The sequence below is a fragment of the Sphingomonas sp. PL-96 genome, assembly GCF_020707215.1.
Classification (GTDB): domain Bacteria; phylum Pseudomonadota; class Alphaproteobacteria; order Sphingomonadales; family Sphingomonadaceae; genus Sphingomonas.
Genome location: NZ_JAJFET010000002.1, coordinates 54756 through 109981, shown reverse-complemented (window position 1 = coordinate 109981; position 55226 = coordinate 54756). Strand labels below are relative to the sequence as shown.

53 protein-coding genes and 1 tRNA gene (2 of these 54 cut by a window edge) are annotated in these 55226 nt (G+C 68.2%); 23 read left to right on the top strand and 31 right to left on the bottom strand.

Annotation, left to right across the window (positions count from 1 at the left end; genetic code table 11):
* Positions 1-1964 carry the 5' portion of a putative bifunctional diguanylate cyclase/phosphodiesterase gene (locus LK533_RS05920; protein WP_229361859.1) on the bottom strand. Its footprint begins 49 nt before the window's first position, so the window shows 1964 of its 2013 coding nt (coding positions 1-1964); it begins with the start codon at positions 1962-1964; its stop codon lies off the left edge, out of view.
* Between the two features lie 95 nt (positions 1965-2059).
* Here LK533_RS05920 and moaA point away from each other — a divergent pair, with 95 nt between their 5' ends.
* The 4 genes from moaA to LK533_RS05900 all read left to right on the top strand — a co-directional run bounded on the left by moaA (position 2060) and on the right by LK533_RS05900 (position 4914).
* The gene (gene moaA, locus LK533_RS05915) at positions 2060-3058 is read left to right on the top strand and encodes a GTP 3',8-cyclase MoaA (protein ID WP_229361858.1); all 999 of its coding nucleotides are present in this window, start codon (positions 2060-2062) and stop codon (positions 3056-3058) included.
* Positions 3055-3831 (top strand): NAD kinase, encoded by a 777-nt coding sequence (locus LK533_RS05910; RefSeq protein WP_229361857.1) that lies wholly within the window; start codon positions 3055-3057, stop codon positions 3829-3831. Before moaA ends, LK533_RS05910 begins: the two co-directional genes overlap by 4 nt.
* 122 nt (positions 3832-3953) lie before the next feature.
* Positions 3954-4028 (top strand) — tRNA-Asn (locus tag LK533_RS05905).
* A gap of 289 nt (positions 4029-4317) precedes the next feature.
* Positions 4318-4914, top strand: a complete 597-nt coding sequence (locus LK533_RS05900; RefSeq protein WP_229361856.1) for a CC0125/CC1285 family lipoprotein — start codon at positions 4318-4320, stop codon at positions 4912-4914.
* A 179-nt stretch (positions 4915-5093) separates the two neighbouring features.
* Here LK533_RS05900 and secA read toward each other — a convergent pair whose 3' ends face one another.
* Both secA and LK533_RS05890 read right to left on the bottom strand, forming a co-directional pair.
* Positions 5094-7829, bottom strand: coding sequence for a preprotein translocase subunit SecA (secA, locus tag LK533_RS05895; RefSeq protein WP_229361855.1), 2736 nt, complete (start codon positions 7827-7829; stop codon positions 5094-5096).
* A gap of 122 nt (positions 7830-7951) precedes the next feature.
* Complete coding sequence (locus tag LK533_RS05890) at positions 7952-8212, bottom strand: hypothetical protein (RefSeq protein WP_229361854.1); 261 nt, start codon at positions 8210-8212, stop codon at positions 7952-7954.
* A 169-nt stretch (positions 8213-8381) separates the two neighbouring features.
* Here LK533_RS05890 and argJ point away from each other — a divergent pair, with 169 nt between their 5' ends.
* Complete coding sequence (gene argJ / locus LK533_RS05885; protein ID WP_229361853.1) at positions 8382-9611, top strand: bifunctional glutamate N-acetyltransferase/amino-acid acetyltransferase ArgJ; 1230 nt, start codon at positions 8382-8384, stop codon at positions 9609-9611.
* A 5-nt stretch (positions 9612-9616) separates the two neighbouring features.
* Entirely contained in the window at positions 9617-10414 is a 798-nt protein-coding gene (locus tag LK533_RS05880; protein ID WP_229361852.1) for an inositol monophosphatase family protein, read from the top strand.
* Between the two features lie 35 nt (positions 10415-10449).
* On the opposite strand, the gene trxA is transcribed toward LK533_RS05880, so the two are convergent.
* The 9 genes from trxA to LK533_RS05835 form a co-directional block, all read right to left on the bottom strand.
* Positions 10450-10770: a thioredoxin TrxA gene (trxA, locus tag LK533_RS05875; RefSeq protein ID WP_229361851.1), complete on the bottom strand. Its 321-nt coding sequence runs from the start codon at positions 10768-10770 to the stop codon at positions 10450-10452.
* A 51-nt stretch (positions 10771-10821) separates the two neighbouring features.
* Positions 10822-14265 carry a double-strand break repair helicase AddA gene (gene addA / locus LK533_RS05870; RefSeq protein ID WP_229361850.1) on the bottom strand — a complete coding sequence of 1148 codons (3444 nt, stop codon included), beginning with the start codon at positions 14263-14265 and terminating at the stop codon, positions 10822-10824.
* On the bottom strand, positions 14252-17218 hold the full coding sequence (addB, locus tag LK533_RS05865; RefSeq protein WP_229361849.1) for a double-strand break repair protein AddB: 2967 nt from the start codon (positions 17216-17218) through the stop codon (positions 14252-14254). Before addB ends, addA begins: the two co-directional genes overlap by 14 nt.
* The gene (locus LK533_RS05860; protein WP_229361848.1) at positions 17211-17972 is read right to left on the bottom strand and encodes a nucleotidyltransferase family protein; all 762 of its coding nucleotides are present in this window, start codon (positions 17970-17972) and stop codon (positions 17211-17213) included. Before LK533_RS05860 ends, addB begins: the two co-directional genes overlap by 8 nt.
* Positions 17969-18940 (bottom strand): aminoglycoside phosphotransferase family protein, encoded by a 972-nt coding sequence (locus tag LK533_RS05855; RefSeq protein WP_229362163.1) that lies wholly within the window; start codon positions 18938-18940, stop codon positions 17969-17971. Before LK533_RS05855 ends, LK533_RS05860 begins: the two co-directional genes overlap by 4 nt.
* Complete coding sequence (gene tsaE, locus LK533_RS05850) at positions 18937-19380, bottom strand: tRNA (adenosine(37)-N6)-threonylcarbamoyltransferase complex ATPase subunit type 1 TsaE (RefSeq protein WP_229362162.1); 444 nt, start codon at positions 19378-19380, stop codon at positions 18937-18939. The genes LK533_RS05855 and tsaE overlap by 4 nt, the downstream gene beginning before the upstream one ends.
* A gap of 5 nt (positions 19381-19385) precedes the next feature.
* Positions 19386-21731, bottom strand: coding sequence for a sensor histidine kinase (locus LK533_RS05845; RefSeq protein WP_229361847.1), 2346 nt, complete (start codon positions 21729-21731; stop codon positions 19386-19388).
* Between the two features lie 178 nt (positions 21732-21909).
* Entirely contained in the window at positions 21910-23316 is a 1407-nt protein-coding gene (gene ahcY, locus LK533_RS05840; protein ID WP_229361846.1) for an adenosylhomocysteinase, read from the bottom strand.
* Positions 23317-23466: 150 nt separating this feature from the next.
* Positions 23467-24027, bottom strand: coding sequence for a YqgE/AlgH family protein (locus LK533_RS05835; RefSeq protein ID WP_229361845.1), 561 nt, complete (start codon positions 24025-24027; stop codon positions 23467-23469).
* A gap of 114 nt (positions 24028-24141) precedes the next feature.
* Here LK533_RS05835 and LK533_RS05830 point away from each other — a divergent pair, with 114 nt between their 5' ends.
* The 3 genes from LK533_RS05830 to LK533_RS05820 all read left to right on the top strand — a co-directional run bounded on the left by LK533_RS05830 (position 24142) and on the right by LK533_RS05820 (position 26657).
* On the top strand, positions 24142-24624 hold the full coding sequence (locus LK533_RS05830; RefSeq protein ID WP_229361844.1) for a peroxiredoxin: 483 nt from the start codon (positions 24142-24144) through the stop codon (positions 24622-24624).
* An 86-nt stretch (positions 24625-24710) separates the two neighbouring features.
* Positions 24711-25097 (top strand): hypothetical protein, encoded by a 387-nt coding sequence (locus LK533_RS05825; RefSeq protein WP_229361843.1) that lies wholly within the window; start codon positions 24711-24713, stop codon positions 25095-25097.
* 123 nt (positions 25098-25220) lie between these two features.
* Positions 25221-26657, top strand: coding sequence for an AMP nucleosidase (locus tag LK533_RS05820; RefSeq protein WP_229361842.1), 1437 nt, complete (start codon positions 25221-25223; stop codon positions 26655-26657).
* Positions 26658-26675: 18 nt separating this feature from the next.
* On the opposite strand, the gene LK533_RS05815 is transcribed toward LK533_RS05820, so the two are convergent.
* Genes LK533_RS05815 through LK533_RS05800 form a run of 4 tightly spaced genes read right to left on the bottom strand, consistent with a single transcriptional unit; the run spans position 26676 to position 30489 of the window.
* Positions 26676-27413 carry an SIMPL domain-containing protein gene (locus LK533_RS05815; protein WP_229361841.1) on the bottom strand — a complete coding sequence of 246 codons (738 nt, stop codon included), beginning with the start codon at positions 27411-27413 and terminating at the stop codon, positions 26676-26678.
* On the bottom strand, positions 27410-29248 hold the full coding sequence (locus LK533_RS05810; protein ID WP_229361840.1) for a M2 family metallopeptidase: 1839 nt from the start codon (positions 29246-29248) through the stop codon (positions 27410-27412). Before LK533_RS05810 ends, LK533_RS05815 begins: the two co-directional genes overlap by 4 nt.
* A gap of 55 nt (positions 29249-29303) precedes the next feature.
* The gene (locus LK533_RS05805) at positions 29304-30065 is read right to left on the bottom strand and encodes an alpha/beta fold hydrolase (protein WP_229361839.1); all 762 of its coding nucleotides are present in this window, start codon (positions 30063-30065) and stop codon (positions 29304-29306) included.
* Positions 30046-30489 (bottom strand): GFA family protein, encoded by a 444-nt coding sequence (locus LK533_RS05800; RefSeq protein WP_229361838.1) that lies wholly within the window; start codon positions 30487-30489, stop codon positions 30046-30048. Before LK533_RS05800 ends, LK533_RS05805 begins: the two co-directional genes overlap by 20 nt.
* A gap of 149 nt (positions 30490-30638) precedes the next feature.
* Here LK533_RS05800 and LK533_RS05795 point away from each other — a divergent pair, with 149 nt between their 5' ends.
* Together LK533_RS05795 and LK533_RS05790 are read left to right on the top strand one after the other, a co-directional pair.
* Positions 30639-32279 carry a M28 family peptidase gene (locus tag LK533_RS05795; protein WP_229361837.1) on the top strand — a complete coding sequence of 547 codons (1641 nt, stop codon included), beginning with the start codon at positions 30639-30641 and terminating at the stop codon, positions 32277-32279.
* A gap of 308 nt (positions 32280-32587) precedes the next feature.
* Positions 32588-33211 (top strand): YitT family protein, encoded by a 624-nt coding sequence (locus LK533_RS05790; protein WP_229361836.1) that lies wholly within the window; start codon positions 32588-32590, stop codon positions 33209-33211.
* A 118-nt stretch (positions 33212-33329) separates the two neighbouring features.
* Here LK533_RS05790 and LK533_RS05785 read toward each other — a convergent pair whose 3' ends face one another.
* The 4 genes from LK533_RS05785 to trmD form a co-directional block, all read right to left on the bottom strand.
* On the bottom strand, positions 33330-34358 hold the full coding sequence (locus LK533_RS05785; protein ID WP_229361835.1) for an aspartate-semialdehyde dehydrogenase: 1029 nt from the start codon (positions 34356-34358) through the stop codon (positions 33330-33332).
* A 65-nt stretch (positions 34359-34423) separates the two neighbouring features.
* Complete coding sequence (locus LK533_RS05780; RefSeq protein WP_420705825.1) at positions 34424-36658, bottom strand: DPP IV N-terminal domain-containing protein; 2235 nt, start codon at positions 36656-36658, stop codon at positions 34424-34426.
* 229 nt (positions 36659-36887) lie between these two features.
* Positions 36888-37280, bottom strand: coding sequence for a 50S ribosomal protein L19 (gene rplS, locus LK533_RS05775; protein WP_229361833.1), 393 nt, complete (start codon positions 37278-37280; stop codon positions 36888-36890).
* Position 37281: 1 nt separating this feature from the next.
* The gene (trmD, locus tag LK533_RS05770) at positions 37282-38013 is read right to left on the bottom strand and encodes a tRNA (guanosine(37)-N1)-methyltransferase TrmD (protein WP_229361832.1); all 732 of its coding nucleotides are present in this window, start codon (positions 38011-38013) and stop codon (positions 37282-37284) included.
* A 28-nt stretch (positions 38014-38041) separates the two neighbouring features.
* Between trmD and LK533_RS05765 the strand changes: the two genes are divergently transcribed.
* Entirely contained in the window at positions 38042-38971 is a 930-nt protein-coding gene (locus tag LK533_RS05765; protein WP_229361831.1) for an NAD(P)/FAD-dependent oxidoreductase, read from the top strand.
* A gap of 7 nt (positions 38972-38978) precedes the next feature.
* On the opposite strand, the gene LK533_RS05760 is transcribed toward LK533_RS05765, so the two are convergent.
* From LK533_RS05760 to ffh, 6 genes are all read right to left on the bottom strand, one after another.
* The gene (locus tag LK533_RS05760; RefSeq protein ID WP_229361830.1) at positions 38979-40196 is read right to left on the bottom strand and encodes a sulfotransferase family protein; all 1218 of its coding nucleotides are present in this window, start codon (positions 40194-40196) and stop codon (positions 38979-38981) included.
* Positions 40197-40321: 125 nt separating this feature from the next.
* The gene (locus LK533_RS05755) at positions 40322-41812 is read right to left on the bottom strand and encodes a phospholipid carrier-dependent glycosyltransferase (protein WP_229361829.1); all 1491 of its coding nucleotides are present in this window, start codon (positions 41810-41812) and stop codon (positions 40322-40324) included.
* Between the two features lie 88 nt (positions 41813-41900).
* Positions 41901-42362 carry a ribosome maturation factor RimM gene (rimM, locus tag LK533_RS05750; protein WP_229362161.1) on the bottom strand — a complete coding sequence of 154 codons (462 nt, stop codon included), beginning with the start codon at positions 42360-42362 and terminating at the stop codon, positions 41901-41903.
* Positions 42363-42393: 31 nt separating this feature from the next.
* The gene (locus tag LK533_RS05745; RefSeq protein WP_229361828.1) at positions 42394-42543 is read right to left on the bottom strand and encodes a hypothetical protein; all 150 of its coding nucleotides are present in this window, start codon (positions 42541-42543) and stop codon (positions 42394-42396) included.
* 74 nt (positions 42544-42617) lie between these two features.
* Positions 42618-43001: a 30S ribosomal protein S16 gene (gene rpsP / locus LK533_RS05740; RefSeq protein ID WP_229361827.1), complete on the bottom strand. Its 384-nt coding sequence runs from the start codon at positions 42999-43001 to the stop codon at positions 42618-42620.
* Positions 43002-43078: 77 nt separating this feature from the next.
* The gene (ffh, locus tag LK533_RS05735; RefSeq protein ID WP_229361826.1) at positions 43079-44599 is read right to left on the bottom strand and encodes a signal recognition particle protein; all 1521 of its coding nucleotides are present in this window, start codon (positions 44597-44599) and stop codon (positions 43079-43081) included.
* 218 nt (positions 44600-44817) lie between these two features.
* On the opposite strand from ffh, the gene LK533_RS05730 reads away from it, so the two are divergent.
* Positions 44818-46473, top strand: a complete 1656-nt coding sequence (locus LK533_RS05730) for a putative bifunctional diguanylate cyclase/phosphodiesterase (RefSeq protein ID WP_229361825.1) — start codon at positions 44818-44820, stop codon at positions 46471-46473.
* Here the strand turns inward: LK533_RS05730 and LK533_RS05725 are convergent.
* The gene (locus LK533_RS05725) at positions 46448-47026 is read right to left on the bottom strand and encodes a DUF924 family protein (protein ID WP_229361824.1); all 579 of its coding nucleotides are present in this window, start codon (positions 47024-47026) and stop codon (positions 46448-46450) included. The genes LK533_RS05730 and LK533_RS05725 overlap by 26 nt on opposite strands.
* Between LK533_RS05725 and mtaB the strand changes: the two genes are divergently transcribed.
* The 3 genes from mtaB to LK533_RS05710 are packed head-to-tail and all read left to right on the top strand — an operon-like array spanning position 47025 to position 49839.
* On the top strand, positions 47025-48272 hold the full coding sequence (gene mtaB, locus LK533_RS05720) for a tRNA (N(6)-L-threonylcarbamoyladenosine(37)-C(2))-methylthiotransferase MtaB (RefSeq protein WP_229361823.1): 1248 nt from the start codon (positions 47025-47027) through the stop codon (positions 48270-48272). The genes LK533_RS05725 and mtaB overlap by 2 nt on opposite strands.
* Positions 48269-49204, top strand: coding sequence for a signal recognition particle-docking protein FtsY (ftsY, locus tag LK533_RS05715; RefSeq protein WP_229361822.1), 936 nt, complete (start codon positions 48269-48271; stop codon positions 49202-49204). Before mtaB ends, ftsY begins: the two co-directional genes overlap by 4 nt.
* Entirely contained in the window at positions 49201-49839 is a 639-nt protein-coding gene (locus LK533_RS05710) for a septation protein A (protein WP_229361821.1), read from the top strand. The genes ftsY and LK533_RS05710 overlap by 4 nt, the downstream gene beginning before the upstream one ends.
* Before the next feature lie 376 nt (positions 49840-50215).
* On the opposite strand, the gene LK533_RS05705 is transcribed toward LK533_RS05710, so the two are convergent.
* From LK533_RS05705 to pspF, 4 genes are all read right to left on the bottom strand, one after another.
* Positions 50216-50416 (bottom strand): hypothetical protein, encoded by a 201-nt coding sequence (locus LK533_RS05705; RefSeq protein WP_229361820.1) that lies wholly within the window; start codon positions 50414-50416, stop codon positions 50216-50218.
* A gap of 60 nt (positions 50417-50476) precedes the next feature.
* Positions 50477-50689, bottom strand: a complete 213-nt coding sequence (locus tag LK533_RS05700; protein WP_125959770.1) for a cold-shock protein — start codon at positions 50687-50689, stop codon at positions 50477-50479.
* A 241-nt stretch (positions 50690-50930) separates the two neighbouring features.
* On the bottom strand, positions 50931-51542 hold the full coding sequence (locus tag LK533_RS05695) for a superoxide dismutase (protein WP_229361819.1): 612 nt from the start codon (positions 51540-51542) through the stop codon (positions 50931-50933).
* Positions 51543-51664: 122 nt separating this feature from the next.
* Positions 51665-52696 carry a phage shock protein operon transcriptional activator gene (pspF, locus tag LK533_RS05690; protein WP_229361818.1) on the bottom strand — a complete coding sequence of 344 codons (1032 nt, stop codon included), beginning with the start codon at positions 52694-52696 and terminating at the stop codon, positions 51665-51667.
* A 171-nt stretch (positions 52697-52867) separates the two neighbouring features.
* On the opposite strand from pspF, the gene LK533_RS05685 reads away from it, so the two are divergent.
* The 7 genes from LK533_RS05685 to LK533_RS05655 form a co-directional block, all read left to right on the top strand.
* Positions 52868-53011 (top strand): hypothetical protein, encoded by a 144-nt coding sequence (locus tag LK533_RS05685; RefSeq protein ID WP_229361817.1) that lies wholly within the window; start codon positions 52868-52870, stop codon positions 53009-53011.
* A gap of 70 nt (positions 53012-53081) precedes the next feature.
* Positions 53082-53747, top strand: a complete 666-nt coding sequence (pspA, locus tag LK533_RS05680) for a phage shock protein PspA (protein ID WP_229361816.1) — start codon at positions 53082-53084, stop codon at positions 53745-53747.
* Between the two features lies 1 nt (position 53748).
* Positions 53749-54018, top strand: a complete 270-nt coding sequence (pspB, locus tag LK533_RS05675) for an envelope stress response membrane protein PspB (protein WP_125959774.1) — start codon at positions 53749-53751, stop codon at positions 54016-54018.
* Between the two features lies 1 nt (position 54019).
* Positions 54020-54400 (top strand): envelope stress response membrane protein PspC, encoded by a 381-nt coding sequence (pspC, locus tag LK533_RS05670; RefSeq protein WP_229361815.1) that lies wholly within the window; start codon positions 54020-54022, stop codon positions 54398-54400.
* 35 nt (positions 54401-54435) lie between these two features.
* Entirely contained in the window at positions 54436-54726 is a 291-nt protein-coding gene (locus LK533_RS05665) for a hypothetical protein (RefSeq protein WP_229361814.1), read from the top strand.
* Between the two features lie 21 nt (positions 54727-54747).
* Positions 54748-55074, top strand: a complete 327-nt coding sequence (locus LK533_RS05660) for a hypothetical protein (RefSeq protein WP_229361813.1) — start codon at positions 54748-54750, stop codon at positions 55072-55074.
* Positions 55075-55085: 11 nt separating this feature from the next.
* Positions 55086-55226, top strand: the 5' portion of a protein-coding gene (locus tag LK533_RS05655; RefSeq protein ID WP_229361812.1) for a hypothetical protein. Its footprint extends 126 nt past the window's final position; 141 of the gene's 267 nt are visible here — the first part of the coding sequence; its start codon is at positions 55086-55088; its stop codon lies off the right edge, out of view.

The window sequence follows — 55226 nt, the reverse complement described above, 5'->3', positions numbered from 1 at the left end:
GCCACCAGCGCCTCCAGCGCGTCGATCGAGAGCGGTTCGGCGCACAGATAGCCCTGGAAGAACTGGCATCCTTCCTTGGCCAGGAGGTCGAGCTGTTCTTCGGTCTCCACCCCTTCCGCCACCACCGCCAGGCCAAGCGAGCGGGCCATGTCGATGACGCCGCGCACCACGACGCGGTCGCGGGGCGAGCCGGTGATGTCCTGGGTCAGCCGCTTGTCGATCTTGAGATAGTCGAGCGGCAAGGCCTTCAGATAGGCGAGGCTCGAATAGCCCGTGCCGAAGTCGTCGATCGCCACTCGGCAGCCCCCGGTTCGCAACTCTGCCAGCAGCCCTGCCGCATCTGCCAGGTCCTCGATCAGGCCGCCCTCGGTGATCTCCACCGTCAGGCGGCGGCGTGGGAAGCCGCTGGCGTCTACCCGGTCGAGCAGCAGGTCCGCAAAGCCGCCGTGGGCTACGTCCTGTGCCGTCACGTTGATCGACAGACGCAGCGCCGCAAGGGTCGCCGGCCAGTTCGCCGCTCGACGCAGCGCACATCGCTGCACATGTTCCGACAGCGCCACGGTCAGCCCGGCTCGCTCGGCGGCACCGAACAACGCCTCCGCGCCCAGTTCCCCGCGGAGCGGGTGCCGCCAACGCGCCAGCGCCTCCACCCCGACGATGGCGCCGCCTCCGATCGCCACCTGCGGCTGGAACAGGATCTCGACTTCGTCGCGCTCGATCGCCTGCGGGATCTCCAGCGCCAGTTCGTCGAGCGCCTCCCGTTGGCGTCGATCGCCTTCGGCCGCGTCGATCGCCAGCTGCGCCCGCTGGAGCAGCTGGGCCGCCGTATCGCCGGCGGCGCCGTCGACCCGCCCCACCCGCGCCGAGAGCCGGGCGACCTGCTCGCCGGCGACGAATGGCCGCCCTAGCGTCTGGCGGATCGCCGCGTCCGCGCGCTGCAGCCGCGTGTCCCCCGCGCCGGATGCCGCGACCAGAAACTCGGCGCCTTCCGCCCGCGCCACCACCGCCCGGCGGCCAAGCGGTTCGGCGACCGCCGCCTCGATCCGGCGCAGCGCCGCGCGCAACAGCCAATCGCCGGCCTCGCGGCCGAGATCGCGGTTAATCGCCTCGATCCCGCCGAGCGCCACCAGCGACAGCGACACGGGCTGCCCTGCCGCGAGCCGCCCGTCCATCCAGGCGTGCGCGCCGGCAAGATCCGCCAGCTGCGGCCCGGCCGCACCCGTGCTGTCGTTCTCCTGTGCGCTCAACGGTTCGATCAACGCGTGGATGCGGCCCTGCTCGGCACGCTGCAGATGCACGACGACCCGGCCAAGCACCGGCACGCTGTGTGCAAAGGCTACCGCCGGTCGCCCTGCCGCAAGGCTGCGGCGTGCCTCGCGCAGGCTGGCGCGCGCTGCTCGGGGGAGCGCTGCGAGCAGCGCCCGCGTGCGCGGCGCCGCATCGACATGGAGCATCGCTGCCAGGCCCTGCGAAACACGATGCTGGCCGCTTGCCGGGTCATAGGACCAGGCAAGTGTACCACTCCGCGCCTCCACATCCCGCCAGCCGCCCCCCAGCCGCTCGACATGGCGAAACGCGAACCGCGCCGCATGCGCGAGTTCGGTCTCGGTCACCGGGCTGACCAGAAAATGCGTGGCCCCGGCGGCAAGCACGTCGTCCAGGCGATCCGCGTCGCCCTTGGACAGCAGCGCCAGCAGCGCGCCGGGAGCATCGGCCACTGGCATCGCGAGATCGCCCAGCGCGGCGAGCCCATCCTCCAGCGCGCCGCGGGCATCGACCACCGCCACCTGCGCGCCGCTGGTGCGGAACCGCTGTGCCGCGGCATCGCGGCGGCGTGCGGCGATCACCTGCCAGCCGGCCTGGGCATAGACGCTGGAGAGCTCGTCACGCTGTCGAAAGGAGAGCAGGAACAGCAGCGGATTTCCGACGTCCCGGCTTGTGCCTACTGCGTTCATCTGCCCCATGGCGCGATCCTAGCGGGACTGCGACCGTTCGCCAATCGCATTGCCCTGCGTCTGGTGGCCTTGTGCGGCCCGGGGGGAAGGCTTAGCTCAAGGGCATGGCAAGCGCCTCCGCCCTGATCGACGCGCATGGCCGTGCCATCCGCTATCTGCGTATTTCCGTGACGGACCGTTGCGACCTGCGCTGCCGCTATTGCATGTCCGAGACGATGCAGTTCCTGCCGCGCGATCGGCTGATGAGCGTCGACGAGATCGCGACGCTTGCTGAATGCTTCATCGCGCGCGGCGTCCACAAGATCCGCCTGTCCGGAGGCGAGCCGCTGATGCGCAGCGATGCGGTGCCCTTGGCCGAGCGGCTGGGCGCACGGTTGGGCAACGGCCTCGACGAGCTCACCATGACGACCAACGCGACCCGGCTCGCGCGCCATGCCGACGCGCTGGCCGCGGCCGGCATCCGCCGAATCAACGTCAGCCTCGACAGTCGCGATCCTGACACCTTCCGCCACATCACCCGCACCGGCGACCTCGCCCGCGTGCTGGAGGGGATCGCCGCGGCGCGCGCGGCCGGCATCGCGATCAAGATCAACATGGTGGCGTTGAAGGGCCTCAACGAGCACGAGATCGCCCCGATGCTTGCCTGGTGCGGTGAACAGGGCTTCGACCTGTCGCTGATCGAGACGATGCCGCTGGGCGCGATCGACGAGGATCGCGCGGACCGCTTCCTGCCACTGCCGCAGGTGTTCGAGGCGTTGCAGGCGCAGTTCCCGCTGGTACGCGACGCGTTCCGTACCTCCGGACCGGCGCGCTACTGGCGCCTCACCGGCACCGACACGCGACTGGGGCTGATCTCGCCGCTGACCGCCAATTTCTGTGACGGCTGCAACCGCGTTCGCCTCACGACCGAGGGGCTGCTCTACCTTTGCCTCGGCCAGGACGCGCATGTCGACCTCCGCGCGGCACTACGCGAGGGCGGGCCAGCCGCCGTCGACGCCGCGATCGAGGCGGCAATGGCCCGCAAGCCCGCCGCGCACAATTTCTCGATCACCCCGGGCGCAGCACCGGCCGTGGCGCGCCACATGAGCGTGACCGGCGGATGACGGCGACGTTGCGCCGGGCGCTGCTCGCCTCGCCGACCCCTGCCGCTCAGGAGGCAGAACGCGAACTGCGCGAGCACTATGATTGGGTGGAGATCGAGGACGCCGAGCTGGTCGTGGCGCTGGGCGGCGACGGCTTCCTGCTCCAGGTGCTCCACCAGCTGCTGGAGCATCGCTCCACCGTGCCGGTGTTCGGGATGAACCTGGGCACGGTCGGCTTCCTGATGAACGAGTGGCACCTCGGCGGCCTCGACGAGCGGCTGGCGCGGACCAAGCCGTTCAAGGTCTCGCCGCTCCAGATGACCGCAGAGACGATCGGCGGGGAGGTTCGGCGTTTGCCGGCGATCAACGAGGTGTCGCTGCTGCGCGAGACGCGCCAGGCGGCAAAGATCGAAGTGAGCGTCAACGAACGTGTCGTGATGCCGGAGCTGGTGTGCGACGGCATCCTTGCGGCCACGCCCGCCGGGTCGACCGCCTATAACCTCTCCGCCAATGGCCCGATCCTGCCGCTCGGCTCCGCCATGCTCGCGCTGACGCCGATCAGCCCGTTCCGTCCCCGTCGCTGGCGGGGCGCCATCCTTCCCGACCGCGCCCGCATCGCGCTGCGCATCCTGGAGGCGGAGAAGCGCCCCGTCAGTGCGGTGGCTGACCAGCGCGAGGTACGCGATGTCGCGCGGGTGGTGGTGGAGATCGATCGCATGCGCGACCTGACCCTGTTGTTCGATCCCGAACATGCACTTGACGACCGAATCACGATGGAACAGTTCATCGCCTGACGCGTGGGATTTTCTCCGGACTCTCCCTTGTTTTCAAAGGCTTGGCAGAAAGTTCGGAAAAAGCGGCAGCGGACGCTTGCCAGATCCGAAAACCCGCTGCTATAGGCGCGCCTCCGAAGCGTTCCCCGGTAGCTCAGCGGTAGAGCAATCGACTGTTAATCGATCGGTCGCCTGTTCGAATCAGGCCCGGGGAGCCACGGACCTCCAGCAGAAACGAAGCCAGCAACCGGCGCGGCCGGTCAATCTGTATCAGCAGCTCGTCCGATGCACGTCTGCTATTTGATCCCAGGCGTTCGGCTCCCGCTAAGTTGCTGGCATGGCGAGGTTTTCCGCGGGCCGCCCTGCGGTCGTTCAGCAACGGCTAAGCTATGAAGTTGCACAACTCATCGTAGCGGGTCACAAGAACCCAAACGCTCCGACGATCGTTCCTAGGTTGTGCCGCCACCCCCTTCGTCGGCGAATATATGCGGCAGTGGAGAACCTTCGATGCTGTCTTCCAGAGTTGATCGCAAGCGTATCGCCAGCCTTGGCACTGCGATCGTTGGTGCGCTGGTGCTTGCCGCCTGCGCCACCCCCACCCCGTACCGCCCGGCCACGGGCAACGGCTTTGCCCGCACCGGCTATTCGGACGAGCAGATCGAGCCGAACCGCTTCCAGGTCAGCTTCGCGGGCAACACCCTCACCTCGCGGGAGACGGTGGAGCGGTACCTGCTGTTCCGTGCGGCGCAGCTGACGGTGGAGCGTGGCTTCGACCACTTCGTCCTGGTCGACCGCGATACCGAGCGCCGGACGCGCACCTATGCCACGCCCGACCCCTATTGGGGCGGTGGCTATGGCGGCTTCGGCGCGTGGAGCCCCTATTGGCGCTTCCACGGCCCGAGCTTCGGCTGGCGTGGCGGCTGGGGCGGCTGGGGTCCGTACGGCGGCGGCTTCAACGACGTCCGCACGGTCGACAAATATGAGGCGATGGCGGAGATTCTCGTCGGTCGTGGCCCGAAGCCCGCGAACAACGTGCGTGCATTCGATGCCCGCGCGGTGATCGAGAACCTGGGCCCGCGCGTGCAGATGCCTGAGCAGCGCTAAGCGCCACGGCTTGAACAGAAAGGGGGCGCTGCCAGCCGGCAGCGCCCCCTTTTTCGTGTCTGCGCGTCGCCCCGGCGGGGATGCTTTGATACGGGACCTCGACGTCGCTCAGCCCCTACTCAGCACGATCGGGGTGGGGGAAGACGCCGGCTGCCAGCCTAGCTTCCCCCACCCTGCCGTCAGAGCTGCCCGTGGCAGTGCTTGTACTTGAGCCCCGAGCCGCACGGGCACGGCGCATTGCGGCTGACGCGGCCGACCCACTCGGCCGGATCCTCGCCCAGTGCCTCGGCACTCGGCTGCGGCATCTGCATCGGCGGCATGCGCGTGGTCAGATAGCCGCTGCCCGCATCCTGGTCCCATGTGTCATCGTCGCCGGTCAGCGGGTCGAAATGGCTGGTCAGGAAGTCCGGCAGCTCGGGCAGTTCCGGCGGCGCGAAGTTGAAGTTCGCGACCGCAAGCGTGCGGGTCACGTCCTCGCGAATGCTGCCCAGCATGCGCTCGAACAGCGCGAACGCCTCCTGCTTATACTCGTTGATCGGCGTCTTCTGCGCGTACGCCCGCAGGTGGATCACTGCGCGAAGTGCGTCGAGCATCGCCAGATGCTCCTTCCAGTGATGGTCGAGGTTCTGGAGCAGGATACCCTTTTCGATCTGCGTCCAGGCGGTCGGCTCCAGCTCCGCGGCCTTCGCGTTCACCAGCTCGTCGGCCATGGTGCGGATGCGCTCTTCCAGCGTCTCCGCTTCCAGCCCGTCTTCCTGGGCGACCCACTGCGCAACCGGTGCGTCGACACCCAGCACCTCGGCCGCACGCTCGGTCAGGCCGGCGACGTCCCACTGCTCCGGATAGGAGTTCGGCGGCACGGCAGCGCCGACGATCGCGTTCACCGTCTCGGCGCGCATGTCGGCGACCACGTCTCCGACCGTGTCGGCATCCATGATGTCGGCACGCTGCTCATAGATGACCTTGCGCTGGTCGTTCATCACGTCGTCATATTCGACGACCTGCTTGCGCACGTCATAGTTGCGCGCCTCGACCTTCTTCTGCGCGGTCTCGATCGCCTTGGACAGCCACTTGGAGCCGATCGCCTCGCCGTCGCCGATGTTGGAGCGCATCATCTTGGCAAACAGCGTGTCGGGCCCAAAGATGCGCAGCAGATCGTCGTCCAGGCTCAGGTAGAAGCGCGACAGGCCCGGATCACCCTGGCGGCCCGAACGGCCGCGCAGCTGGTTGTCGATGCGCCGGCTCTCGTGGCGCTCGGTACCCAGCACGAACAGGCCGCCGGCGGCGAGCACCGCCTGCTTTTCGGCGACGATCTCGCCGCGGATGCGCTCGGCAGCCGCCTCAAACTCGGGCGTGCCCTCCTCCAGCTCCGGATGCTCGTCGAGCATGCGGAACTCCAGGTTGCCGCCCAGCTGAATGTCGGTGCCGCGGCCCGCCATGTTGGTGGCGATGGTCACCGCCCCCAGCCGCCCGGCCTGGGCCACGATATGCGCTTCCATCTCGTGGTAGCGCGCGTTCAGCACCTTGTGGTCGACCTTCTCCTGGGTGAGGAACTCGGACAGCATCTCCGACTTCTCGATCGACACGGTGCCGACCAGCACCGGCTGGCCGCGCTCGGCATGCTCGCGGATCTTGCGCGCGATCGCCAGGAACTTGTCCTGGGTGGTCTTGTAGAACTCGTCCTCCTCGTCGATGCGCTTGACCTCGACGTTGGTCGGAATCGAGACCACGTTCATCTTGTAGATGTCGAAGAATTCGGCCGCTTCGGTCGCCGCGGTGCCGGTCATGCCCGACAGCTTGGGATACATGCGGAAATAATTCTGGAAGGTGATGGAGGCGAGCGTCTGGTTCTCCGGCTCGATCGTCACGCCTTCCTTGGCCTCGGTCGCCTGGTGCAGGCCATCCGACCAGCGGCGCCCGTCCATCATGCGGCCGGTGAACTCGTCGATGATGACGACCTTGCCGTCCTTCACCAGGTAATCGACGTCGCGGCGGAACATCATGTTCGCGCGCAGCGCCTGGTTCAGGTGGTGGACGACCTGGGTGTTCTCGAAGTCATAGAGGTTGGCGCCTTCGAGCAGCCCGGCGGCCTCGAGCAGTCGCTCGGCCTTTTCGGTGCCGTCCTCGGTCAGCGTGACGCTCTTCTGCTTCTCGTCCTTCTCGTAATCCGCCTCGTCCAGCTGCTGCACGATGGCATTGACCGCCATGTACAGGTCGGACTTGTCGTCGGTCGGGCCGGAGATGATCAGCGGCGTGCGGGCCTCGTCGATCAGGATTGAGTCGACCTCGTCGACGATCGCGAAGGCGAACGGCCGCTGGACCATCGACTCGCGATCATACTTCATGTTGTCGCGCAGATAGTCGAAGCCGAACTCGTTGTTCGTGCCGTAGGTGATGTCCGCGGCATAGGCCTGGCGACGCTCGCCGTCGGAGACGTTCGGGACGATCACGCCCGTGGTCAGCCCCAGGAAGCCGTAGATGCGCCCCATCTGCTCGGCGTCGCGGCGCGCCAGATAGTCGTTCACGGTGATGACGTGGACGCCCTCGCCCGGCAGCGCGTTCAGATAGCAGGCGAGCGTCGCCACCAGCGTCTTGCCCTCGCCCGTGCGCATCTCGGCGATTTCGCCGCGGTGGAGCACGATGCCGCCGATCATCTGCACGTCGAAGTGGCGCATGCCGAGTACGCGCCTCGATGCCTCGCGCACCGTGGCAAAGGCTTCCGGCAGCAGCGCGTCGAGCTTCTCGCCATTGGCCAGCCGCTCGCGGAAGCGGACGGTCTGCTGCGACAGCGTTTCGTCGTCCATGGCCTGAATGCTGGGTTCGAAGCCGTGGATCTTGCTGACGATGGAGCCCAGCGATTTGACGTAACGATCGTTGGAAGAACCGAAGAGGGACTTGGCAAGGCCGCCGAACATGGCTGTTCCTTCATGATGGGGAAGCGGAGCCGCGGCGCATGCGCGGCATCCCGGGGGCGCGCCGAGGATGGCGCGGCGGAAACTGGAGTGGAGGACGCCCGCGCGGCAGGCGGGCGGCACGCTTACTCGAGCGCGCTGTCGACCCGCGAGCGGACGTCGACGGGCGGGACGACATAGGGGGCCGGCACCGGCGAAAGCCGCGCACCGTCGAGCGCGCCGGTGGCGCGACGGACGAGCGGCGCATGGTCGGCGACGTCGGTCGCCACCTCTGCCGCGAACCGGCCTGCGACCTGCTCGACCTGCCGCGCCTCGACCGGAGACGCGCCGACCAGGGCCCCGGTGAGGCCCGTCAGCAGCGCAGAGAGGAACAACAGGAGACGCAAGCGACCATCCATCGGCGAAGAAATCGCCCGGGCCGCAACGGCGCCGGGCAGCGGAGGAGATAATGGGCGCGGGTCCATCCGTCCACCTGAAAGCCCGTACGACCGCGTGCGGGGAAAGGTACGGCACAAACCACTCGACGGATCGAACGCAGGATCGCATGGAACGGCCATGTCCATTGCCCGCTCCCCGCTCGCCCCCGCTGCCTTCCCCATCCTGCCCGCGATCGCCGGGGCCACGTTGCGGGTCGCCCGCGCGCGGTACAAGGCCTGGGATCGCACTGACCTCACCTTTGTCACGCTGGCGCCCGGCACCGCGGTTGCCGGCGTGCTGACCCAGAGCAAATGCCCCTCGCCCGAAGTCGAATGGTGCCGCAAGGCGCTGGTGCTGGGCCAGGCGCGGGCGTTGGTGGTGAATGCGGGCAACTCCAACGCCTTCACCGGTCATCGCGGACGAGAGGCGGTGGAAGCCGTGGCGGCCCGCGCGGCCGGGCATCTCGGCTGCCAGCCTTCGGACGTGTTCGTCGCCTCCACCGGCGTGATCGGCGTGCCGCTGCCGATCGACAAGGCCGAGGCCGGGCTCGACGCCGCCTTCGTGGCGGAGCCGTGCAGCTGGGAAGCCGCTGCCGAGACGATCATGACCACCGACACCTTCGCCAAGGCTGCGACGGCGACGGCGATCGTCAACGGGCGCACCGTGACGCTGGTCGGCATCGTCAAGGGCTCGGGCATGATCGCGCCCGACATGGCGACGATGCTGGGCTTCGTCTTCACCGACGCGGCCGTGGAACCGGGGTTCCTCCAGTCGGCGCTGTCGGCTGCCAACACCAAGAGTTTCTCCTGCATCACGGTCGACGGCGACACCTCGACCAGCGACACGGTGCTGGCGTTCGCCACCGGCCAGGCAGGCAACGCGCCGCTGGTCGATGCCGAGAGCGACGGTGCCGATGCCTTTGCCGCGGCGCTGTTCGACGTGTGCCTGAGCCTCGCCCAGCAGGTGGTGCGCGATGGCGAGGGCGCGTCGAAGTTCATCCAGATCGACGTCGAGGGCGCGGAGAGCGACCGCAGCGCCCACCGCATCGCGATGAGCATCGCCAACTCGCCGCTGGTGAAGACCGCGATCGCGGGCGAGGACGCCAATTGGGGCCGCGTGGTGATGGCGGTCGGCAAGGCCGGCGAGCCCGCCGAGCGGGACCGGCTCTCGATCCGCTTCGGCACCACCCAGGTGGCGCGCGACGGGCTCGCCGTCACCGGCTATGACGAGGCGCCCGTCGCCGAGCATTTGAAGGGCCAGAATGTCGAGATCGGCGTCGACCTGGGACTTGGCGAAGGCCGCGCGACGGTTTGGACCTGCGACCTGACCCACGGCTATATCTCGATCAACGCCGACTATCGGAGCTGAAGCCCATGACCGACGCCCGTCACATTGCGGTATCTGCCCTGCTGCGCCAGGTTGCCGCAGAGGTCGTGCTGCCCCGCTTCCAGCATCTGGATGCCGCGGAGATCGAGGAAAAGGCCAAGGACGATCTGGTCACGATCGCCGACCGCGAGGCGGAGGTGGCGCTGGCAAAGGGCCTGGCCGAGATCGACGGGCGGGCGCGCATCGTCGGCGAGGAAGCGTGTGCAGCCGATCCGACGCTGCTCGACACGGTGGGCGACGGCCGCGTGTGGCTGATCGACCCGGTCGACGGCACCAACAATTTCGCGGCCGGCCGCACGCCGTTCGGGATGATGATCGCGCTGGTCGAGGACGGCGTGCCGCAGGCCGGCTGGCTCTATGATCCGGTGGCGGACCGCATGTGCCACGCAGTGCGCGGCGGCGGCGCCTTTATCGACGGAACGCCGGTGACCGCCCGGGCAACGGGTGCGGCGGAGCCGGTCGCGGCGCTCGCGACCTACTTCATGTCGGACGAGGATCGCGCCGCACTGGCGGATCGCGTCGCCGGCAAGCTCACGCTGGTGGAAATCCCGCGATGCGCTGCCGAACAATATCCACGGCTGGTGCTCGGCGAGAACGACCTCGCCCTGTTCCAGCGCACCCTGCCCTGGGACCATGCGGCGGGCGTCCTCTTTCTTGAGGAAGCCGGCGGCCATGTCGCGCGCGCCGATGGCTCACCCTACCGCGTCGGCGACAATCGCCGCGGCATGCTGGGCGCCTCCTCACCGGCGCTGTGGGAACAGGCTGCGCCGCTGATATTCGGATAAAAGAAGGGCCGGCGTGGGGCCGGCCCTTCTCGTTCTTACAGCTCGCCCTGAAGCCAGCCCTTGATCTGTCCCTTGGGCGCCGCACCGACCTTGGTGGCGGTCGGCTCGCCGTTCTTGAACAGGATCATGGTCGGGATGCCGCGCACGCCGTACTTGCCCGGCGCGTCGGGGTTCTCGTCGATGTTGAGCTTGGCGATGGTCACTTCCTCGCCGAGCTCCTCGGAGATTTCCTCGAGCGACGGGCCGATCATCTTGCACGGGCCGCACCATTCCGCCCAGAAATCCACTAGCACGGGCTTGCCCGCGTCGAGGACGTCGGCCTGGAAGCTGGAATCGGTGATCGCCTTGGTCGCCATTGTCGTAATCTCCTTTGTCGCTTCGTTACCTAGGTTGGGGCGGGCGGCGTCTCAACCGCCCGGGGCCAAGCTTTGCTCCCGAGCGGCCAAGCGCGGCTTGTGTTCGTCCAGCAGCGCGACCGGCAGCTCGATCAGCCGCGGCACCGCCGTGTAGAGCAGCGCCGCCTCGATCCGGCGGCCGGGGAAGATCACCGCAAGCGCCGCCGCATAGGCCGCCATCTGCCGGAGATGATAGGTCGGTGCCTCGGCAGCATTCTCAGGCGCGCGCCGCCCGGTCTTGAAGTCGACCACCAGCACGCGGTCGTCCTCGATCAGCAGCCGGTCGACCGTGCCCGACACCACCGTGCCGCCGATGGTGGCGGCGATCGGTGCCTCGGCAAGCGCGTCCGGGCCGAACAGCGAGGCAAAGCGCGGCTCCTCCAGGATCGCGAGCGCGTCGCGCACGATCCGCCGGCGCTCGGCGGCATCCTCGACCTGGGCGGCGCCCGCAAGCCAGCGTTCGCCCGCAGCCGCACGCTCGGCGGGTGGCAGGCCGGGCAGTCGCTCGAACATCTGGTGGAGCAGACGCCCGCGCTGGGCGGCGGCGCGCATCGCCGGGGTGGGCGGCGGATCGGCAACCTCGTCCTCGCCCAGCGAAGACGGCGCCAGCGGGCGCGGCGGTCGCGCTTCCTCGGGTGCGGGCGCGCGCAGCCAGGCCGGCACAGGCTCTGCATCCGCGCCAACGGACTTGATAGCTCCGGCACGCTGCGGAACCGGCTTGGCAGGGGTTCGGCCCCGGAAAACGCGCGTGCCGTCCTCCTCGATGCCGACCGCCAGCGCGTCGAGCGCCGCACCGGCCGCAGCATGCCAGCTGAGCGGCGGCGCCACGCCCTGCGCCCGCGTGCCAGGAGCGCCGGCGATTACCAGCCGCTCCTCGGCACGCGTCGCCGCGACGTAGAACAGCCGCCAATGCTCGGCGAGCTCCTTGGCATCCGCCTCGGCCAGGGCCGCATCGAGCGGCCCGTCGCGCTCGCCTGCGCGCGGGCGGAACACCGGAAACGCCGGGCCCTGGTATCCCTCGGGCGTCCACAACAACGTCTCGCGGCGGTTCTGGCTCGGATCGATGCAGGCGTCGGCCAGGATCACCAGCGGCGCCTGCAACCCCTTGGCACCATGTGCGGTCATCACCCGCACCGCACCGCCGCCCTGCGACGGATCGCGCTTGATCTCCACGTCGCCGCGATCAAACCAGTCGAGGAAGCGCTGCAGCGACGGCGTGGACACCTGTTCGAAGCTGAGCGCGGCGTTCAGCAGTTCCTCGATCGGATCGCGCGCTTCCTCACCCAGCCGCAGCACCAGCTTGCGCCGGCCCTCCAGCGGCCCGGACAGCAGCTCTTCCAGGAACCGGTAGGGCGTGGCGATGTCGGCGCGGCGCAGGATCTGGTGGAGCGGCGCGAGCGCTTCGTCCGGCTGGGTCAGGCGCAGGTGCCGCCACAGGCTCCCGCGCTCCCGCAGCGCCGCCGCCAGCAGCTGGTCCTGGCTCCAGCCGATCAGCGGCGACACCAGCAGGCTTGCGAGCGACAGATCGTCGTCGGGCTGGAGCGCGAAGCGGATCGCCGCCAGCAGATCCTGCACCGCCAGCGGCGCGTTCAGCCGCAGCCGGTCGATGCCGGCGACCGGCACCCCCTCGGCATAGAGGCGCGCCACGATCAGCGAGGCGAGTTCGCCGCGGCGTTTGACCAGCACCATGACGTCGCCGGCGCCCAGCATCCGTCCCTTGCTCTCCAGCGGAAGCGTGCCGACCCAGTCGCGAATCTGGCGCGCAATGCGGGTGGCGAGCGTGCGGGTCGTGTCGGCAATCCACTGCTCCTCGCCGTCCTCGCCCTCGCCCGCCTCCTCGACCGTCGGCGCCCACAAAGTGACCGTGCCCGGGCCTGCCACGCGGCTGGCGTGCTGGAGCCGTTCCTCCATGTCGCCCATGCCCGGCTGCGGGAAGGCGTCGATCGCGGCGTCCACGAACTCCAGCACCGGCGCGGTCGAGCGGAAGCTCTCGGTCAGCGACAGCGTGTCGAGTGGCTGCGCCTCGGTGTCGAACTCGGGTGCGACGGCGGCGCGCTGGTCGAACAGCTGGTGTGCCGCCTTGAAGTACACCGGGTCCGTGCCCTGGAAGCCGAAGATCGCCTGCTTGTAATCGCCGACCACGAACAGCGTCCGCAGCCCCGCCACACGCGCGCCTTCGCCGGCGAAGAACTCGTCCACCAGCGCGCGGACGATCGCCCATTGTTCGGGATTGGTGTCCTGCGCCTCGTCGATCAGGACGTGCTCGGTCGCGAGGTCGAGCTTGAAGCGGACCCATTCGCCGATGCCGGGCTGCGCGAACAGCGCCAGCGTGCGCGCGATCAGGTCGTTGAAGTCGACCGCCCCAGCCCGCCGCTTCGCCTCGGCATAGGCGGCCGCATAGCGGCGCCCGGCCTCCAGTGCTGCGGCGAGCAGGTCAGCATAGGCGGCGCGGCGGCGCATCGCGACCAGCTCGGCACAGCGGCTGCCGATCGCCTCCGCCGCCAGATCATAGTCCGGCATCGCCGCTAGGATCTTGGTCGATGCGGTCCTGAGGGTATCGTCTTTCTTGAAGAAAAGCTTGTAGAGCGCATCCAATCCGGCAGCGCGAGCTGGTGCTTCGCCCTCGAGCCAAGCTTTGATCGCCGCCGCCGCCTTGAGGCCGGTCGCGGTGCCCCAGGCGCGGTTCGCCTCCATCAGGTCGCGCAGCGCCTCGACGTCGAAGGCGTCGTCGCAGCAGCCGTCGCAGATCGCCCCATCGAGGTCGCCCCGCGGCAGCTCGAATGTGTCGCGCAGGAAGCCGGAGAGATCGGCGGGCAGCGCCTCCATCGCGTCCGGCCGGCGCGCACATTCGGCCAGGAACGCCTCCGCGCGTCCCTCGCCCAGGCGCAGGCTGAGCGCGGCGATCGCATCGCCCAGCGTCACCCTGCCCTGCCGCTGTTCCTCCACCAGCATCGCGGCGAGCGCATCGCGCGCCATCGCCGATTCCTCGCGCGCCTCCAACGGGCGGAAGCCGGGGACCAGCCCCGCCTCGACGGGGAAAGCGGACAGCAAGGTCTGGCAGAAGCTGTGGATCGTCTGGATCCGGATGCCGCCGCCCGGCGCATCGAGCACCCGCGCGAACAGCGTGCGGGCGCGGGCAATCAGCGCGTCGTCGTTCGGGTTCTCACCCAGCGCAAACAGGTCCTTGCGCAAATCCTGCTCGGGCAGCCGCACCCAGCGCGCGAGCCGCGCGTTGACGCGCTCCGCCATTTCGGCGGCACCCGCCTTGGTAAAGGTCAGGCACAGGATCGCCGAGGGCTCGACGCCGCGCAGCAGCAGGCGGAACACGCGGGCGGTCAGCACCTGCGTCTTGCCGGTGCCGGCCGAGGCGGAGAGCCAGACGTGGCGGCGCGGATCGCTGGCGCGCGCCTGGTTGCCGCGCAGTTCGGGAAGCAGGCCGGCGCTACTCACGGCCATACCATTCGTCGCGGCGCATCAGCTGGTCATACTCGGCAAAGGGGGCATATTCGGGCTTGAGCTTGGCGGTGAACGGCTCCCCGCCGGTGAGCCACTTGCCCGCCGCCTCGGTGAAATGGTGCAGCGCCAGCGCCACGAAACGATCGGTCGGCACGCGGTTGAACTTGCCCGCCGGATCGACCGGGGTCGCAACATAGCCGAAGCTGTCGCCTTTCTTGGCAAGCGACCAATATTCGAAGCCGGTGGCGGTGCCGGCGATGTCCTTGAATGCACCGCGCTCGGCCATGATGCCGAGCAGCCCCAGCTGCAGGCTGAACCCGTCGCGCACCGCACGGGTCGAGGGCGGCTGGCCGGTCTTGTAGTCGACCACCGCGAGCTCGCCATTCTCCAGCCGGTCGATGCGGTCGAACTTCCCCCGCAGCTCGACACCGGCGAGGTCGATCTTGCCCTCTCCCTCCACGCCCAGGATGCTGCGGCCGCCGGCCACCTGGGCTGCGACCTGGCCCGCGATCCAGCCGACCGCCTCGCGCAGCCGCGGCACCCACAGCGCGCGCAGCAACGGATGGGTGCGCGGATCGGCCGCCAGCGTCTCCACCCGACCGGCGAGCTTGGCGGGATCGAACCCGTCCTGCCGCGCCCAATCCTCCAGCACGCCGTGCACCGCAGTCCCCCGCCATGCCGCACTCGGGTCGGCATCGACCGGATCGAGCGCTGCCAGCCGCAGCATCCGCCGTGCGTAAAAGGCGAACGGATCGGCTTTCAGCCGATCGACCTCGGTCACCGAAATCTGCCGCGGCCGCAGTGCGACCGGCGGGCACGGCTCGGGGCGCGGCGACGGGGCATAGCCGCCCGGGTCGTCGATCGCATGCGTCCAGCGTGCCAGCGATTGGGCGCGCGTGAGGCCACCGGACAACGCCTCCAGCCGCAGCCAGAAGCGCGACGCCACCGTCGGCCCGCTTGCGTCGCGATGCGCGCGGGTCAGCAGCACTTCGCGCGCACCCAGGCTGTTGGCGAGATCGTGCGCGGCAAGGCCGATGCGCCGCTCCAGCCCCGGCAGGCCCAGCTCGGCGCGGATGCGCGGCGCCAGCCACGGGTCCGGCGAAGGTAGCCCCGGCCACACGCCTTCGTTGAGCCCGCCCAGGATGGTGAGGTCCGACGTCTGCAGCTGCGCTTCCAGCAGGCCATAGATGGAGAGCCGCGGGTGCCCGCCACGCGGGGGGCGCACCGCCACCTCGTCCATCAGCGTGCGCAGCATCGCGCCGATCGATTCCGGCTCCACCAGCGCCGGGCCGTGGACCGCCTCCTGCTCCAGCGTGTCGAGCAGTTCGGCCGCAGCGCGTCCTTCCGGCCGTGACCAGAGCGCGTCGCCGCCCAACGCCGTCGCCGCATCGCGCAGTGCCCCGAGCAGTTCTGGCAGCGGTCGCGGACCGCCGGCATAGGCCTGTCCCAGCGCCGCCAGCATCGGTCGGGTCTTTTCCCACCAGGGTGCCGCCGCGCGGCGCAGCGCGCCTTCGCGACCTTCCGCATCGGCCAGGAACACGTCGAGCCCCGCAAGTCCCGGCGCCGGCCGCGGCCCACGCAGCGCACGGTCGAGCCGCCGCACGCCCTCCAGCCACTCCAGCCGGCCTTCCTCCGCACAGGCGAGCGGATGCTTGAGCAGTGCCAGCAGCGGCAGTGGCGCAAAGTCCTGCGCGGCAACATCGGCGAGCGCGAGCAACATCGTGCCGGGTGGCAGCACCGACAGCGGCTGACCGGCGGTGTCGTCCACGGTGATGCCCCAGCGCGCGCAATGCGCCGACACGCGCCGCGCCAGCGCGCGGTCCGGCGTCACCAGCGCCGCAGTCTTGCCCTCGGTCTCCAGTGCCTGGCGCAGCGCAATCGCGATCGCCTGCGCCTCTTCCGCTGGGGTCGGCACGTCGAGCGCCTGCACGCCGGCCAGGCTGCGGCGGTCGGCAGGCAGGTCGATCCAGTCGTGCGTGCGCTCGGCCGGGGCGAGCGCGCTTTCGATCGTGCGGCTGCGCGCGGGCTTGGCATCATGCTCGCTGCCCGCTCGCCATGTCTCGAACTCCCGCCTGCCTACGCCCATACGGTCGAGCAGCAGCTTGAGCTGGAACTGGGGATGCGTCTCCAGCGACCGGTTGCGGCGGCCGGTGACGGGGTCCGGCTCATGTGGGCCGAGCAGGTCCCACTCGGCATCGTCCATGTCGATGGCGAGGCCGGAGAGCACGACGCTTCCCTGCGGCAATTCCGCAATCGCGCGCAGCAACCGGGCGATGACCGGCGAGGCACTGGCGATGCCGGCCGCACAAACGAAGCTCGGCGGCGGCGTCGCGCGCCAGCGGGCGATCAGCCGGTCGAGCAGACGCCGGCGCCGCACGGCCAGGTCGATGCGACCGAGCGCCGCCAGCTCCTGCGGCCAGCGCACCAGCACCGTCTCGAACATGGCGAGCGAGCGCTCCCAGTGGGTCTGGAGCGGCTCGTCGAAACGGATCGTCTTGAGCGCGTCGGGCGCGACTTCCTCGACCAGCAGCTGGTCGAGCGTCCGGGCGAGGTCGCCGGCCAGCCGCACCGCTTCGGCCGCATCCACCGGCCGGCCGGCGCGGGCGCGTTCCTCGGCCACCAGCCGCGACAGGATCATGCGGCGCGCAAGCGGTGCGACAGCGGGGGGGATCGGGTCGAGGTCGTCAGCCGGGTCCGCAAACGGCCCCACCGCCTCGTCGATCTCCGGGTCGCCCACCGCGACCAGCCGCGGCATCAGCAGGCCGCCGTCGCTTGCGCGCACGAACGCGTCGGTGATCGCGCGCTTGGCACGGTTGTTGGGCAGCAGCACGAAGCCCCGCGCCAGCGCCATCGGATCGCGGCCGTAGCGGCGCAGCAGGCCGTTCGCGAGCGCGTCGGCAAACGCCCGGTGCGGCGGGATCGAGTAGAGCCGAAGCCGCGGGGCCTCAGCCATCGGCGAGCGCCGCCTCCGTCTCCTTGATCGCGCCCGGCGTGCCGACGTCGAACCACAGCCCCTGGTGGACCATGCCCCACAGGCGACCGGCGTCGAGCGCGCGCTCCCAGAACAGGTTGGTCGAGAACGGCCCCTCCGGCCAGTCGGCGATCACCCGCGGCGACAGGATCTGCACGCCGGTGAAGACGAATGGCGCCAGGCGCCCGGCCTGACGACGGCGCGTGATGCGGCCGGCGGGATCGAGGTGGAAGTCGCCCTGCCCGCGGTGGCTTGCCGCGCGGGCCAGCGGCACCAGCAGCAGCAGCGCATCCATGCGGTCATCGTCCCACCCATCGGCGAGCAGGCGGATGGCGTCGACCGGTCCGTCGATCCAGAGATTGTCGCTGTTGACGCACAGGAACGGCTTGTCGCCAAGCAGGCCACGCGCCTGCACCAGCCCGCCGCCGGTTTCCATCAGCTGGCCACGCTCATCCGAAACCTGGACCTCCAGATCCTTCACTCGTGCCCGCAGATGCGCCTCCAGCACGTCCGCCAGATAGTGGACGTTGACGACGGCGCGCTTCACCCCGGCCGCCCGCAGCCGGTCGAAGACATGGTCGATCAACGGCTTGCCGGCGACACTGACCAACGGCTTGGGCCGGGTGGCGGTCAGCGGGCGCATGCGCTTGCCCAGCCCCGCGGCCATCACCATCGCGGTTTCGGGTACCACCACATCCGGGTTCGGCCGCAGCGACAGGGTCATCGCCTCGCTCATGCGCGCACCAGCATCGGATCGCCGCGCAGGTCGGCGGGCACGTTGGCGTCGAACCAGGCGGCGACCGGCGCGAGCACCGGCTGCGCCAGGTCGCGCTCCAGATAGCCCCACACGCGCGGGCACAGCGCCGCATAGCGCGGCTTGCCATCGCGCTGCCACAGCCGGGCAAAGATGCCGACGATCTTCGCATTCCGCTGCGCACCGAGCACATGATAGGCGGCAAGGAAATCCTCGCCCATGCCGGTGATCCGGCAATAGCGGTCGAGCATCGCCGCCTCCAGCGCCGGCGCCACGTCGCGGCGCGCGTCCTGAAGCAGCGACACCAGATCATAGGCCGGATGGCCGGCAAGCGCGTCCTGGAAGTCGAGCAGCCCCAGCGTCTCCGCCTCGCCCGCGATCAGCATCAGATTCTCGGCATGATAGTCGCGCAGCACCGTCACCGCCGCGCTCTGCTCGGCATGGTCGAGTACCGCCTCCCACGCCGCGCGATAACCGGGCACGTCGACCTCCAGGCCGATCGCCGGGCAATACCATTCGGGCAGCAGCATCACTTCGCGCAGATAGACGCTGCGGTCGTAGGGCGGCACGGGTGCGGCCGGATGGTCGCGCAGACGGATCAGCACGTCGATTGCCTGCTCATAGAGCCGCAGTTCGCTTTCCGGCGCGGCGTCGGCCGTTTCGCGCAGCCGCGCGTCGCCGAAGTCCTCCAGCAGCACCAGGCCCTCGACCGCGTCCTCGGCCAGGATCGCGGGGGCGCGGAAACCGCGGTCGTTAAGCCAGCGGGCGAGCTCCACGAACGGGCGCTGGTCCTCCAGCTTGGGCGGCGAATCCATCAGCACTGCGCTGCGTCCGGCATCCAGCGCGCGGAAATAGCGGCGGAAGGATGCGTCCCCGGCAAGCGGCACCACCTCGGCCCCTCCCCATCCATGTGCAGCAAGAAACGCGGGCGCCGCGGCGGGCGGGTTCATGTCAGCGGCCATCGTGCCTTCCATGACGGCGGGACCTTCGCTGTCAAGCGGCGGGACCCATCGGGTTGGGGAGTGAGAGTGAGCCAGAGCGCGTCTTCCCAGGCGCTCTCGGGCAGGCGTTCGGGCCATTCGACCAGCAGCAGCGCGTCTAGCCGCGCCTCGTCCAGCCCCAGTTCCTCGGCCTCGTCCGCGTGCTCGATGCGATAGAGGTCGACGTGGAGCACCGGAAAGCGCGTCTCGGGCGGGTCATAGGGCTGGACGATGGCGAAGCTCGGCGACGGCGCTTCCTCCATCAGGCCGAGCGCGGCGAGCAGCCCGCGCGCGATGCTGGTCTTGCCGGCGCCGAGCGGGCCGGACAGCGCGATGGCATCGCCCGGGTTCACGACCCGCGCCAGGGCGGCGCCGAACGCGTGGCTCTCCTCGGGGCTGTTGAGCAACATGTCGGTCATCCGCGGGGCAGCTCGATCGTCAACAATGTCCCCGCGCCCTTTTCCGACACCAGCTCGATGGTGCCACCATGCGCCTCGACGATGCGCCGCGCGAGCGGCAGGCCGAGGCCGAGCGCGCGTTCGCCACGGCGCAGCGCGCCGCCGGGTGCGAACCGGTCGAGCGCGTGCGCGGCCGCATCGGCGTCCATGCCGGGACCATCGTCGGACACGATGATGCGCGCCGCCTCCGCATCGCCATCGGCGTGCAGCAAGACCCGGCCGCGATCGCGTGTGCCGGCGATGGCATGATCGAGCAGATGGCGGACGGCCTGGCCGATCCGGCGCGGATCCCCGACCATGCTGCCGACAGAGGGCGCGATCTCCACCACCAGCTCGATCCGCTTGGCAGCGGCCGCGGCCAGCATCTCGGCGGCCATCGCCTCTGCCAGCGGCGCCAGCTCGATCTCGCCCCGCTGGAGCGGAGCGCCTTCGCTCGCCGTGAGGTCGAGCACGTCGTCGATCAACTCGCCCAGGCGATCGACCGACTCCAGAATGGCGCCAGTGTAGCGCGTGCCATCTTCGCTGAGCTTGCCCGCATAGCCGCCGTGCAGCATCTCGGTAAAACCCTTGATCGAGGTAAGCGGCGTGCGCAGTTCGTAGCTCATTGCGGCCAGGAACGCGGTCTTGGTGCGGTCGCCCGCCTCCAACGCCTCGTTGCGGTCGCGCAGCGCCTGTTCGATGCGGCGGCTGTCAGAAATGTCGAGCATCGTCAGCAGCGCATTGCCATCGGGCAGCGGCACCGCCCCGAACTCATAGTGCCGGCCATCGGCCATCGCGAAATGGCCGCCGCGCTGGATGCGCTGGACGGTGGCGAAGCGGATCAGCTCTGGGATCAGCACGGCGCGCGACGGGTTGGCGAGCATCGGCGCCGCACGCTCGGCCAGTGCATCGACGCGCGGATGGTCGTTCAGGAACGCTTCCTCCAGACCCCAGAGCTGTCGGAACTTGCTGTTCCAAAGCTGCAGCCGGCCGTCGGCGGAGAACACGCCCAGCGCCTCGAACAGATTGTCGAAGGTCGCGGTCCGCACCCGCAGCAGCGTGTCGCGCGCACTCGCCAGCTGGACCTGCTCGGTGCGATCCTCGAAGATCAGCAGCAGGCCGCCTTCGGGCAGCGGCTGGGCCACGACGCGCAGATAGGTTCCGCCTGGCAGGTGCCACGGCTCCTCCACCGCCTCGGCGGCGCGGAACCAGGCGCGGCGCTCCTGCTTCCAGCCCGGGAAGTCGCGCACCTCGGGCAGGCGCTTGGCCTCGCGCATGCGTTCGAGCACCCGGTCGAACTCGGGCCGGTCCGCCAGCCACTCGCCGCGCATGCCAAAGATGCGGCGGAACGGCTGGTTGCAGAAGTCGAGCGAGCGGTCCGCGCCGAACTGCACCACGCCTGCCGAAAGCCGGTCGAGCACCGCGCGCTGGGCGGCGCGCGAGCGCTTCATGCCCGTGCGAACTTCTTCCACGTCGTGGATGTCGACCGCGAAGCCGGCGATTCCGCCCTCCGGCAGGGGCACGTCGTGGACGCGCAGCATGCGCCGCGCTCCGCCGATCGTCGCGGGCATGACCGTCGCCTGCGGCTGGCTGGTGTCGCGCGCGATCAGCGCGCTGCCAAGCGGCCCGCCCATGCCGTCGCCGTCGACCAGTTCGGCCTGGCGCGACAGGACTTCGCGCGCGTCGAACGCATCGACCGCCCGCACATAGGCGGAATTGACCATCGCCAGCCGCAGGTCGCCGTCCCGATACCACATCGGCATTGGCGCCGCCTCGATCAGCCCGGACAGGGCATCGAAGCCGGTGCGATATTCCTCGATCTCGCGCGACAGGGTGCCGATTTCGGCCTGGGACTCGGTCGCGTCGAAGAACCACACCAACGCGCCGCCATGCGGCTCCAGCGAAGCCGGCGCACGCTCGCCAACCGCCGTCAGCGTCCGCGCCGCGCCACGGGCGCGCACTTCGATGCGGAACGGGCGCGCAGCGCGCTGCGCCCCGCCGATCTCGCGCAGCAGCGCCTCGGCGCTGGGCGGGTCGAGACCCTCGTCCATCCCGGTCAGGTCGGCGAGCGTCTGCGGCATCGCCGACAGCCCCAGCCACTCCGCCAGCAGCGGGGGCATTTCGACGCGCCCGTCGGCCCGCACCAGCATCGCCTGTGCGGGCGCGGCGTGCACCAGCGTCGCGTCGATCGCCGCCGCCCGGATTCCCGCTCGCGCACGCCGGCGCAGCAGCAGTCCGGCCGCCAGCATCCACACGGCCGCGATCAGCACCAGTGCCAGAACCGCCCCGGCAAGGATCGCCGAGACGGGGTTCAAGATGATCATCGCCGCGAGCGTTCCCGCGGCCGGTCGAAGCAGCCTGCCTTCATCCCCCGCGGTCTAGGCGATCTGACCGACAAGCGCCATGCGCACCGCAGCACTCGCGCGTCGCTTCGTCGCGCACGAAAAAGGGCGAGGTGCATGACACCTCGCCCTCCCAGCGTTCACCCGAGGGTGCGTCCGCTTAGTAGCGATAATGGTCCGGCTTGAACGGACCCTCGACCGGCACGCCGATGTAGTCGGCCTGCTTCTGGCTGAGCTTGGACAGCTTCACGCCCAGCTTTTCCAGGTGCAGCGCCGCGACCTTCTCGTCGAGGTGCTTGGGCAGGACGTACACTTCGTTCTTGTACTTGTCGGCACCGGTCCAAAGCTCGATCTGTGCCAGCACCTGGTTGGTGAAGGACGAGGACATGACGAACGACGGGTGGCCGGTCGCGCAGCCCAGGTTCACCAGGCGGCCCTTGGCGAGGACGATGATCTTCTTGCCGTCGGCAAATTCGACCTCGTCGACCTGCGGCTTGATCTCGGTCCACTTCAGGTTGTTGAGGCCCGCGATCTGGATCTCGCTGTCGAAGTGGCCGATGTTGCAGACGATCGCCATGTTCTTCATCGCGCGCATGTGGTCGAGCGTGATGACGTCGGCGTTGCCGGTTGCGGTCACGAAGATGTCGGCGCGCTTGGCAGCGTCCTCCATCGTCACGACCTCATAGCCTTCCATCGCCGCCTGCAGTGCGCAGATCGGATCGACTTCGGTTACCAGCACGCGCGCGCCGCCGTTGCGCAGCGACGCCGCCGAACCCTTGCCCACGTCGCCGAAGCCGGCGACGCATGCCACCTTGCCGGCGAGCATGACGTCGGTGGCGCGACGGATCGCGTCGACCAGCGATTCCTTGCAGCCATAGAGGTTGTCGAACTTCGACTTGGTGACCGAGTCGTTGACGTTGATCGCCGGGAACGGGAGCTTGCCCTGCTTGGCGAGCTCATAGAGGCGGTGGACGCCGGTGGTGGTCTCTTCCGACACGCCCTTGATGTTCTGGACGGTCTTGGTGAGGTAGCCCGGACGCTCCTTGAGGAAGCGCTGCAGCGTGGCGACGAAGATCTCTTCCTCTTCGTTGGACGGCGTGAACAGCGTCTCGCCCGCCTCGACGCGCGCGCCCCACAGCGCGAACATGGTCGCGTCGCCGCCGTCGTCCAGGATCATGTTGCAGGTGGTGTCCTGCCCCCAGTCGAAGATGCGGACGACATAGTCCCAATATTCCTCCAGCGTCTCGCCCTTCACGGCGAACACCGGGATGCCCGACGCGGCGATCGCGGCGGCGGCATGGTCCTGGGTCGAGAAGATGTTGCACGATGCCCAGCGCAGCTCGGCGCCGAGCTTCGCCAGCGTCTCGATCAGCACGGCGGTCTGGATCGTCATGTGCAGCGAGCCGGTGATGCGCGCGCCCTTCAGCGGCTGCGATGCGCCGAATTCCTCGACCAGCGACATGAGGCCGGGCATCTCGGTCTCGGCGATCTCGATTTCCTTGCGGCCGAAGCCCGCGAGGTTGATGTCCTTGATGACGTAATCCTGGGTGTCGAGCACGGTGGCCACGCTTTGTCTCCTGTCGAACCGGCGCGCCGGACCCGGCGCGCGACATACTCCGCGCCCTACCCGACCGGCCTGCGAGGTGCAATCAGCTATATAAAGAGTTCTTTATATGTGCATCCTGAACGGACGCGAAGTTGCCCCAGCGGGCGGTGATCAAGCCGTCCCGGCCGAGGATACGAGCAGTCGCGGATCGATGCCGGCCGAGGTGAATCCATGGCTCCAGCGGTCGGCGGCCGGCACGTCATAGATGAGCGAGGGATCGGCCGCGGTGTTGAACCAGCCGTTGCCGGACAATTCGCCTTCCAGCTGCCCGCCTTCCCAGCCGGCAAAGCCCAGCGCCACCAGGAACTGCTGGGGACCCACGCCCTCTGCAATCGCGCGCAGCACGTCGATCGTGCCGGACAGCGACCAGCGTCCGGCCACGTCGATCGTGTCTTGGCCGCCCCAGTCCTTGCTGTGCAGCACGAAGCCGCGCCTGGGCTCCACGGGTCCTCCCAGATGCACCGGCCGGTCGGGAACCAGATCGGTCCGCAACTCGAACTGGCGCAAGAGGTCGTGAAGCCCCAGACCGTCGACTTCGTTGCCGATTCCGACCCCCATGGCGCCGTTCTCGTCATGCGCGCAGATCGCGATGACCGCATGTTCAAACCGCGGGTCGCCGATGCCCGGCATCGCCAACAGAAACTGCCCGACCAGAAACGCTGTGTTATCCATATCTTGAGGACATAGCGCGCCCGACCATGCTTCGCCACCGCTTGAAAGTTGCTGGAGCCGGGCCATAGCTGGCTGGCGCCGCGCCGCCCTGGCGCGCGTACGACGGAGAACCGCATGACCATCCAAGTGGGCGACCGCCTGCCCGCCTCCACGCTCGCCAAGATGACCGCCGACGGCCCCGAGCAGGTCGATGCCGACAGCTATTTCCAAGGTCGCCGCGTGATCCTGTTCTCCGTTCCGGGCGCCTTCACCCCGACCTGCTCCGCACGCCACCTCCCCGGCTTCATCGACAAGGCGGCGGACCTGCGTGCCAAGGGCATCGATGAAATCGCCTGCACCGCCGTCAACGACGTGTTCGTGATGAAGGCCTGGGCCGAGACGAGCGGCGTGGGCGACAGGATCACCATGCTGGCAGACGGCAACGGCACCTTTGCGCGCGCGATCGGACTGGAGCTGGACGGATCGAAGTTCGGCATGGGGCTTCGCGGCCAGCGCTATGCGATGGTGGTGAACGACGGCGTGGTCGAGGCGCTGCACGTCGAGGAGCCGGGCGAGTTCCGCGTGAGTTCGGCCGAGCATCTGCTCGACACGCTTTGAGCCTTGGCGGCAGGTCGGAACCCGTGCTGGCCGCACGAGTTGGTTTCCTCGTTACGCAACCACATTGATCGAATGGGAGGCACGCGATGAACGCAACGACCAGCACCAGCACGACCGACACCAACAGCAACGAAGCCGAAAAGACGAGCTTCGCCGACAAGGCGCACGTCCAGCTCGACAAGAGCAAGGAAGCCGTTGCCGGCGCGGCCGCGCGCAGCAAGGAAGCGATCAGCGGCGCGACCAAGAGCACCACGGCTGCCGTGAAGCAGAACCCGGGCACCACGGCGGCCATCGTCGCGGGCGCGGCTGCGGCGATCGCGGGTGCGGCGTTCGGTGCCTCCAAGCTGCTGGACAAGAAGAAGGCGGCCTCCAAGACCAAGTCGACCGGCGGCACCTCGGGTGGCAGCAGCGCCAACGGCACCAAGTCGACGGCCAGCAAGAGCACTGGCAACACTAAGTCGGCCAGCAAGTAACGCGACGCGCGCGACCCGCGCGCGCCGAATCCGGCCGCCGATGCCTCACGATGGGCGTCGGCGGTTCGCGACAATGCTGGCCCGACACTTGCGCCCTGGCCCCAAACGCTTTAGCGGCAGAGGATGACGCAAGCCTCAGACATCGTCGATCGTCTGGATCGACTCTACAATGCTTCCGTGGATCGGCTTCGGGGCGCCTTGGACACCTATCTGCGCGATCGGACCCCGCCGCCGAGTTCCGCGCGGCTGGACGGCTCTTTCGCCTATCCCGAGCTCCGGCTCAGCTACCGCGGCGGTGGCGACCTGCCGACGCCGATGCGCTCGTTCGCACGCCTCAATGTGCCCGGCGACTATCGAATCACCGTCACCCGGCCGGCGATGTTCTCCGACTATCTGGTCGAGCAGCTGTCGCTGATCATGGAAAGCCATGACGTCGAGGTGAGCATTGCGCCGAGTCGCCAGGAGATCCCGTTTCCATATGTGCTCGACGCCGGCCACGCGCTGAGCCTGGACCAGGTGACGGCGGCCGAACTCGCCCGCCACTTCCCGGCCACCGAACTCGCCCATATCGGCGACGAGATCGCGGACGGGCTGTGGATCGACGCCGACGGCAACCGCCCGCTGGCGCTCTTCGACGGGCTGCGCACCGACTTCTCGCTCGCGCGGCTGCGTCATTATACCGGCACCCCGCCCGAGCACATCCAGCGCTATGTGCTGTTCACCAACTATCACCGCTATGTCGACGAGTTCGTCCGCTGGGCCTGTTCACAGCTGGGCGAGGGCAGCCGCTACACGGGCGTGTCGGGCGCCGGCGGGCTGATGATGACCGCGGGCGACGACATCGACAAGCTGGTGACCGACAGCGCGTGGCGGCGGCACCAGATGCCGGCCTATCACCTGATGGCGCCGGATCGCAGCGGCATCACGCTGGTCAACATCGGCGTCGGTCCCTCCAACGCCAAGACGATCTGCGATCACCTCGCCGTCATGCGGCCGGAGGCATGGCTGATGATCGGCCATTGCGGCGGCCTGCGCCCCAGCCAGCGGATCGGCGACTATGTGCTCGCCCACGCCTATCTGCGCGACGATCACATCCTGGACGACGTGCTGCCGCCCGAAATCCCGGTCCCCGCGATCGCCGAGGTGCAGCAGGCGCTGGCGCGTGCCGCCGAGACGGTGTCCGGCCAGTCTGGCGACGAACTCAAGCGGCGGCTGCGCACCGGCACCATCGTCACCACGGACGATCGCAACTGGGAACTGCAATTCTCCCGCTCGGCGCTGCGCTTCTCGCTCAGCCGCGCGGTGGGCATCGACATGGAGTCGGCGACGATCGCGGCGCAGGGGTATCGCTTCCGCGTTCCCTATGGGACGCTGCTCTGCGTCTCCGACAAGCCGCTGCATGGCGAACTCAAGCTGCCGGGCCAGGCCAACCGCTTCTACGAGCGCGCGATCAACGAGCACATGCGCATCGGCATCGAAACCTGCGAGGAACTGCGCCGCGAAGGCAATCGCCTCCACAGCCGCAAGCTCCGCGCGTTCAACGAGCCGCCGTTCCGGTAAGGTGCCGCTGGCGCCGCCTCAGCGCGGCGCCAGCGCGAAGTCAATCCAGACTCGCGTCATGATGCTCTGCTCGCCAGGAGCCAGCACCGGAAGCACCTTGCTGCGGCGCACGGCGCCGGTGACGACGATTTCCTGCCCCTCGCCGCCCGAGGCGGAACGTTCGCTGACCCGCAGCACCCGCACAACGCGCAGGTTGAGCGCTGCGGCATAGTCCTGTGCCTGCTGCTGCGCCTTCCGGATTGCATCGGCACGGGAGGCGCGGACCAGCGGCGCGGCATCCGCGAACGCGAAGTTCGGCCCATCGACCTCGGTGGCTCCCGCCTCGATCAGCGCCGCTACAGCCTTCTCCGCCACCGGCAGGGGCATCTCGTGCAGCGAAAACCGGCTGGTCGCGCGATAGCCGATCACCTCCTCGGTGTCGTTGCCGTCGCGGTCGTGGCGGTAGCGGGGTCGCACCGACAGGTCGCTGGTGCGCAACGCTGCGGCCTGTACGCCAGCAGTCGCTGCCGCCGCGGCGAGCCGTGCGCTGGCGCCAGCATTCGCCTCCATCGCCGCGGCCGGCGTGGTGCCGGGCGTATCCACGGCAACCGTGAAGCTCGCCCGGTCGGGTACGCCCCACGTCTCCCCAAGGCTCTGCACCTCCAGCAGGGTCTCGCCCGATTGCAGGGTTGCAGCAGCTCCTTGCGGCTGGGCGGCGGCGGGCTGGATGCCCGCTGCCGCCGCCGAGAATGCCAACGCCAGGAGAGCCGACCTCACCATCCCTTGGGCTTGCCCTTGTTCTGCTGGTCGAGCCACGTCTTCAACGGCGCGAAATAATCCACCATCGCCTTGCCGCTCATCTTGCGGGTGCCGGTGAACGCCTCCAGCGCCTCGGGCCAGGGCTTGGACGCGCCCATCTCCAGCATCTTGTTCAGCCGCGCGCCGACCTCCTTGTTGCCGAAGAAGGAGCAGCGGTGGAGCGGCCCCTTCCAACCGGCCTGGTCGCACGCCGCCTTGTAGAACTGGAACTGGAGGATGCGCGCCAGGAAATAGCGCGCGTACGGCGTGTTGCCCGGAATGTGGAACTTGGCGCCCGGATCGAAGCGTGTCTCGTCGCGCGCCACCGGCGGCACCACGCCCTGATACTGCAGGCGCAGCGCGTCCCAGCCCTTCTGGTAGCCGCCGGTTGGAATCTCGCCCGAGAAGACGCCCCAGCGCCACTTGTCCATCAGCAGGCCGAACGGCAGGAACGCGACCTTGTCCATCGCCTGGCGCAGCAGCAGGCCGATGTCCTTGTCGGCGCCCGGCACCTGCGCACGATCGAGCAGGTTGATGTTGACCAGATAGTCCGGCGTGATCGACAGCGCGACAAAATCGCCGATCGCCTCGTGGAAGCCGTCGTTCGCACCGTTCAGATACAGCATCGGCTGCTTGTTGTAGGCGCGCTGATAGTAATTATGGCCGAGCTCGTGGTGGATGGTGACGAAGTCGTCGGATGCCACCTTGGTGCACATCTTGATGCGCAGGTCGTCCTTGTTGTCGATGTCCCAGGCCGATGCGTGGCAGATCACTTCGCGGTCCGCGGGCTTCACGATCTGCGAACGCTGCCAGAAGGTTTGGGGCAGCGGTGCGAAGCCGAGCGACGAGTAGAAGTTCTCGCCCGCCTTCACCATCTTGACCGCGTCGTAGTTCTTGGCCTTCAGCAGGTCGCCGATGTCATAGCCCAGGTCGCCCGCTCCCTTGGGCGCGACCACGTCATAGATGTTGCCCCATTCCTGCGCCCACATGTTGCCGAGCAGGTCGGCGCGGATCGGGCCGGTCTTGGACTGGACGGCGTCACCGTACTTCTCGTTGAGCTTCCAGCGGACATAGGTGTGGAGCGACAGGTAAAGCGGCTCGACTTCCTTCCACAGCGCGTCGGCCATCTGCGCGAACTGCTCGGGCGGCATGTCATAGCCCGAGCGCCACATCGCGCCGACGTCCGCAAAGCCGAGCTCCTCGGCGCCCTGGTTGGCGATGCCCACCATCTGGGCATAGTCCTGCCGCATGGGCGCGCCGACATTGTCGTGCCAGCTGACCCACATCTCCTTCAGCTCATTGGGATCGCGGCTGCTGCCCATCGCCGCCTCGATGTCCGATCCGTTGATCGGCTGGCCGCCCTTCGTGCCGCGGCCCTTGCCGTAGGAGGAGGCCATGCGGGTGGCGAGATCCGACAGCTGCTGTGCAGCACCCGGGCGGGTCGGTGCGGGAAGCGTCAGCCCGTTCTTCATGATGTCGAGCTTGCGGCGGGTGTCGTAGGACAGCCCCTTCACAGCGTCGAACTTCGCCGCCTCCAGCGCATAGCGCACGCCCATCTCGGTGCCGATCGCGCCCGACTTGGCGGCAAGCGCGTCGGTGTCGTCGGTGATGTAGGTCGCGTTCACCCAGGCGATGCGCGCCGCGTCGACGGAGAAGTCGGCCATTTCCTTTTCGGCGCGCGCGACCAGCGCATCGGCATCGGCCGCTGTCGGCGCAGTGGTGGCCGGCGCGGCGGGCCCAGTCTGGGCAAGGGCCGGCGCGGCGGCGGCGAGCGACAGGGCGACGGCAAGCGTCGAGGCAGCGGTACGGAACATGAAACCCCCGGGGTCGGAACGAAGGCGCCAGACTGCGCCCCCGCCCCGCCCGGGGTCAAGCGCCGAGGAAGTCGGCGATCGCCTGTCCCAGCTCCGGCTTGGTCACCGCGCTCATGTGCCCGCCGGGCACTTCGCGTAGCGTGGCGTTGGGCAGCAGCGCGGCAAGCGCCGCATGGCTGCCGTTGTCGCTGTCCTCTTCGCCCGCGACGACCAGGGTCGGCTGGGCGATCGCGGCGATTTCCTCACGCGACGTGTCGACAAAGGTGTCGAGGATACCGAGCAGCGCGACCGGATCGCCCTTAGTCGTCTTCAGGAACGCCTCGGCCAGCCATTCCGGCGTGCCGCGCTCGTGCTGCCCCAAGTTGGTGAGGATGTTGCGGAAATGCCCAGCCCGGCCGCTGGTGCCGGTCAGCCCCTCGAGTCCCATGCCCGCAACCACCAGCTTTGTCGGGGTGGCGCCCCGCGCAACCATCCGCACCGCCGTCCGCCCGCCCAGCGAATAGCCGGCGAGGTCATAGTCGTTGAGGCCGAGGTGCGCGACCAATGCCTCGCCGTCCAGCGCCAGCGCGTCGGGCGGATAGGCGGAGGGATCGTGCGGCCGCGCGCTCTGCCCGTGCGCGCGCAGGTCCGGCATGATCACGCGATAGCTCTTGGCCGCGATCTTCGCCGCATGGCCGTAGCGGATCCAGTTGGTGTGGGCGTCGCTGAAATAGCCGTGGATCAGCAGCAGCGGGCGGCCCGCGCCGCCCTCGTGCCACGCGATCTCGGTACCGTCGAAGCTTTGAAAGCGGTGCGTCTCAGTCGGGAAGTCTGCCAAGGGTTTTCATCCACCTGTCGCGCGTGGCCGGGTTCTCGTCGGCGCGATATTCGGGCAGGCCGCGCGTGTCGAGCCATTGCGGGTGCCAGCTCTCCACCCCGAAATGGTGGCGCGGCTGGAAGCGGCCGGGCGTATCGAAGCTGCCGATCGTCAAGTCGAGGTTGTCGCCGTCGGGGAACTCGAAGGTCAGCGGGGTGCCGCAGTCGCGGCAAAAGCCGCGGTTCGCGATCGGGGAGGATGCGTAGCGGTCCGGCTCGCGCTCCCATGCAACGTCTGCCTTCTTCACATTCTTGAACGCGATCGACACGCCGCCGGTCGCGCGCTGGCACATGCGGCAGTGGCACAGATAGGCATCGTCGTCGTGGATGGTGACGCGATAGCGCACCCGTCCGCACTGGCATCCGCCGGAAACCGTCTCCTGCATCGCATCTCTCCCTCTGTTCCGGCTTGCTGCACCTCGACATTGTCGGACGCTTCGGCATCATGCGGGGCAAGGGCGTCCGCCCTGCCCGCCGTTCGTCGCTTCGCACAGGAGTCGTTCCACCCATGCCGTTCCATTTTTCGCGCCCTTCGATGCGCCTGCTCGTGCTCGCAGCATTGATCGGCACCGCGCCTGCTGCGTTCGCGGCTCCGGCCAAGAAGCCCGCCTTCGACATCGCGCGGGTCACCAACGACATCCGGACACTCGCCAGCGACGAATATGAAGGCCGAGGCCCCGCCACCCGCGCTGAGACCAAGACGATCGACTACATCGCCGCCCAGTTCAAGGCGGCGGGGCTGAAGCCGGCCGGAGACAAGGGCAGCTTCTTCCAGGACGTGCCGCTGCTGCGCTCCGACATCGTCGGCACGCCCAGCCTGGCGATGGCGATCGGCGGCACCGCCCGTACGCTGACCCAGGGCGATCAGATCGCCGTGCGCGCCGCCTCGACCGGCCAGACCTCGGTCAAGCTCGACCAGATACCGCTGGTGTTCGTCGGCTATGGCGTGAAGGCGCCCGAGCGCAACTGGGACGACTTCAAGGGCGTCGATCTCAAGGGCAAGATCCTGGTCGTGCTGGTCAACGACCCCGATTTCGAGGGCGGCGAAGGTGATTTCGGCGGCAAGCTGATGACCTATTATGGCCGCTGGACCTACAAGTATGAGGAAGCCGCGCGTCAGGGCGCGGCCGGCGTGCTGGTGATCCACGAGAGCGAGCCTGCTTCCTACGGCTGGGCCACGGTCAAGAACTCCAACACCAACACCATGTTCGACATCGTCCGCGCCGATCCGACGCAGGCGCACACGCCGATGGAGGGCTGGATCCAGAAGGATCTGGCGGCCCAGCTGTTCCAGGCATCCGGCACCAGCCTCGAGGCGGCCAAGGCGGCGGCGCGCAAGGCGGACTTCCGCCCGATGCCGCTCAAGGCGACCATGACCGCGAACTATCAGGTGAAGCCGGAGGTCATCACCTCGCACAATGTCGCGGCCGTCCTGCCCGGCAGCCGCCACCCGGACGAAACGGTGATCTATTCGGCGCACTGGGACCATCTGGGCGTTGGCGCGGCAGACGCGAAGGGCGACACCATCTACAATGGCGCGCTCGACAATGCCTCGGGCGTGGCCGCGCTGCTCGAGCTCGCCCGCGCCTATGGCACGGGTCCCAAGCCCGACCGCTCGGTGCTGTTCCTGGCCGTAACGGCGGAGGAAAAGGGGCTGCTCGGCTCCGAATATTATGCGGCCAATCCGCTGCGCCCCCTCGCCACCACGGTCGGCGCGATCAACATGGACGGACCGTTTGCGGTCGAAAAGACCAGCGACTTCAGCATCTCGGGCGCGGCCAAGCTCGACCTGCTCACCATGCTGACCGAGGAAGCCGGCAAGTTCGGCCGCCACTATACGCCCGACGCGCGACCGGAGGCGGGCAGCTTCTACCGCTCCGATCACTTCCCCTTCGCCAAGCGGGGCGTGCCGGCAATCTCCTATGACGCGGGCCAGGAGTTGGTGAACGGCGGCGCCGCGCGCGGCAAGGAACTGGCCGATCTCTACACGCGCGACCGCTATCACCAGCCGGCCGACGAATATGATGCGAGCTGGAACACCGGCAGCTGGCAGGGAGACCTGACCCTGCTCTACAATCTCGGCGACCGCCTGGCGAACAGCCGCGTCTGGCCGAACTGGTCCGCGGACAGCGAGTTCCGCGCCACGCGTGAGGAAAGCGCATCGCAGCGCAAGTAAAGGTGGAGGTTCGGGAGCGGCTGGCCACCGCTCCCCCCGCGACCCGCGGACATCCCATGGACGCCGCGCCGGGCCCGCGATAGGGGCCGCGTCGAAACAGACGCTTTGGGAGAGGCGCAACCTGCCTTGAGCAGGATGACTGCACGTGGAACCGTTCGTACTGAGCTGCGACTGGGCGTGTCGAAGGGCCGTGTCGAAGCACCGATTGCGGTCCTTCGATGTGCCATTCCGACTTCGCGCGATGGCACTTCAGGACGAGCGGCTACACGCAACGTCATCAGGCTTCCGGCTCCTTTCGAAAGCTCTTGATGACGTCTGCCCGCCGCCCCCGCCCCGACGGCATCCCGCACAGCCGTGCGGAGGATCTTTATGCGATGTTCGTCGGCTGCACGCTGCTGGTGCTGGGGCTGGTGTTCCTGAAGGCGGCAGGACTGGTGACGGGCGGCATCGCAGGGGTTGCGCTGCTCGTCTCCTATTTGGTGCCGCTGCCCCCGGGGGTGCTGTTCACGATCATCAACCTCCCCTTCTTCGCGTTCGCCTGGAAGGTGATGGGCGCGCGTTTCACCCTGCGCTCGATCGCCGTGAACGCCGGCATCGCGCTGTTCTCGGCGATCCGGCCCTATGCCTTTGACGTCAGCAACGTGCACCCGCTGTTTGCAGCGCTGGTGGGCGGGACCGTGATCGGCATGGGGATCCTGTCGCTCGCCCGCCATGACGCTGCCGTGGGCGGCACCGGCGTGCTGACGCTATGGCTGCAGCGCGAACGCGGCTGGAACGCCGGCCGTACCCAGATCGCGCTCGACGTCGTCATCCTGGCGCTGGCGATCCCGGTAGTCTCGGCCGAGCGGCTGGGGTGGTCGATCCTCAGCGCTGCCGCCATCAGCGGCATCCTGATCGCCTGGCACCGGCCGGGTCGCTACACGGGATATTGAGCGACCCGTGTTCCCGCGCAGGCGGGAAGCCGGGGCCAAGCAGAACGTCGCACCTCAGGCGCGTGGAACCCTGGGCTCCCGCCTGCGCGGGAGCCCGAGCACGGGCGCGGTACCGCTCTTAATCCGCCTTCTTCAAGTGCCGGCGGCCGAGCAGCTCGGCGATCTGCACCGCGTTCAGCGCCGCGCCCTTGCGCAGATTGTCGCTCACGCACCACAGCGCCAGGCCGTTGTCGACGGTCGAATCCTCGCGGACGCGGCTGATATAGGTCGCGAACTCGCCGACGCATTCGATCGGCGTGATGTAGCCGCCGTCCTCGCGCTTATCGACCAGCATGACGCCGGGCGCTTCGCGCAGGATGTTCTGCGCTTCCTCGGCCGAGATCTCGTTCTCGAATTCGATGTTGATCGCTTCCGAATGGCCGACAAACACCGGCACGCGCACGCAGGTCGCGACCACCTTGATCTTGGTGTCGAGGATCTTCTTGGTCTCGACCACCATCTTCCACTCTTCCTTGGTCGAACCGTCGTCCAGGAAGCTGTCGATGTGCGGGATCACGTTGAAGGCGATCTGCTTGGTGAACTTCTTCGCTTCGGCCGGATCGCCGACAAAGATGTTGCGGCTCTGCTCGAACAGCTCGTCCATGCCGGCCTTGCCCGCGCCCGACACCGATTGGTAAGTCGCGACGACCACGCGCTTGATCTTGGCGGCGTCATGCAGCGGCTTCAACGCCACCACCATCTGCGCGGTCGAGCAGTTCGGGTTCGCAATGATGTTCTTCGCGCGATAGCCGTCGATCGCCTCCGGGTTCACCTCGGGCACGATCAGCGGCACGTCCGGGTCCATGCGGTACAGCGACGAATTGTCGATCACCGTGCAGCCGGCGGCGGCGAACTTGGGCGCATAGACCTTGGTGGCTTCGGAGCCGATCGCGAACAGCGCCATGTCCCAGCCGGTGGCATCGAAATGCTCGATGTTCTGGATCTTGTACTGCTTGCCGGTCTCGCCGAAATCGACCGTGTCGCCGACCGACCGCGACGAGGCGAGCACCGCCAGCTCGTCAATCGGAAACTCGCGTTCCGCCAGGATGTTGAGCATCTCGCGCCCGACATTGCCCGTCGCGCCCGCGACCACCACCCGATACCCCATCACTCACTCCACTCGCATGCAATGCCGCGGCGCTAGACCTTCTCGCGCGCCGCGGCAACCAAGCGTTACTTTCCTGCCGCCTCCTGCGGCTTTGGCGCAACAACATTGCGGTCGAGGAACGACAGGATCGTCTTCCAAAGATGCTCGCTCACCCCCGGTCCGCCCACCCGGTGGGTGTTGCCGGGGTAGAACATCATCTCGAACGGCGTCGCCGTGCGCTGCATCTCGGCGGCGAACAGCGTCGAGTTATCGAGGAAGACATTGTCGTCGGCCATGCCGTGGATCAGCAGCAGCGGATCGCGGATCTTCGACGCCTCCGTCACCACGCTCGATCCGGCATAGCTCTGCGGATCGGTGCGCGGATCGCCCAGGTAGCGCTCGGTGTAATGCGTGTCATACAGGCCCCAGTCGGTGACCGGCGCCCCCGCCACTGCCGCTGCATAGACGCCCGGCGTCTTCTCCAGCATCTTGAGCGACATGTACCCGCCATAGGACCAGCCATAGGTCGCGATCTTGGCCGGATCCACGAACGGCAGCGTCTTGAGATAGTTGGCGCCCGCCAGCTGGTCCTCGACCTCGACCGTGCCCATCGCGTGATAGATCTGGTTCTCGAACGCCGTGCCGCGGTTGTACGAGCCGCGATTGTCGATCTGGAAGAAGATCCAGCCCTGGTCGACCAGATACTGCGGCAGCGCCCCCTGCCAGCCGCGAGTCACCTGCTGTCCGGTGCCGGGGCCGCCATAATGCTGGAAGAACACGGGATATTTCTTGCCCGGCTCCAGCGGCGGCGTGATCATCTCCCAGTGCAGCGTCGATCCGTCGGCGGCCTTGATCGTGCCGAACTGGGTCTCCCGGTGGCTGGCCGCGAACGGATAATAGGGGTGGTCCGGCGCAATCGCATTCTCGTTGACCCAGGCGATCCGCTTGCCGGTGACGTCGGCGAGATACACCTGCGCCGGCTGGCCGGGGTTGGAGCGCGTGATCAGGAAGCGGCTCGCCGCACCGTCCATGGTCGCACCGTTCCACCAGCCCTTCTCCGTGAGCCGGGTGACGCTGCCCGGCCGCTTGAGGTCGAGCGCATAGAGGTGCTGCTCGAGCACATCATCCTTGTTGCCGGTGAAGAACAGCCGTCCCTTGGCCTCGTCCACGCCGACCAGCGCCTGGACGACCCAGTCGCCCTTGGTCAGCTGCGTCCACTTGCCCGCCTTCCAGCGGTAGAGATGGCCGAAGCCGTCGCGCTCGGACCGCCAGATGAGGCTCCCGTCCTGCATCACGCGATAGGCGTCGGACAGGTTGATCCAGCTGCGCTCGCCTGCCGTCTCGGTGAACAGCACCGTCGACTTGCCCGTGGCGGGGTCGACCCGCAGCATGTCGAGCCGCTTCTGGTCGCGGGTCTGGCGCTGGACCAGCATCGCCGAGCCGTCCGGCAGCCAGTCGACGCGGGCGAGATAGATGTCCGGATCGCTCCCCAGGTCGACCTTCACCTTGCCCGAGCCGTCCGGCTTCAGGACATAGAGGTCGACCAGGGCGTTGGGGGTGCCCGCCGCCGGGTAGCGCTGGTCATAAACCTTGGTCCCGGTGGCGCCGATCGCGGCACGGCTGAACACCTTGACCGGCGCCTCGTCGAAGCGCTCGACCGCGATGTAGCGCTCGTCGGGCGACCACCAATAGCCGGTGGTGCGGTGCATTTCCTCCTGCGCGACGAACTCGGCCTCACCGAAGTGGACGGTGCCCGCGCCTTCGGTCGTCACTGCCTGGGCGGCCCCGCCGGCGAGCGGCTGCACGAAGACATTCTGGTCGCGCACGAAGCTCACGAAGCGACCCTTGGGGCTCACCAGCGGGTTGAGCTCGCCCGCCTGGGTCTCGGTCAGCCGGCGGACCTGCCCGTCCAGCGTCGCGAGGAACAGGTCGCCGTCCAGCGGAACCAGGATCGACCGACCATCGGGCGCGAAGTCATAGGCGACGATGCCCTGCGACCCTGCGATGCGCGCCCGCTCGCGCTGCATCTTCTCGGCCTCCGAAAGCTCGGCGCCCGATCCCACCTTCTTGGAATCGACCAGCATCCGCCATTCGCCGCTGGTCGTGTCCATCGCCCAGAGGTCGAAGCGCTCCTTCTCGTCCGACCGGTTGCGCAGCACGGTCACATAGCGGCCGTCGGGCGAGATCTGCAGGTTGCGCGGCGCCGTGCCGTTCAAGTCGGGGCTGGCGAACACGCGCGCGAGCGTCAGCGTCTGCTGCGCGTCGCGGGCCGCCTGCGTCACCGCCGGGGGCTGCGGCGCCTGCGCCAGATCAGCGGCCATGGCAGCGGTTCCACTCGACAGCATCGCAACGCCCAACACCCATTTCAACATCCCGCCGCATCTCCGTGGAACGCACCTGCGGACGCAGGCGCCAGGCCCGCGTTATCGCGACCCCGGTCCCTCGGGTAAAGCACGGACGAACCAAAGAAAACGGCGCGCACGCAAAAGGGGGCGCGGGAAGCTCTCGCCTCCCACGCCCCTCTCAAGCGGTGCCGATGGCGCCGGCCGATTACTCGGCGGCAGCAGCCTTGTCGGACGGACGCGGATCGCGACGCTCGGCGATACGCGCCGACTTGCCGGTGCGGCCACGCAGATAATAGAGCTTCGCACGACGCACCACACCGCGACGCACGACCTCGATCGAGTCGATGTTCGGCGAGTACAGCGGGAAGACGCGCTCGACGCCCTCACCGAAGCTGATCTTGCGGACGGTGAACGACGAGCCCATGCCCTTGTTCGAACGCGCGATGCACACGCCTTCGTAGTTCTGGACGCGCTTGCGCTCGCCTTCGACGACCTTCACGCCAACGCGCAGCGTGTCGCCCGCGCGGAATTCCGGAATCTTGTTCGCCTCGTTGAACTTGGCGATCTGCTCGGCTTCGAGCGTCTGGATGAGGTTCATGTCAGTCTTCCTCGTCATGTCGCCGCGCGCCAGAGGGAGGTCGGACCCGAGCGCCCTCATGGCGCTCCCACAGATCCGGCCTCCGTAGCCGTGTATCGACCTCGGACCTGTGCTTTCGCCAGGCCGCGATCTTCGCATGATCCCCCGATCGCAGCACTTCGGGGATCGTGCGCCCTTCCCATGTCACTGGTCGGGTATATTGCGGATATTCGAGCAGCCCCGTTTCGAAGCTCTCGTCATCCCCGCTGGAAGCGGCGCCCATTACGCCGGGGAGCAGTCGAATGCAAGCATCGAGCAGCACCAGCGCGCCCATCTCGCCGCCCGACAGGACATAGTCGCCGATCGACACGAGCTCGATGTCGCGTGCTTCGAACAGCCGCTCGTCATAGCCCTCGAAGCGCCCGCACAGCACGGTGACCCCCGGCCCTTGCGCCAGTGCCCGCACCCGTTGCTGGTCGAGCGGGCGACCGCGCGGGCTCATAGCGATCACCGGACGGTCGTCGGCGACGCTGTCGAGCGCGGCGGCAAGCACGTCGGCGCGCATCACCATCCCCGCCCCGCCGCCGGCCGGCGTGTCGTCCACCGAGCGGTGCTTGTCGGTGGCAAAGTCGCGAATCTGCACCGTTTCCAGCGACCAGCGTTCCTCGCGCAGCGCACGGCCGGCAAGCGAAGTGCCGAGTGGGCCGGGAAACATCTCCGGGTAAAGCGTTAGGACGGTAGCGGCAAAGGTCATGCGCCGCCCATTGACCGGTGGAGACAGGATGACAAGTTCCCAGACGCAGCCCGACGACTGCATCATTATCGGTGCGGGTCCGGCCGGGCTGACCGCCGCCATTTACCTGGCGCGCTTCCACCTCTCGATCCGGCTGTTCGACTGCGGCTCCAGCCGCGCGGCGATGATTCCGTGCACCCACAACCACGCTGGCTATCCAGAGGGGATCAAGGGCACCGAACTGCTCCGCCTGATGCACGACCAGGCCAAACGCTACGGCGCGCACCGGGAACTGGCGGAAGTCACGGGCCTCTCGCGCGACGAGGACGGCTTTGCAGTGCGCATCGGCGATCGTGTGGCCCGCGCGCGCACCGTGCTGCTGGCGACGGGCGTGGTGAACCATCGACCCAAAAGCCTGCCAAACGACGTTCACGACGCCGCGCTTGTCCGTGGGCTGCTGCGCTACTGCCCGATCTGCGACGGCTATGAAGTCACCGACAAGCGCGTGGGCGTGATCGGTACTGGCGACCATGGCATGCGCGAGGCGCTGTTCCTGCGTGGCTATACCCGCGACGTGACGCTGATTGCCCCCGAAGCCGAGCATGGCCTGGACGATGCGTGCGCGGCCAAGCTCGACGCTGCCGGTATTGCCCGAGTCGACGGCCCATGCGGCGGCTTCGCGATCGAGGGCGACCAGCTGGCGCTCGACACCGCCGGTGGGCGCATGGCGTTCGACAGCGTCTATCCCGCGCTCGGCTCGCGCATCCGCTCGCACCTGGCGGTGGAGGCCGGTGCACGCGCAAGCGACGACGGCTGCCTGGAAGTGGACGACCACCAGCGCACGTCGGTGCCCGGCCTGTTCGCCGCGGGCGACGTGGTGAAGGGTCTGGACCAGATCAGCCACGCGATGGGCGAGGCCGGCGTCGCCGCCACCACCATCCGCAACACGCTGAGCGAACAGACGCCGCTGTGGCGCTGAGGCGGCGCTAAGCGACCGCTCGTACCCGCCGCGGCGGCACAGGCGCGGTCGCGGCGTTCATGGCCCGTTGGACCTGCCCCTCGCTCAGCCCGAAGTCGGCAAGCGTGTAGCGATGTCCCGCCAGCCGCTTGTGGCGCGGCTGGGCCAGGTAGCGCGCCATGCGCCCGCGCACCGCCTCCGTCAGCGGCAGGCCGAGCATCGCATAGACGCGGCGCATTTCGCCTTCCCAGTCCTGGTTCATCGCGTGGAAGCCGACATCCACCTGCGGCACATCCGCCCGTGCCCGCGCCTCGGTCATCCGCTGCTGGCGTAGCGCCACCTTGCGCAGCCACTCCGCCCCGATCCAGCGGCGGTCGACCGCGTCGGACTGTACCGTCATCTGCCCATGCGCCAGCGATGCGGAAGAGGCGACCAGTGCCCCCGCCGGCCGGTCGAGGCAGACGAGACGCGCGTCGGGAAAGGCGGCCAGCAGCGAGTCGAGATCCTGGCTGAACTGCGGCAGCTTCAGCACCCAGGGGCGCGCGGACCTGTCCTTGCGCAGCCAGGCCACGGTCTGGAGCAGCCGCCGGAACTCGGCATAGACCGCGCGCGTGTCCATGCGCTCGCCGGCGGCAGCGAAGCTCGGGATGCGCCACTGCGCCTCGAACGCAGCCCCGAAGACGGAGACATTGTGCAGCCCGATTTCCTCGTCGGGCTGGGTGAGGCCGGTCGGATGAACGACGCGGAACTCCGGATTCAGCCACTGCGCGCAGCGCAGGCCGATCCAGGCGCGTACCCGACGGTCGTCCAGCCAGTTGCGGCGCTGTATCGGCACCGGGTTCCAGCTTTCGAAGAAGCGCGTGTGCGCAAACCCGGGATCGCAGGCGAGCAGCCGCTGCATCCGGGTGCTCCCCGACCGCATCTGGCCCAGCACGATGATCGGCTGCGCGATCGGCTGCTCGAGGATTTCGGGATGCCGGCGCCACAGCGCGTGAACCCGCGCTCGATCGGCAAGCGCCGACACCAGCTGGCCATAGGCAATGACCGTGCCCAGCGGCGACAGCGCCGCCTGCGCATGCAGCGCCTCCGTGAGCCGCTCCAACCGATCGCGCCACCCCGGTCCGCTGCCCAGATCCTGCAGCCCCGTCCGCGCGCGCGCCGTCGCCACCAGATGGTCCGGCTCCAGCACCGGTCGCGACAGCCAGCCGCGGCGCCATGCCTGTTCCAGCAGGCCGTTGATGCGCACGTGACGGCCGCGGGAAGGGCAAGCGGTGGGGACGAGTTCCAAGGGTGACCTCCGGCAGCGCGACGGAGGGACCTCGTCGGCACCAGTTCAACCCTTCAGCGCGCAGCTTGTGCCACGGCCTGTGGTCAGCGGCGCGCGGCGGTTTGGACCGGACGCAGATACAGCGAAAGAATTCCCGAGGGCGAGCGCATCCGGCGATAGGCGTGGCGCTCCGCCCATTGTCGCAGCGGCGCGTCCAGGCCGCCCGGCGCGCCGGGGGTCGAGCGCCCCTCCCCACCCGTCACGATCGCGGGCGGCGGCGCGCGGTTCAAGGCCTGGTCCAGACGCTCGCGGGTGACGACGTGCATCCGCAGTTCCTCGGCCGGGGTCATGAGCCCACGCATCCGGTAGACGAACGGCCCCATTGCAAACCGCGGGTCGATGTCGAGCCTGCCGCCGGCGAAGCGCTCCGGCGACAGGCTCACCGCCTTGCCCGGGGCGCCGCTGTCATCGAGATGCTCGCCCAGCCAGTCGCCATCGGTCACCGCCAGCAAGATGGGCGAACCGCGACGCAGCGCCGACACGGAGTCGCTGCCGATCCGCACCAGTCCAAGCACCAGCGTCACCGCAAACACCAGCTGCAGCCCGCGCCTGGGCGCAATCGGCCCGTGAATGGCGCCGAACCGCACGAACAGCGGCGGCAGGATGGGGATGACATATTGGCGGAACGTCGGCTGCGGCAGCATCGCCGCGACGCACCCGGCGATGATCAGCCAGTCGAGCGCCAGCCCATGCCGGTCGCGTCCATGGCGAAAGCGCCGCCACAGGACCAGAGCGAGCACCACCAGCGCCGGCCCCTGCACCAGGAACCAGGCGAGCCTGCCCAGCGTCGTCGGAAAGGCGAGCATGTGCGCCTGCTCGTTGAGCATTCGCCATTGCTGTGGCGCCACCAGCGAATATTCGAACACGCCGAACAGGAAGCTCTCGGGCGCCATCGCCAGCAGCAGCAGCGTCGGCAGCACGCCGAGCGCCCCGCCCAGCGCATAGGCGATGGCGCCCCCGAAGCGATCCGTGCGCCCCTCATACAGCATCACCCCGAACAGGATGCCGGCCGGCACGATGTAGCTGATCTTGACCGACACCGCCGCGCCAAAGGCCAGGCCCGCCAGAAAGCGTCGCCAGTCGGCGCGCAGCGGAAGCTGAGACGCCACCAGCAACCAGATGCCTAGCGCCTCGAAGAACACCGGCAGCGCGTCGTTACGGGCGACGCCGCCGGCAAAGATCATCGCGTCGCACAGGGTCAGCATGGCCGCGGCGGCAAGTGCCCGGCGGGGCGTGCCGCCGGCCGCCTTGGCGGCGAGGTAGACGAACACCACTGCGCCGGCAGCGACGACCGCGTTCGCCAGCCGCAGCGCCAGGAACAGCCAGCCCTCCTCGACATAGGCGAAGGGCGCCAGCAGGAACGGCTGCAACGGCGTCTGGAGGTACATGAAGTCGCGGAACGGCAGGCCGTAGCGCATCAGTTCGACCGCCGCGACATATTGGCTCTCGTCGCGGTTGGTCGGCAGAACGAGTGCCGCCAGCACGAACAGCGTCAGCGCCGCCAGAAGCAGCAGGGGAGCAGGCTTGCGCAGCATCGCCGGCCGCCTAGCCACGGGCCGGCCGCACGACAAGCGACCTTTTATGGCAGTTCTGCGAGCCTCCCGGCGAGAATCGCCGGACGCCTCAGGCTTCGATGAAGGCGCTCGCGACCACCAGCCGCTCGCTGTTCCACTCAGGCACGGCATCGGCACGCATCGGCACCATGAAGCGCTTGCCCGTGGGCCGCTCGATCTCGATCACATCGCCTGCGCCGAAATTCTCGACCGCGACCACGCTGCCGAGCGGTTCGTCGGTGTCGGACACTGCCGCCAGGCCGATCAGGTCGGCATGATAATATTCGCCCTCCTCCAGCGGAGGCAGGCTGTCGCGCGACACCCACAGCTGGGTACCGCGCAACGCCTCGGCCGCGTCGCGCGAGGACACCTCGGCGAAGCGGACGATGGCGCCATTGTTGCCCGGCCGCACCGACTTCACGGTCAGCGCGCCGCCGTTCAGCACGCGGTGCGCGCCCAGGTCCTCCGCGAAGACCTTGAGCCGCACCTCGCCCGCGATGCCATGCGCGCCCACCACCGCGGCGAGCACCACACGGCGCTCGCCGTCGGCGTCCGGCTCCGCCTCAGGCGTCGGGAGATCCGTCGCCGCCGCCGGGGGCGTCGTCGGCACCCTCCGCGGGATCGGGCGTCGAGACGCCGGTGCCCGCACCGGTGTTCGGGGACGACGAGTCGTCATGGTCGTTGGCGCCGTGCTGTTCGGGGTCGATGGTCATCGTGCCGCTCCTTCTGCCAGCCCGCCCGATAAGAGCGGGTCCGGCAGAAGAAACGCACGAACGCCGGTTTGGGCTCAGGCCTCGGCGGTCTCGGCCGGAGCTTCGGCAGCGGCAGCTGCCTCAGCCGCCTTGGTCGCACGCTCTTCGGCGCGCTCGGTGGCCTTTTCGCCCGGCTTGCCCTTGTTCGGGTTGTTACGCGCAGCGCGCTCCTTGACGCCCGCTGCGTCCAGGAAGCGGAGGACGCGGTCGGTCGGCTGCGCGCCAACGCTCAGCCAGTGCTTCGCACGCTCGGTGTCGAGCACGACGCGCTTTTCGTCGTCCTTGGCGAGGAGCGGGTTGTAGGTGCCGACCTTCTCGATGAACTTGCCGTCGCGCGGGCTGCGGGCGTCCGCGATCACGATCCGGTAGTAGGGGCGCTTCTTGGAGCCGCCGCGCGACAGACGCATGCTGATTGCCATGGGATTTCCTTCTTCTTTCTACTCGTGGCCGCGGCAGCTGCCGGACCGTTGGGTTGCTGATTGCCCCGTCGGGGCGCTCACTTCTTCTTGATCAGGTTCTCGAAGCCGGGGGGCAGCTGCATGCCGCCCTTGCCGCCCCCGGGAAGGCCGGGCAGGCCGCCCCCCGGAAACGCACCGGCGCCGCCCGCCTTGCTCATCATGTCGCCAAGCTCGGCGCCGCCGAGGGCATTGCCGAGGCCGGCCATGCCGCCCCCCGGACCGCCCTTGCCCAGCATCGCCATCATGCCCTTCAGCCCGCCCATCTTCTTGAGCTTCTTCATGGCAGTCGACATTTCCTGATGCATCTTCAGGAGCTTGTTGACGTCCTGCACCGTGGTGCCGGAACCCTTGGCGACGCGGATCTTGCGCTTGGCGTTGAGCAGTTCGGGCTTGGCGCGCTCCTTCACCGTCATGGACGTGATCATCGCGTCCATGCGCAGCAGGATCTTTTCGTCGACCGCACCGGAAGCCATCGCCGCCTGCGCCTTCTTCATGCCCGGGATCATGCCGGCCAGCGCACCCAGTCCGCCCATGCGGCGCATCTGCTGGAGCTGCGCGCGCAGGTCGTTCATGTCGAACTGGCCCTTGGCCATCCGGCTGGCGATGCGCTCGGCATCCTCCGCCTGGATGCTCTCGGCCGCGCGTTCGACGAGCGAGACGACGTCGCCCATGCCCAGGATGCGGCCGGCGACGCGCTTGGGGTGGAATGGCTCGATCGCGTCGAGCTTTTCGCCGACGCCCGCAAACTTGATCGGCTTGCCGGTGACCGCGCGCATCGACAGCGCCGCACCACCGCGCGCATCGCCGTCCATGCGGGTCAGGATCACGCCGGTGAGCGGCACCTGCTCGGAAAAGCTGGTCGCCACATTGACCGCGTCCTGGCCGGTCAGCGAGTCGACCACCAGCAGCGTCTCGTTCGGACGGGCGATGTCGGACACCGCCTTCATCTCGTCCATCAGTGCCTGGTCGACGTGGAGGCGACCGGCCGTATCGAGCATCACTACGTCGAAGCCCTGGAGCTTCGCCGACTGGAGTGCGCGCCGGGCGATGTCGACCGGCTGCTGCCCCGCCACGATCGGCAGCGTCGCCACCTCGACCTGGGTACCCAACACCGCCAGCTGCTCCTGCGCGGCCGGACGATTGACGTCCAGCGACGCCATCAGCACCTTCTTGCGCTCGCGACCCGAGAGCAGCTTGGCGAGCTTCGCCGTCGTTGTGGTCTTGCCCGATCCCTGGAGACCGACCAGCATCACCACCGCCGGCGGCGTGACCGCGATGTCGAGCTCGGCCGTGTCCGGCCCAAGCATGTCGACCAGCGTGTCGTGGACGATCTTGACGACCTGCTGCCCCGGCGTGACCGAGCGCAGCACGTCCTGGCCGATCGCGGCGTCGGTAGCCTTGTCGACAAAGGAGCGCGCCACCGGAAGCGCGACATCGGCCTCCAGCAGCGCCACGCGCACTTCGCGCATGGCGGTACGCACGTCGGCTTCGGTCAGCGCACCACGGCCCCGCAGGCGATCGAAGACGCCTCCCAGCCGGTCGCTCAAGCTATCGAACACGTACCTGCTCCACTTCCCACATCCTCCGTCCGGCGCCCAAGCAAAACACGCCGGCGGACGAAACCTCGTCGGCCGGCGTCGCCCGTGGGCGTTCGCATGGATGCCGTCCCATTGAGGAACGACGGAGGCCCGATAGCCGATTGCGCCGAACTGGGCAAGAGTTGCGAGCAAATGGGGCCGCTTAACCCGATCTACATACCTGCCAGCGACAAGGAGTCATGTCTTCCCGCCCCCCTTTCACCAGGATCCTTGGCACGCGCCGGCCCACCCGGCTACGCCTGCCGTCGGAGGCGGTGTTGCTGGGTGTCGGGATCGCCTCAACCCTGCTCCTGGTGGGCGTGGGCAGCCTGGTAGCAGCAGAGACGCTGGAGGGCTGGTTCGGCTCAGGCCCGGCCCCTGACGGGCTGCACGTGGCCGCCCTGCTGCTCAACCTCGCGTTGCTGCTGCTCGCCTGGAGCCGCCACAAGGCGCAACGGGACGCCACCCGCGCCGATGCTGCCGCAGAGCGGCACGCTCGCGCGCTCGCCGCGCCCGATCCGCTCCAGATCCTGCTCGATCGCACGACATTCGCGTCGGAAGGCGCGGCCCTGGTCGCGCATGCGGAGCGCAGCCGTGGCGCCGTCGCGCTGCTGCTGCTCGACCTGGACCATTTCAAAGCGGTCAACGACATGCACGGCAAGGCCGCAGGCGATGCGATGCTGCGCGAGGTCGCGGCGGCGATGCTGGAGACCATGCCGCCCGGCACCCAGGTTGCGCGCACCGGCGGCGACGCGTTCGCCTGCATGCTGCCGGTCGATCCGCGCCGGCCGGACCAGGTCGACCGGCTCGCCGAACGACTGCTCGCGCGCCTGTCGCGGCCGATGGACCTGGGCGGCGTGCCGGGCCAGGTCACCGCATCGATGGGCGTGGCCCGGTCGGGTCCCGATTGCCGGACCGTCAAGGCGCTGATGCGTGCCGCCGACATCGCGCTGGGTAGCGCCAAGCGCGCAGGCCGCGATCGCGCCGTCACGTTCGACCGGTCCATGGAGCGCGAGCTGCACAGCCGCAACGATGTTGAGGAAGCCTTGCGGATCGCGATCCCGCGGGGGCAGATCCTGCCCTTCTTCGACCAGCAGATCGACCTGTCGACGGGTGATCTCGATGGGTTCGAGGTACTGCCGCGCTGGCAGCATCCGGTGCGCGGCGTGCTGGACGCAGAGTCGTTCCTGCCGATTGCGGAAGACACCGGCCTGATCGCCGAGCTATCGCTTTGCCTGATGCGCCACGGATTCGAAGCCGCGCGCGATTGGGACCCGTCGCTGTCGCTGTCGTTCAACCTGTCCCGGCGCCAGCTGCGCGATGCCTGGCTGGCGCAGAAGATCCTCAAGCTGCTGACGGAGACCGGCTTTCCCGCCCACCGCCTGCAAGTGGAAATCACCGAGGGCGCGCTGTTCGACAATCTGCCGCTGGCGCAGTCGATCATCGGCAGCCTCAAGAACCAGGGCGTGTGCATCGCGCTGGATGGTTTCGGTACCGGCTTTTCCAGCCTGGCGCACCTGCGCGCGCTGCCCCTCGACCGCATCAAGATCGACGCGCGGCTCGTTGGCGCCATGGCCGAGGACGCCGATGCGGCCGCCATCGTCACGGCGATCTGCCGCCTGGGCGAAAGCCTCAACCTGCCCGTGACCGCGCAAGGTGTACCCGACGCGACCACCGAAGGCCGGTTACGCGCGCTTGGCTGCGCAAAGGCGCAAGGCCTGCGCTATGGCCCGCCGCTCTCGACCGCGGCCGTGCGCCAGATGCTGGCCGAGCGTCGCCAGCTCGTTCCCCGGCCCGAGTTCGACATCGGACCGCCGCCTCCGCTCGGGATCACCAGCCCGCGCCTGGTTGGCTGAGGTAGGCCTGCTCTTCCGCGGTCGAGTCGCGGTCGAGTGCGGCATTGCGCGACGGATAGCGCCCGAACCGCTCGATCACCTCGGCATGCGCCTTTGCAAAGGCGAGGTTCGTCTCCAGTCCCGGCTCGGCGAAACAGCGGAGCGCGAACCGCTGCACGCCGCGGTCCTCGGCATGCATCAACGGCATGTACAGGAATGCTCGGCGCTCCGGCGACAATCGAGGGGCAAACCCGGCCGCGATGCCGGACAGCGCAAGCTCCAGTCCCAGCGGATCGGCGACAAACGCCTCGGCCGTGCCGCGCAAGAGGTTGCGCGAAAACTGGTCGATCAACAGGATCGCAGCCAGCAGCCGGTCGGGCGTGTCGCGCCATCCTTCCGCATTCGCCGCGAACACGGCGTCGCGCAGGCTGCCGAAGCGCTCACGGATGGTGGCATCAAGCGCGTCGCTTTTGGCGAAATGCTGCTCGGGCGACAGTTCCTCGAACCAGAAGTGCAGCACGGCATCCGCCACACGTTGGACTTCGTCCGGTCCCGCCCCTAGATCAGCCGCCATGCCACCCCCTTCTTCCGCGTTGCCCGAGGTGATTTCCCTCGGCTGCCGGCTCAACATCGCCGAAAGCGAGACGATCCGCACGCTCCTGGGGCGCCGGGATGCGGTGGTCGTCAACAGCTGCGCGGTCACCAACGAAGCGGTGGCCGGCACCCGCCGCGCCATCCGCCGGGCACGCCGCGAACGGCCGGAGGCGGAGCTGATCGTCACCGGCTGCGCCGCGCAGATCGACCCGCAGGCGTTTGCGGCGATGCCCGAGGTCGATCGCGTCGTCGGCAACGCCGACAAGCTGCTGCCGGAGGCGTGGGCGGGCAGCGAGCCGGTCCGCGTCTCTGACTGGAGCGCCGTGCAGCGCGACACGCCGCACCTCGCCCCCGCCTTTGCCGCGCACGTCCGCGCGTTTGTCGAGGTGCAGAACGGCTGCGATCATCGTTGCACCTTTTGCGCCATTCCCTTCGGCCGTGGCCCTGCCCGCTCGGCGCCCGCCGGCGCCGTGGTCGCGCGCGTGGCGGAGGTGGTCGCCGCAGGCCATCGCGAAGTGGTGCTGACCGGCGTAGATCTCACCAGCTACGGCCAGGACCTGCCCGGCCAGCCGAGCCTGGGCCAGCTGGTCGAGCGCATCCTCACCCATGTGCCAGCATTGGAGCGGCTGCGGCTGTCGTCGCTCGATTCGATCGAGATCGACGACCGGCTGATGGCGCTGCTCACCGGCGAGCCGCGGGTGCTTCCGCACGTCCATCTGTCGCTACAGGCCGGCAACGACCTGATCCTCAAGCGCATGAAGCGCCGGCACCTGCGCGCCGATGCCGTCGCAATGGTCGCGCGGTTGAAGGCGGCGCGGCCGGAAATTGCGATCGGCGCGGACCTGATCGCGGGCTTCCCGACCGAAGACGCGGCAATGTTTGCGGATACCCTGGCGCTGCTCGATGATTGCGACATCGTGCACGCGCATATCTTTCCCTTTTCGCCGCGCGCCGGAACGCCCGCGGCACGCATGCCGCAGGTGAACCCGGCCGTGGCACGCGAGCGTGCGGCGCGGCTGCGGGCACGTGCGGCCGAGCGGCATGCGGCATGGCTGCGCGGCCTCGTCGGCACGCGGCAGCGGGTTTTGGTGGAACGTCCCGGCAACCGCGGCCATGCGGAAGCCTTTGCGGAAACAGGATTGGATCGAACAATGCAGGCAGGCACCATCGCCGACGTGGCGATCACCGGCGTCGAGCAGGGCCGGCTGGTGGGAGTGGCGGCATGAGCACCTCGTGGCACGACCGGCTGCTCGGGGGGTTCCGCAAGACCTCCGACCGGCTGATGGGCAACCTCGCCGGCCTGTCGGCGGCTCGACTCGACGAGGACACGCTCGACGAGATCGAGGAGGCGCTGATCGCCTCGGACCTGGGGCCCGAAACCGCGGCCCGCGTGCGCACCCGCCTGTCCGAAGGTCAGTATGAGCGCAACATGGAGGAGCTCGGCATTCGCCTGGTGGTGGCCGAGGAGGTCGAGCGCTCGCTCGCCAAGGTCGCAAAGCCGCTCGAGATCGAGGCATTCCCGCGCCCGCAGGTGATCCTGGTGATCGGCGTCAACGGATCGGGCAAGACCACCACCATCGCCAAGCTCGCCAAGACGCTGGTCGACCAGGACTATGGCGTGATGCTGGCGGCCGGCGACACGTTCCGCGCAGCCGCCATCGGCCAGCTGCGCACCTGGGCCGAGCGGATCGGCGTGCCGATCGTTTCGGGTGCCGAGGGCGGCGACGCGGCCGGCATCGTCTACGAAGCCGTGAAGCAGGCAACCGCGACCGGCATCGACGTTCTGATCGTCGACACCGCCGGGCGCCTTCAGAACAAGCGTGAGCTGATGGACGAGCTTGCGAAGATCCGCCGCGTGCTCGGCCGCCTCAACCCGGAGGCGCCGCACGACGTCGTGCTGGTGCTCGACGCCACCACCGGCCAGAACGCGCTCAACCAGATCCAGGTGTTCAAGGAGACCGCAGGCGTCACCGGCCTGGTCATGACCAAGCTCGACGGCACCGCCCGCGGCGGCGTGCTGGTCGCGGCGGCCGAGCGCTACGGCCTGCCGATCCATGCGATCGGGGTCGGCGAGACTGCCGACGACTTGCGCGGTTTCGATGCCAATGAAGTGGCCCGCATCATCGCCGGGGTCGATCAGGGAAGGAACCTGCGATGAGCACGACCGCACCGCACCAGGAGGCGAGCCCCGGGCTGCGCATGGCGCTCGACTATGGCCCGCTGGCCGTATTCTTCGCCGCCAACCTGCTCGCGGGCAAGCTGCACCTGCCCAACATGGTCGACAGCCTGGCACGCGTGCTGATCGCGACGGCGGCCTTCATGGTGGCGACCTTCGTCGCCATCCTGGTGTCGCACATCAAGACCGGCCGCATCTCGCCGATGCTGTGGATCACGGGCGGGCTGGTGCTCGTGTTCGGCGGCCTCACCCTCTATTTCCGCGACGACACCTTCATCAAGGTGAAGCCGACCATCGTCTATGCGATGTTCTCGGCCATTCTGGGCTTCGGGCTCGCCACTGGCCGACCGCTGCTCCAGTCGCTGCTGGAGGGCGCTTACCCGGGACTTTCGGCCGAAGGCTGGCGCAAGCTGACGATCAACTGGACCGGCTTCTTCGCCTTCATGGCGGTGCTGAACGAAGCCGTGTGGCGCAACAGCAGCTGGGACTTCTGGGTCGGGTTCAAGCTGTGGGGCGCGGTGCCGCTGACCCTGCTGTTCGCGATGGCCAATGTGCCGATGCTGCTGCGCCACGGGCTCACCACGGAAAAGGAAACGCCGGTTCCGCCGGAGGGTTGAGGGCTGCCCCCATATTTTCCGCCACCCCGTTTGTCCTGAGTAGCCATTGAGCGCAGTCGAATTGGCGTATCGAAGGACCGCCGCAGGTGCTTCGATACGGCGCTTCGACAAGCTCAGCCCCTACTCAGCATGAACGGTTCTACTTGGTGTCATCCCACTCAGCGGGGCGGCAGTTGACCGGATGATGGCGACGGGAGGCCCACAAACAAAAAGGCGCGCCAGCGATGGCGCGCCTTTTTGGTTTATCCGAGCACTTCGCGGACCGCAGCCCGGGCGATCGCCTGCATCTGGCGATCCGCGGCCGACTGTCGGCGGGCCGTTGCGACGGCGCTATCGGAAATGGGAAAGTCGGTCGTATTCTGCTTGCTGAAGAACTTCACTCAATATCCTGAAAAAGGGCGGGTCCCGCTCCACCTTCACGCTCGGCACGAAGCCGATCCACGCGTTCCTGGCGTTCGGCCATCGCCGTCCAGGCCGCTTCGGCCCGAAGACAGCGATCGCGCACCATGTCCAGCGTTGCCGATTCCGCATCGGCATGGGCCTGTGCGGCGTGCTCACGAAAGCTTAGCTGTGCCATGGACGGTCTCCCGATAAGAGCACGGCGGCGCCGAATGGCGCCGCCGGGTCGCCGTCCGACTTAGTCGGCCGGCTGAAGGTTCACCGCTGCCATCTTGCCGCGGCGGTCCTGCTCCAGCTCGTACGAAACGCGCTGGTTCTGGTTGAGGGTGATCATGCCGGCCCGCTCGACCGCCGTGATGTGGACGAATGCGTCGTCGCCGCCCGTATCCGGCGCGATGAAGCCATAGCCCTTGTCGGCGTTGAAGAACTTGACGGTGCCGAGAATGCTCATGGGTATTTCCTTCTTGGAGGCGCGCCCGCGTGTCGGGAGCGCTTGCGCTCAAACACAGGGAAAGAAGGAAAGAGGAGCCGCAAAGCGCCGAAAACCGTCAATATGCGACTGTAGCAACCCTTATGTAGCAGAGCAGCGCAAAATTAACAAGGCAGCGCTCCTGTTTATTTCACGGGCTCTCGGCAGAATTCTACGTAGGTACGAAAACAAAGGGCGGGAAGTTTCCTTCCCGCCCCTCGCCTCAGGCCTTTGCCGCCTCGTAGCGCTGATTGGCGACATCCCAGTCGACCACGTTCCACCAGGCCTTCAGATATTCCGGCCGGGCGTTGCGATAGGTGATGTAATAGGCGTGTTCCCACACGTCGTTGCCCAGGATCGGCGTGCCTTTCACCGGGGCCACGTCCATCAGCGGATTGTCCTGGTTCGGGGTCGAGGTGATGGCCAGCTCGCCATCCTCGCCCACGATCAGCCATGCCCAGCCCGATCCGAACTGGTTCGCGCCGGCGGTGTTGAACTGCTCCTTGAATGCGTCGACCGAGCCGAACTTGGCGTCGATCGCGTCCTTCAGGGCGCCGGTCGGCTGCGAGCCGCCGTTCTTCATCGACTTCCAGAAGAAGTCGTGGTTCCAATAGCCGCCGCCGTTGTTGCGCAGCTTGGCGGGCGCGCCCGACATGTTGGCCAGGATCTGCTCGATCGTCTTGCCCTCAAGGCTCGGGTCTTCGCCGACCGCCTCGTTCAGCTTGTCGGTATAGGCCTTGTGATGCTTGTCGTGGTGAAGCGTCATCGTTTCCTTGTCGATGGTCGGCTCCAGCGCGTCATAGGCATAGGGCAGCGGGGGAAGTTCGAAAGCCATGGCGGTTCCTCCTTATGTGGGTTTGCGATGCGAACGCGGGCGCGGCCGAATTTCTCCGGTCGTTACGGTCGCGTTCTAGGTAAGCCGCGATGCGGCGTGCGCAACCTCGGATCGCCGGAAACTCAGCCCCCACCCTGCCCCAGCAGATTGTGCCGGCGCAGCGCATGGCGAAGCTGGTCGTAGCTCAGCCCCAGCGCCTCTGCCGTGGTGCGCTGATTGAAGCGATTCTCCGCCAGCGCGCGCGACAGCAGCTCACGCTCGAAGCGATTGACCCGGGTCTTGAAGTCGGCGGGCTCGAAATCCCGCGGCGCCGACGCTTCCGGCAAAGCCACCGGCTCCGACGCCGGTAGCGGCACCATCGCGGGCGCCTGCCCGCGCGGCCGATAGGGCGAGGCGAAAGGATCAATCTCGATCGCGTCGATCGGCCCCGGCCGCTCCCAGCGATAGACGGCGCGCTCCACGGCGTTGCGCAGCTCGCGGACGTTGCCCGGCCACGGGTGGCTCGTCAGCGCATCGAGCGCCGCAGGGCCGAAGCCCGGCCACACCTCCCGCCCGATCTCCGCCGCCATGCGCCGGCCAAAGAACTCGGCCAGCACCGGGATATCGCCGGCCCGCGCACGCAGCGGCGGCAGCGTGACCACCTCGAACGACAGCCGGTCGAGCAGGTCGGCGCGAAACGTGCCCGCCGCCACGCGGTCCGGCAGATGCTCGTTGGTCGCCGCCACGATCCGTACGTCCACGTGCAGCGGCCGCGACGATCCGATCCGGGTCACCTCGCCATATTCCACCGCGCGCAGCAGCCGGTCCTGCGCCGCCATCGACAACGTGCCGAGCTCGTCCAGGAACAGCGTCCCGCGATCCGCCTCCTCGAACCGGCCCGCCCGCGCCTTGGTCGCACCCGTGAAGGCGCCCGCCTCGTGCCCGAACAGTTCCGCCTCGATCAGCGTCTCCGGCAGCGCCGCGCAGTTCATCACCACCAAAGGCTGGTCCCAGCGCGGACTCAGGCGGTGGAGACGCTCGGCGACCAGCTCCTTGCCGGTTCCGCGCTCTCCGATCACCAGCACCGGCCGGTCCAGCGCGGCCGCCCGACTGGCGCGCTCCAGCGTGTCGAGAAAGGCTGTGGACTGGCCGATGACCTGGGTTGCGCGCTCCATTCCGGAAGCTTGGCGCAGGTTGCCAATTGTTGGCAACGGCTTTGTGACGGTTTGATCCCTGCCTGGGCAATATCGGCGGTTTTCCGCCGTTTTTCAAACTGGCACGGCTCCTGCAAAGCAATGGGCAAGCCCGGCGAAACGGGCAGCACAACAGGTTCAGGGAGCAAGACGATGACGACCACCAACGCAAAGAGCCTCGGCCAGACCCTCGCCTGCCTGATCGCAGCCCTGGTGCTCAGCACCGTGACGCTGACGGCAGCAACCGGCACCGGCCCGGCTTCGACCTTCCAATCCGCCGGCTCCGCAATCGCGTGACCGGTGGCGGGCCGGGACGAAATTACCCCCTCGTCCCGGCCCAACCAGAACAACACAGGAGTAGCATTCGATGGGCATCTTTTCCCGCACCCGAGACATCATCGCCGCCAATGTCACCGACCTGCTCGACAAGGCGGAAGATCCCTCCAAGATGATCCGCATGATCATCCTTGAGATGGAGGAGACGCTGGTCGAGGTTCGGGCTTCCGCGGCGCGCACCATCGCCGACCAGAAGGAGATGCGTCGCCACATCACCAAGCTGCAGGGTCTGCAGGAAAGCTGGACCGAAAAGGCCGAGCTCGCCCTGTCCAAGAACCGCGAGGATCTGGCTAAGGCTGCGCTGGTCGAGCGCAAGAAGGCGGCCGACATGGTCGAGCAGCTTTCCGGCGAGATCCGCGTCCTCGACGACTCGCTGCGCAGCTCGGAAGAAGACATCGCCAAGCTGCAGAACAAGCTGCGCGAGGCGCGTACCCGCCAGAACGCGATCATGACCCGGCTGGAAAGCGCCAACAACCGCAGCCGCCTGCGCGAGATGTATGCCGGCTCCAAGACCAACGAGGCATTCAGCCGCTTCGAGGTGCTGGAACGCCGCGCCGATCTGGCCGAAGGTCGTGCCGACGCACTGGGCATGGGCCAGGTGAAGACGCTGGAAGAAGAGATCGCCGAGCTCCAGTCGGCCGAAAAGATCGATGCCGAGCTCGCCGCACTCAAGGCGCGCATGAACAAGGAGGGCTGAGATGGACGACTTCATCTCCATCGCGGTGCCGATCGTCACGCTGTTCATCGGACTGCCGTGGCTGATCCTGCACTACATCACGCGGTGGAAGCAGGCGCCGACCCTGACCGGCGAGGACGAGAAGCTGCTCGACGAGATGCACTTCACGGCCCGCCGGCTGGAGGAACGCCTCCAGACGATCGAACGCATCGTCGCTGCCGACAACCCGGATTTCCGTCCTTCCGCGCCGGACGCTGCGGACCGTGAAATCGACTTTTCCCGGAGGAACTGAGATGACCGCGCAACGCACCAAATTCTACCTCGACAAGCAGAATGCGAAGTGGTCGGGCGTGTGCTCCGGCATCGCGGATTATACCGGCGTCGAGACGATGTGGATCCGCATCGGCGCCGTCCTGCTGACGCTGGCCGGCGGCTTCCCCTGGACCCTCATCGCCTATGCGATGATTGCCTGGATGGCGCCCAAGAAGCCGATCGGCCTCTACGACAGCGAGGAGGATGCGAAGTTCTGGCAGGGCGTGCGCTCCAACCCGAAGCGCTCGACGGCGGAGATCCGCTCCACCTTCCGCGACATCGACCGGCGTCTGGCCGACATCGAGATGTTCTACACCAGCCGCAACACGCGCCTGGCCGACGAGATCGACAGCCTGCGCTGAGCAAATCGCCAGGCATCAACAGGGAGGGAAGTAGCATGAGCTGGAGTGGACCGGGTTTCGTCATCGCGCTGATCGCGATCTCGACCTTCGGGATGATCTTCACCACGTGGATCCGGGCGCGGCACGGCTATCCGGTGGAGAATGAATGGTCGGGTACGAGCCACAAGGAGAGCCCCGACGCCGATCGCAAGATCGCGCTGCTCTCCAGCGAGAACGAGCGCCTGACCGGCAAGATCGGCCGGCTGGAGGAGCGGATCGCCGTGCTCGAGCGCATCGCCACCGACCCCGCCGCCCGCACCGCCCGCGAAATCGACGCCCTGCGCTAAGCCCGCGAGAGCAGATCTGAAATGAGCCCGGAGACATACGGCCTGCTCCAAGGCCTCTTCCCCCTGGTCGTCACCATCGTTGCGGTCGCAGTCACCGGATGGGTCATCACCACCTGGATGCGCATCAAGCATGGCTATCCGCTCGACGGCGCCTGGGGTCAGGCGGTCTATCCGCAGAAAAGCGAGGAAACGACCGAGCGCGTCCGCCTGCTGAGCCAGGAGAATGCGCAGCTGCGCGCCGAGCTCGGCTCGGTCAAGGACCGGCTCGCCAACGTCGAGCGCATCGTGACCGACGGCGGCGTCCTTCTCTCCCGCGAAATCGATCAATTGCGCGACCGCGCGAACTGAAAGCAGCGACCATGAGTCCCATTCTCGTTCCGATCCTGGCACTGATGATCCCGATCGTCGCGATCATCGGCCGGACCTTTGTGAAGCCGTGGCTCGCGCATCGGGAGCGCACCTTGGAGGTCGAGGCCAACAAGCTGGCCGAAAAGGCGGCG

What these genes read in the sequence shown, in the direction of transcription:
- trmD (WP_229361832.1), bottom strand. Translation starts at nt 38,013, where the DNA reads ATGACCTTTGCCGCTACCGTCCTAACGCTTTACCCGGAGATGTTTCCC.
- LK533_RS05765 (WP_229361831.1), top strand. Translation starts at nt 38,042, where the DNA reads ATGACAAGTTCCCAGACGCAGCCCGACGACTGCATCATTATCGGTGCG.
- pspB (WP_125959774.1), top strand. Translation starts at nt 53,749, where the DNA reads ATGGACGACTTCATCTCCATCGCGGTGCCGATCGTCACGCTGTTCATC.
- LK533_RS05845 (WP_229361847.1), bottom strand. Translation starts at nt 21,731, where the DNA reads ATGATCATCTTGAACCCCGTCTCGGCGATCCTTGCCGGGGCGGTTCTG.
- LK533_RS05860 (WP_229361848.1), bottom strand. Translation starts at nt 17,972, where the DNA reads ATGAGCGAGGCGATGACCCTGTCGCTGCGGCCGAACCCGGATGTGGTG.
- LK533_RS05705 (WP_229361820.1), bottom strand. Translation starts at nt 50,416, where the DNA reads ATGGCACAGCTAAGCTTTCGTGAGCACGCCGCACAGGCCCATGCCGAT.
- mtaB (WP_229361823.1), top strand. Translation starts at nt 47,025, where the DNA reads ATGCCACCCCCTTCTTCCGCGTTGCCCGAGGTGATTTCCCTCGGCTGC.
- moaA (WP_229361858.1), top strand. Translation starts at nt 2,060, where the DNA reads ATGGCAAGCGCCTCCGCCCTGATCGACGCGCATGGCCGTGCCATCCGC.
- LK533_RS05685 (WP_229361817.1), top strand. Translation starts at nt 52,868, where the DNA reads ATGACGACCACCAACGCAAAGAGCCTCGGCCAGACCCTCGCCTGCCTG.
- LK533_RS05830 (WP_229361844.1), top strand. Translation starts at nt 24,142, where the DNA reads ATGACCATCCAAGTGGGCGACCGCCTGCCCGCCTCCACGCTCGCCAAG.
- pspA (WP_229361816.1), top strand. Translation starts at nt 53,082, where the DNA reads ATGGGCATCTTTTCCCGCACCCGAGACATCATCGCCGCCAATGTCACC.
- rpsP (WP_229361827.1), bottom strand. Translation starts at nt 43,001, where the DNA reads ATGGCAATCAGCATGCGTCTGTCGCGCGGCGGCTCCAAGAAGCGCCCC.
- LK533_RS05800 (WP_229361838.1), bottom strand. Translation starts at nt 30,489, where the DNA reads ATGCAGGAGACGGTTTCCGGCGGATGCCAGTGCGGACGGGTGCGCTAT.
- LK533_RS05795 (WP_229361837.1), top strand. Translation starts at nt 30,639, where the DNA reads ATGCGCCTGCTCGTGCTCGCAGCATTGATCGGCACCGCGCCTGCTGCG.
- LK533_RS05660 (WP_229361813.1), top strand. Translation starts at nt 54,748, where the DNA reads ATGAGCCCGGAGACATACGGCCTGCTCCAAGGCCTCTTCCCCCTGGTC.
- ftsY (WP_229361822.1), top strand. Translation starts at nt 48,269, where the DNA reads ATGAGCACCTCGTGGCACGACCGGCTGCTCGGGGGGTTCCGCAAGACC.
- LK533_RS05755 (WP_229361829.1), bottom strand. Translation starts at nt 41,812, where the DNA reads ATGCTGCGCAAGCCTGCTCCCCTGCTGCTTCTGGCGGCGCTGACGCTG.
- LK533_RS05725 (WP_229361824.1), bottom strand. Translation starts at nt 47,026, where the DNA reads ATGGCGGCTGATCTAGGGGCGGGACCGGACGAAGTCCAACGTGTGGCG.
- LK533_RS05730 (WP_229361825.1), top strand. Translation starts at nt 44,818, where the DNA reads ATGTCTTCCCGCCCCCCTTTCACCAGGATCCTTGGCACGCGCCGGCCC.
- trxA (WP_229361851.1), bottom strand. Translation starts at nt 10,770, where the DNA reads ATGGCGACCAAGGCGATCACCGATTCCAGCTTCCAGGCCGACGTCCTC.
- LK533_RS05825 (WP_229361843.1), top strand. Translation starts at nt 24,711, where the DNA reads ATGAACGCAACGACCAGCACCAGCACGACCGACACCAACAGCAACGAA.
- LK533_RS05695 (WP_229361819.1), bottom strand. Translation starts at nt 51,542, where the DNA reads ATGGCTTTCGAACTTCCCCCGCTGCCCTATGCCTATGACGCGCTGGAG.
- LK533_RS05835 (WP_229361845.1), bottom strand. Translation starts at nt 24,027, where the DNA reads ATGGATAACACAGCGTTTCTGGTCGGGCAGTTTCTGTTGGCGATGCCG.
- rplS (WP_229361833.1), bottom strand. Translation starts at nt 37,280, where the DNA reads ATGAACCTCATCCAGACGCTCGAAGCCGAGCAGATCGCCAAGTTCAAC.
- LK533_RS05900 (WP_229361856.1), top strand. Translation starts at nt 4,318, where the DNA reads ATGCTGTCTTCCAGAGTTGATCGCAAGCGTATCGCCAGCCTTGGCACT.
- LK533_RS05910 (WP_229361857.1), top strand. Translation starts at nt 3,055, where the DNA reads ATGACGGCGACGTTGCGCCGGGCGCTGCTCGCCTCGCCGACCCCTGCC.
- tsaE (WP_229362162.1), bottom strand. Translation starts at nt 19,380, where the DNA reads ATGTTGCTCAACAGCCCCGAGGAGAGCCACGCGTTCGGCGCCGCCCTG.
- addB (WP_229361849.1), bottom strand. Translation starts at nt 17,218, where the DNA reads ATGGCTGAGGCCCCGCGGCTTCGGCTCTACTCGATCCCGCCGCACCGG.
- LK533_RS05665 (WP_229361814.1), top strand. Translation starts at nt 54,436, where the DNA reads ATGAGCTGGAGTGGACCGGGTTTCGTCATCGCGCTGATCGCGATCTCG.
- pspC (WP_229361815.1), top strand. Translation starts at nt 54,020, where the DNA reads ATGACCGCGCAACGCACCAAATTCTACCTCGACAAGCAGAATGCGAAG.
- LK533_RS05855 (WP_229362163.1), bottom strand. Translation starts at nt 18,940, where the DNA reads ATGAACCCGCCCGCCGCGGCGCCCGCGTTTCTTGCTGCACATGGATGG.
- LK533_RS05790 (WP_229361836.1), top strand. Translation starts at nt 32,588, where the DNA reads ATGACGTCTGCCCGCCGCCCCCGCCCCGACGGCATCCCGCACAGCCGT.
- LK533_RS05700 (WP_125959770.1), bottom strand. Translation starts at nt 50,689, where the DNA reads ATGAGCATTCTCGGCACCGTCAAGTTCTTCAACGCCGACAAGGGCTAT.
- LK533_RS05880 (WP_229361852.1), top strand. Translation starts at nt 9,617, where the DNA reads ATGACCGACGCCCGTCACATTGCGGTATCTGCCCTGCTGCGCCAGGTT.
- secA (WP_229361855.1), bottom strand. Translation starts at nt 7,829, where the DNA reads ATGTTCGGCGGCCTTGCCAAGTCCCTCTTCGGTTCTTCCAACGATCGT.
- argJ (WP_229361853.1), top strand. Translation starts at nt 8,382, where the DNA reads ATGTCCATTGCCCGCTCCCCGCTCGCCCCCGCTGCCTTCCCCATCCTG.
- LK533_RS05785 (WP_229361835.1), bottom strand. Translation starts at nt 34,358, where the DNA reads ATGGGGTATCGGGTGGTGGTCGCGGGCGCGACGGGCAATGTCGGGCGC.
- addA (WP_229361850.1), bottom strand. Translation starts at nt 14,265, where the DNA reads ATGGCCGTGAGTAGCGCCGGCCTGCTTCCCGAACTGCGCGGCAACCAG.
- LK533_RS05820 (WP_229361842.1), top strand. Translation starts at nt 25,221, where the DNA reads ATGACGCAAGCCTCAGACATCGTCGATCGTCTGGATCGACTCTACAAT.
- LK533_RS05745 (WP_229361828.1), bottom strand. Translation starts at nt 42,543, where the DNA reads ATGACCATCGACCCCGAACAGCACGGCGCCAACGACCATGACGACTCG.
- pspF (WP_229361818.1), bottom strand. Translation starts at nt 52,696, where the DNA reads ATGGAGCGCGCAACCCAGGTCATCGGCCAGTCCACAGCCTTTCTCGAC.
- LK533_RS05710 (WP_229361821.1), top strand. Translation starts at nt 49,201, where the DNA reads ATGAGCACGACCGCACCGCACCAGGAGGCGAGCCCCGGGCTGCGCATG.
- LK533_RS05780 (WP_420705825.1), bottom strand. Translation starts at nt 36,658, where the DNA reads ATGGCCGCTGATCTGGCGCAGGCGCCGCAGCCCCCGGCGGTGACGCAG.
- LK533_RS05810 (WP_229361840.1), bottom strand. Translation starts at nt 29,248, where the DNA reads ATGTTCCGTACCGCTGCCTCGACGCTTGCCGTCGCCCTGTCGCTCGCC.